Raw genomic sequence first — 57,671 nt, forward strand, 5'->3', positions numbered from 1 at the left:
CGGCCGCCGCCCGCCTCCTGCGCTGCGGCCAGGGACTGCTTGCCCGCGGGCCGCACTGTCAGCACCGCGAACCGTGAGGTCATCGCGCCTTTGCTGCCCTGCCTCCAGGTCACCTCGGTGAACCGCTGCGCACCCGCCTCCACAGCGAGGACGCAGACGGCTCGCGGTGAGGTGCGGTAGCGGGCAAGGGTGGGCGGTCCGAGCCCGCCGTAAGCAGGCTGGTGCGGCTCAACATCCTCCGAGTGGGCGACTTCCTTCCCGGCCAGGGCCAGGACATAGGACAGTCCTCGCTCCTGCAGACCGAGCCGGAACGGGGTGCTGACGCCGTAGCCGGCGTCGGCGACCACGACCGGCGCCTTCAACTGCCACTGAGCGAGTGTGTCCAGCAGACCGAGCGCGAGACGCCACTTCTCCCGGTGCACCACGCCGTCGGGGACTCCTGCCCTGCGGCATCGGTCCGGCTCGTCGGTCCACTCACGCGGCAGATACAACTGCCACTCCAACGGGCACGAGGCAGTGTCGGTGGCGGCATGGACACTGACCGCGACCTGGCAGTTCGCCCGCTTGCCGACCGCTCCGCAATACTGGCGGGCCACCCCCACCGACGCCTTGCCGCACTTGGGGAACGACACATCGTCGATCACCCACACCTCAGGCGTGATCACCTCGGACAGCCGCGCGGCGATCCGCTGCCTGACCGGCAGCGGATCCCACGGCGACTGGTTCACGAACTGCTGCAGGGCCTGCATGTTCCCGTCCGGCAGACGCTCGGCCATCGGCTGGATCGACTTGCGCCGGCCATCGAGCATCAGGCCCCGCAGATAACACTCGCCCCACCGCCGCTGATCCCGCCGCGGAAACGACCCGAACACATCGGCAACGAACTCCGCCAACTCACCCCGGAGCCGCTCCACTTCCCCCAACCTCACTCCAGGAAGCTACCCACGACCAGCCGAGATCACTCAACGTAACGAAGCACTACTAGGCGGACCGCTCGGCCGCCGCCACCAGCTCGCGGCAGCGCTTGACGTCCTCGGCCATCTGCTCCAGCAGAGCGTCCAGCGTCTCGAACTTCGCCTGCCCCCGCACGAACGCCAAGAAGTCGACCCCGACATGCAGCCCGTACAGATCGAGCCCCACCCGGTCGATGGCGTAGGCCTCCACCGTGCGCTCTGTCCCCTCGAACTGGGGGTTCGTCCCCACGGAGATCGCGGCCGGCATCACTTCGCCCTGGGCGTGCAGCCAGCCGGCGTACACGCCGTCGGCCGGGACGGCCGTGTGCGGCAGCGTCTCGACGTTGGCGGTCGGGAAGCCCAGTTCGCGCCCGCGCTGGGCGCCCCGGACGACGACGCCCTCCACCCGGTGCGGACGTCCCAGGATCTCCGCCGCGCCCTCGACATCGCCCTCGGCGACCAGCCGCCGCGTCAGCGTGGAGGAGAACGGCTCGCCGCCGCCCGCCTCGCCGGTCACGTACAGGTCGACGACCTCGACCTCGAAGTCGTAGGTCTTGCCCTGCGTGGACAGGAACTCCACGTTCCCGGCGGCCTTGTGGCCGAAGCGGAAGTTGGGGCCCTCGACGACCGCCTTGGCGTGCAGCTTGTCGACCAGGACCTTGACGACGAAGTCGGCCGGGGACAGCTTCGAGAACTCGGTCGTGAAGGGCAGGATGAGCACCGCGTCCACGCCCAGGCCGGCCATGAGTTCGGCGCGGCGGTGGTGCGGGGCGAGCAGCGGCGGGTGGCTGCCGGGGCGGACGACCTCGCTGGGGTGCGGGTCGAAGGTGACGACGACGGCGGGCACGCCCAGCTCCCGGGCGCGGTCCACGGCATGCCGGATGATCAGCTGGTGCCCGCGGTGCACTCCGTCGTAGGAGCCGATGGTGACGACGCTGCGCCCCCAGTCCTGGGGGATGTCCTCCAAGCCACGCCAGCGCTGCACTGTGCCTGCTCCTTGTCGAAAGCTCGTCGAACCCGTGTCCGGTCGGTTGTTCGTAGTTGCCTCGTGCGCAGGTCTAAGGGTGCCATGCCGGGTGCCTCCTGCCCGCACCGGCATGGGGGCTGTGACAGGGGGCACGGCCCCGTACGGCGGCCCGGCGCGCGGGAGGCAGGTCACGCGGGGACGCCCGCGCCAGCCAGGTTCTCGATCATCCGGTGGGAACTGGGCCCGACCAGCGCCGCCCACTCCTCGGGCGCGTCGCTCAGCCAGGCGGCGGCGCGGACGGCGAAGCCGGGCACATGCCGGCTCAGGTCGACCAGGGCGCGGTCGAAACGGGTGGCGCCCTCCGGGGTGCGCACCAGGAGCAGTCCGATGCGGTGGACGAGGTCGCGCAGGTCGTCGCCGCCGTTCCGGGCGGCGGCGTGCAGCAGCGCGTCCAGGACGTCGGTGTCGTGCTCGCGGGCGAGGAGCGCGTCGCGCAGGTCGCGGCGCAGCGGACGCGAGGCGGGGATGCCGGGCGGGGTGAGGACGCCGGCGAGGGCACAGCGCAGCCGCACGGGGCCGTCCTCCAGCAGTCCGGTGACCAGTGGCAGGAGCACGGGCCGGGCGGTAGGGCCATGGTCGAGCCGCTGGTCGGTGTATGCGGCCACCTGCCCGGCGAGTTCCGGCCGCAGCTGCGCCGCCCGGCACACCAGGGCGGCGATCCGCCGGGCCAGACCGGGCGGGGCGGCGTCGGCGAGTGCCCGCAGCGCCTCTTCCGCGTCCGGCCGCTCCAGCCGGGCCGCGAAGGCCCCGAGGACCGGTTCGGGGTCGGTCAGGAGGGCCCCGGCCAGTGCGTCCGGCGAGAACTGCGGGTCGCCCGCCGCGAAGTACACCAGCGCCCGCGGGAGGTAGCGGGTCCGGGTGTGGGGGTCCTGGACCAGGAGGGCGAGCGCGCCGCCGTGCAGGGCGCGGTCGGCCGGGCGGGCGAGCAGGGTGAGGGCCGCGTAGCGCAGGAGGGCGCGGTCGCCTCCGGTGCTCACGTGCGGTGCGACGCGCAGGCCGTGCGCCACCGCGGCGCTGCGCCGCGCGGGCCGCTTGTCGCGTGCCCACCGGTCGACGGCCCGGCACACCGCCGACGGCTCCTCCTCGGCCAGTACGGCGAGCAGCTCGTCGGCCCGCCGGTGCGCGCGGTCGGCGAGCACGTCCGTCAGATCGTCCAGGGCACCGTGGCGGTGGGTGTGCAGCAGCGCCTGCGCGGCCGTGGCCACGGTCGCGTGCGGGGTGGCGGGCAGTGGCCGCTCGTCGTCGAACCAGCGGGCGAGCTGCGGCTGCACGGCGGTGGGGTCGGCGGCGAGGAGTCCGGCGACGGCGTCCAGGAATCGGGGCCCGGCCTCGCACGGCGGACCGTCGGCGTGGACCAGCCGCCGCAGCAGAGCGCAGCGCGCCTCCTCAGGCAGCCGTACGCCGGTCCAGAAGGCGGGCCCGACCTCCTCCGGCAGGGGTCGCTGCTGCCGCCGCCAGGCCACGATCCGGTCGGCGAGCAGCCGCAGCACCTCCGTGTACGGCGCCGCGTCGGGTACGGCCGACAGCGTCCCGGCGAGCAGCCGGGCGGCCCACCAGGACCGCGGATCGGCGTCCAGGGCGTGCACCAGGTCCGCCAGGCGGGAGGCCAGCTGACCGGCGCCGTGCTGGCGGGCCAGGCACAGCAGGCCCTGGACGACCGGCCCGATGCGGTGGTGCGGCACGGGGTCGGGCTGCGCGTCCTCACCACGGTGGACGAGGGCGTGCAGGGCCTCGTCGAGGTCGAGGTGCGTGCCCTGGAGCCAGTCGGCGAGCCCCTCGTGGGCGAAGCGGTAGCCGGGTCCGGCGGGCACGAGGAGGCCCTCGGCGAGCACGGCCGCCGCCCAGCCCGAGCAGCCGCCGAGCCGCGCCGGGGCGGGCCCCCACGGGAACACCGTCTCGAACGCCTCCCGGTCCAGGTCTCCCAGCCCCGGGCCGAGGCTGCGCCGAGCGGCCTCGTGCACCTGCCCGGCGACCCTGGCGGCCAGCCGGCGTACGGCCGTGCCGTGCAGGCCGTTGCCGGCGGCCAGCCGTGTGGCGATGCGCAGGGACATCAGGTCCAGGTAGGCGGCGAAGACGTCGTCCCGGGAGACGGGGGCGGCGAGCACGGCCGGAGTTCCGGGGGCGTCGGTGAGCTCGGCCCGGATCTCGGCGAACAGGCGGAGGGTGAGGGGGTGCCGGGCGTCGGTGCCGACGAGGGCGTTCTCCGGGATGCCGTGCCGCAGCCTGGCCTCCCGGGCCTCGTCCCCGGCGAGGTCGCCCAGCCGTACGCACGCGGGACGGTGCAGCCTGCCGGACACCTCCTCCCAGTACTCCGGCCGGCACGCCACCACCAGCCGCACTCCCGTCTCCCCGAGCCACCGCACGGTCCCGTCCGCCCAGTCGGCCAGGCGGCGGGCCGTCGCCGGTGGCATCTCCTCGGGGCCGTCCAGGACGAGCAGCAGGGGCCGGCCGAGAGAACCGGCAAGGCGGGCGAGGCGCTCGGGCGTGGTGTCCCCCAGGTCCCCCGGGCCGACCGGTACCGACGGGGAGGAGGGGAACGGGGTTCGTGCGGTGGCCACGACGGGGGCGGCCCGGGTCAGCGCCCGGCGTACCGCGTCCGCCACCGACAGGTCGTCGTCCCGCAGTTCGCAGCCGCGCAGCCACAGTGTGGGATGCCCGCTGCGGGCGCGGCGCGCGGCGAACGCCGCGAGTTCCGTCGTACGACCGCTGCCGGGCGCCCCGACGAGTCCGAGGACGGCCGCCCGGCCTGCCGCGAACGCGTCGAACTCGGCTGCCGCACCCGCCCGTTCGACCGGCTCCGGGACACCGGTCCCGCCGGGCGGGCCGTCCAGTCCCAGCGCTGTGCCGGTCAGCTCCAGCACCCCGGCGAGGTTCAGATCGGCCCCGTAGGCGGGGACCGTCGCGGCGTTCTCGGCGAGCAGTCCGGCGAGCGGGCCCGCCGCTCCGGCGACCCGCGCACACAGCGGTACGGCGAACCCGACGTCGCGGTGGCCGGAGCTGAGCGCGGTGCCGAGGACCCCCACGACGGCGCCGGTCCCGGCGTCGAGCACCGGGCCGCCGGCCGCTCCGCCACCCGGCCGCAGCGCGTCGCGCCCTGCCGTGCCGACCGCCAGCTCCAGCGCGTCGTCGAGGCGGTGGAAGCGGTCCGTGGCCGCGTACGTCACCGAGGTCGAGCCCAGCACCCGCGCCTCGCGCCAGCCGCCGGCGGCGATCCGCACATAGGCGCCGGTTCCGGCCCCGTCCCGCACGGTGACGGGCAGCGGCGGCACCCCGAGCCCCTCGGTCCGTACGAGCGCCAGGTCCAGCGCGGGCAGCGGGGTGACCGCGTCTGCGGAGACGACCCGGCGGCGTTCCCCGGCCCCGTGCAGAACGAGCCGGGGCAGACCGTCGACGGCCTCGTGGCTGGTGACCAGCGTGCCGTGGTGGTCGGCCAGGAAACCGGTGCCGCGGGGGCGGCCGGCAGGATCGTGGATACGGACGAGGGCGTCGCCCGGGACCGCCCCGTCCTCGTGCCCTGCTGTTCCGGGGAGGTCCGGGGAGTCCTGTGGGCTGTCGCCCGTCTCCCGGGACCGATTCCGCGACGCCATCGTCGAGCCTCCCCCGCCGTACACCCGTGCCCTCGTGTTCGACCGTAGGGGCGGAATGATCAGCGGGACAGATCGCTCTGCGAAAGCGCCCCCTTCCGCTCCCCCGGTTCACTCCGAGCGCCCGCACGGACGGGTGAAGGAACGGGGGCGGCTGGATAACCCTAGGGGTGGGGGAACCGAGGGGGGACCGTGGAGCGGCGGCAGTGGAGGTACCCCGTGGCCGCCGCTCCACGGGCGGACGCCTGGTCCCCCGGTTCCTCCGTCAGGCGAAGACGGCCAGGCTCTTGGCCTTGCCCCGCTGCTCCTCGACGAGCGCGAGGAAACGGCCCTCCGGATCGAAGACGGCCACCGGGCCGGAGCCCGCGTACGCGTCGGGCATCTCCAGCCGGACGCCGTTGGTGAGCAGCTTGGCCCGCCGGGCGTCGACGTCCCAGCGGGGGAACGCGGCCGTGGCGGCCTCGGCGATCGGCATCACGGTCAGCTCCTTCTGGAGCTGGTCCAGGGTGCGGGCCGCGTCCAGCTTGTAGGGGCCGACGCGGGTGCGGCGCAGGGCGGTGAGGTGACCGCCGACGCCCAGACCGGCGCCCAGGTCGCGGGCCAGGGCCCGGATGTAGGTGCCCGAGGAGCAGACGACCGAGACGACCAGGTCGAGTACGGCCGTGCCGTCGTCGGCGACGGCGTCCCGGACGTCGTACACGCCGAAGGAGGAGACCGTGACGGGCCGGGCCGGGATCTCGAACTCCTCGCCCTCCCGGGCCCGCTTGTAGGAGCGCACGCCGTTGATCTTGATGGCGCTGACCTTGGACGGCACCTGCATGATGTCGCCGGTCAGCTCGGCGATGCCGGCGTCGATGGCCTCGCGGGTGACCTTGGAGGCGTCCGTGGAAGAGGTGAGCTCCCCCTCGGCGTCGTCCGTGAGGGTGTTCTGCCCGAGCCGGATCGTGCCCAGGTACTCCTTCTCGGTCAGCGCGAGGTGGCCGAGGAGCTTGGTGGCCTTCTCGACGCCGAGGACGAGGACGCCCGTGGCCATCGGGTCGAGGGTGCCGGCGTGCCCGACGCGTCGCGTTCTGGCGATGCCGCGCATCTTGGCGACGACGTCGTGCGAAGTGAAGCCCGACGGCTTGTCGACGATGACAAGGCCGTCGGGCGTGGTGTGCTTCTGGGTCATTCGGCGCTGTCGTCCGTCTCGTCGTCCTCGGGCTTGCGGTACGGGTCCGCGTCGCCGGCGTACTTGGCGCCCGCGGACGCCTCGCGCACCTTCTCGTCGGACTCGCGCGCCTTGTCGAGGAGGTCCTCGATGGCACGGGCGTTGTCCGGGAGGGCGTCCATGACGAAGGCCAGGGTCGGCGTGAACTTCACACCGGCGGCCCGGCCGACCTCGGAGCGCAGGATGCCCTTGGCGCTCTCCAGGCCGGCGGCGGCCGCCGCGCGCTCCTCGTCGTCCCCGTACACCGTGTAGAAGACGGTCGCCTCCCTGAGGTCACCCGTGACCCGGGTGTCCGTGATGGTGACGTGCGAGCCGAGCCGCGGGTCCTTGATCCCGCGCTGCAGCTTCTGGGCCACCACCTCTCGGATGAGGTCCGCCAGCCTTTTAGCCCGCGCGTTGTCGGCCACTGGTCCGTCTCCCGTTCTTTCCTGTCCGGTTCGTTCTCGGTTCGTCAGTCGTCTTCGCCGTGGAAGCGCCGCCTGACGGACAGCAACTCCACCTCGGGGCGGCCGGCGACCAGCCGTTCGCACCGGTCGAGCACGTCGCTCAGGTGCCCCGCATCGCCGGATACCAACGCGAGGCCGAGGACGGCCCTACGGTGGAGGTCCATATGGTCCACCTCGGCCGCGCTCACCGCGTACTTGCGCTGGAGCTCGGCGACGATGGGGCGGACGACGGAGCGCTTCTCCTTCAGCGACCGTACGTCGCCGAGGAGCAGGTCGAAGGACAGAGTCCCCACGTACATGTGTGTCCGGATGACCCGCCGGTACGGGATCGATGGCCCTGCCATCCGCGTGGCAGGGACATCAGAACCGTACAACGAACGGCCGGGGCCGATCGACGGAAATTACTCTCCGTCGACCGGCCCCGGACCGGACCGTCTCGGAAGCCCGAGCGCTCAGACGCGCGGCTTCTCGCGCATCTCGTACGTCGCGATGACGTCGTCGACCTTGATGTCGTTGAAGTTGCCGAGGTTGATACCGCCCTCGAACCCTTCGCGGATCTCGGTGACGTCGTCCTTGAAGCGACGCAGACCCTCGATGTTGAGGCTCTCCGCGACCACCTTGCCGTCGCGGATGAGGCGCGCCTTGGTGTTGCGCTTGACCTCGCCGGAGCGGATGAGAACACCCGCGATGTTGCCCAGCTTGGACGACTTGAAGACCTCGCGGATCTCCGCCGTACCGAGCTCGACCTCCTCGTACTCCGGCTTGAGCATGCCCTTGAGGGCCGCCTCGATCTCCTCGATCGCCTGGTAGATGACCGAGTAGTACCGGACGTCGACACCCTCGCGCTCGGCCATCTGCTGCGCACGCCCGGCGGCGCGCACGTTGAAGCCGATGACGATGGCGTCGGAGCCCATGGCCAGGTCGATGTCGGACTCCGTGACCGCACCGACACCGCGGTGCAGGACGCGGATGTCGACCTCTTCGCCGACGTCCAGCTGGAGCAGCGAGGACTCGAGGGCCTCGACGGATCCGGAAGCGTCACCCTTGATGATCAGGTTCAGCTGCTGGACCTCGCCGGCCTTGAGCACCTTGTCCAGGTCCTCGAGCGAGACACGACGCGTGCGCTTGGCGAACGCGGCGTTGCGCTCACGGGCGGCGCGCTTCTCGGCGATCTGACGGGCCGTACGGTCCTCGTCGACCACCAGGAAGTTGTCGCCCGCACCCGGGACGTTGGTCAGGCCCAGGACCTGAACCGGCGTCGACGGACCGGCCTCGGCAACGCTGTTGCCGTTGTCGTCGTGCATCGCCCGGACTCGGCCGTACGCGTCGCCGACCACCATGGTGTCGCCGACCCGCAGCGTGCCGCGCTGGACGAGGACCGTCGACACGGCACCACGGCCGCGGTCGAGACGGGACTCGATCGAGATGCCCTGCGCGTCCTGGTTCGGGTTGGCCCGCAGGTCGAGCGAGGCGTCGGCGGTGAGGACGACGGCCTCCAGCAGGGAGTCGATGTGCAGACCCTGCTTGGCGGAGATGTCGACGAACATCGTCTCGCCGCCGTACTCCTCGGCCACCAGGCCGTACTCGGTCAGCTGACCGCGCACCTTGGTCGGGTCCGCACCCTCGACGTCGATCTTGTTGACCGCGACGACGATCGGGACCTCGGCCGCCTTGGCGTGGTTGAGCGCCTCGACCGTCTGCGGCATGACGCCGTCGTTGGCCGCGACGACCAGGATCGCGATGTCGGTCGACCTCGCACCACGGGCACGCATGGCGGTGAACGCCTCGTGACCCGGGGTGTCGATGAAGGTGATCTTGCGCTCTTCTTCGTTGACCTCGGTCGCGACCTGGTAGGCACCGATGTGCTGGGTGATGCCGCCGGCCTCGCCCGCGATGACGTTCGTCTTGCGGATGGCGTCGAGGAGCCGGGTCTTACCGTGGTCGACGTGACCCATGACGGTGACGACCGGCGGGCGGACCATCAGGTCCTCCTCGTCGCCCTCGTCCTCGCCGAACTCGATGTCGAAGGACTCGAGCAGCTCGCGGTCCTCCTCCTCGGGGCTGACGATCTGAACCGTGTAGTTCATCTCGTCGGCGAGGAGCTGCAGCGTCTCGTCGGAGACGGACTGCGTGGCCGTGACCATCTCGCCGAGGTTCATCATGACCGCGACGAGCGACGCCGGGTTGGCGTTGATCTTCTCCGCGAAGTCGGTGAGCGAGGCACCGCGCGACAGGCGAACGGTCTCGCCGTTGCCGCGAGGCAGCATCACACCGCCGACCGACGGGGCCTGCATGGCCTCGTACTCCTGACGGCGCTGCCGCTTCGACTTGCGGCCACGACGCGCCGGACCGCCGGGACGGCCGAAGGCACCCTGCGTGCCACCACGGCCACCGGGACCGCCGGGACGGCCACCGAAGCCGGGACGGCCACCGCCACCGGGACCACCGGGACGACCGGCGAAACCGCCGCCACCGCCACCGGGACCACCGGGACGACCGGCGAAACCGCCACCGCCGCCACCGGGACGACCGGCGAAGCCGCCGCCACCCGGACGACCGCCGCCGCCACCGGGACGACCGCCGCCACCGGGACCGCGGCCGCCGGGGCCACCGCCACCGGGACGCGGGCCGGCAGCGGGACGCTGCGGCATCATGCCGGGGTTGGGACGCGGACCGCCGGGACCGCCGCCGGGACGCGGACCGCCGCCCTGCGGGCGGGGCATGCCGCCCGGGGTCGGACGCGCGCCGCCCGGAGCCTGCGGACGAGGACCGCCGCCGGCACCCTGCGGACGGGGACCGCCCTGGCCCTGGCCCTGCGGACGCGGGGCGCCACCGGGCGCACCGGGGCCGCCCGGACGCGGGGCACCGCCCGGACGGGGCGCCTGCGGGCGCGCCATGCCGGTGGAGCCACCAGAGGTGAACGGGTTGTTGCCCGGACGGGGACCCGCCGGACGGGCACCGGGACGCGGGGCGCCGCCACCCTGGCGCGGAGCGCCGGGACGGTCGCCACGGTCACCACGGCCCTGGCCGCCCTGGCCGGGACCGCCCTGACGCGGAGCACCCGGACGCGGCGCCTGGCCGGCCGGACGCGGGGCGCCCGGACGCGGGCCGGAGCCCTGTCCGGAGCCCTGTCCGGGTCCGGAGCCCTGGGGCGAGGACGGCGCGGCGGGAGCCGCCGGGGGCGCCGTGAACTCGGGCGTGGTCGGAGCCGGGGACGCCGGGGCGGGCCGCGGCGCGGGCTTCGGGCCCGGGGTGGGACGGGGGCCGGGAGAGGCCGGCGCGGCGGGAGCCGCGGGCTTCTCGGCGGCGGCCGGCTTGGGGGCCGGCGGGCGCGGGGCGGCCGGACGGGCAGCCTGCGCGGGAGAGGGGGCGCCCGGCTTAGCCGGGGCAGCCTTGCGGGCAGGGGCGGACTTGCCGCCTCCGCTGCCCTGCTGGAGGGCGTCCGTCAGCTTGCGTACAACAGGCGCTTCGATCGTAGAAGACGCCGAACGGACGAATTCACCGAGTTCCTGGAGCTTGGCCATGACGACCTTGCTCTCGACACCGAACTCCTTGGCGAGTTCGTAGACCCGGACCTTAGCCACTTCGCTCCTTTGAGGTCCGGGTTGCGTCCGGACCGTCGCTAGTTCATGGGCGTACTCATCGCGTACTCATCGAGTGCTCATCGCAATCTCGACCTGCTTTCGACTCGCGAGGTACCTAGCCGCACGGGGTTCCGTACGGCACGTCTTACCGTGTTGCCTGCTCGGCAACTGTTGTCTGCTCGACGTATCGGCGCAACGCCTTTGTGTCGAGCGGTCCCGGGACGCGCAGTGCCCTCGGGAACGCCCGTCGGCGTACCGCCTGGTCGAGACAGACCGGTGCGGGGTGAACGTACGCACCCCGGCCGGGCAGCGTACCGCGTGGATCAGGAACACATGCGTCCTTGATCGCTACGATCCGCAACAGTTCGGCCTTGGCCGCTCGCTCCCGACACCCCACACAGGTGCGTTCAGGGCATGCGCGGGCGCGCGTCCGGCCAGACACCGTTAAGTCTACCTCCCCGTACGCGCCTCACCCCTTTGGGGCGGGATTCGAACAGTTGCCGCGCATGAACCTGTCGTGATCTGAACGACGCGCGGCTTGGATCTATTCCTCGGAGCTGTTCCCGGCCGGTTCCGTGTCCGGGCGGATGTCGATCCGCCAGCCGGTCAGCCGGGCCGCGAGACGGGCGTTCTGCCCTTCCTTGCCGATGGCCAGGGACAGCTGGTAGTCGGGCACGGTCACCCGGGCCGACCGGGTCGCCATGTCCACGATCTCCACCTTGGAGACCCGGGCCGGGGACAGTGCGTTCGCCACCATCTCGCCCGGCTCCTCCGACCAGTCGACGATGTCGATCTTCTCACCGTTCAGCTCGCCCATGACGTTGCGCACGCGGCCGCCCATGGGGCCGATGCAGGCGCCCTTGGCGTTCAGGCCGGAGCGGGTGGACCGTACGGCGATCTTGGTGCGGTGACCGGCCTCACGGGCGATCGCGGCGATCTCCACCGACCCGTCGGCGATCTCCGGCACCTCCAGGGCGAAGAGCTTCTTCACCAGGTTGGGGTGCGTGCGCGACAGCGTCACGGACGGGCCGCGGACGCCCTTGGCGACCCGGACGACGTAGCTGCGCAGCCGCATGCCGTGCGGGTAGGTCTCCCCCGGCACCTGCTCCTGCACCGGCAGGATGGCCTCGAGCTTGCCGATGTCGACGAGCACGTTCTTCGGGTCGCGGCCCTGCTGGACCACGCCGGTGACGATGTCGCCCTCGCGGCCGGCGTACTCGCCGAGCGTCGCGTCGTCCTCGGCGTCGCGCAGGCGCTGCAGGATGACCTGCTTGGCCGTGGTGGCGGCGATACGGCCGAAACCGGACGGGGTGTCGTCGAACTCGCGGGCCTCCTGGCCCTCCTCGAGGTCGTCGGGGTCCTCCTTCGCCCACACGGTCACATGGCCGGTCTGCCGGTTGAGCTCCACGCGCGCGTGACGGCGGCTTCCCTCGGTGCGGTGGTAGGCGATGAGGAGGGCCGACTCGATCGCCTCGACCAGCAGGTCGAAGGAGATCTCCTTCTCCCGCACCAAGCCCCGCAGGGCGCTCATGTCGATGTCCACGGCTACGCCTCCTCTTCCTTCTTGTTGTCCTTGCGGCTGAACTCGACCTGGACACGTGCCCGGACGATGTCGTCGAAGGCGAGTCTGCGTGCGGTGGCCTTGCGGCCCTTCACTCCGGGCACCTCGGTGTCGAGTCCCTCGTCGTCGACCTTCAGGATCCTGGCGACCAGCTCGCCGCCCTCGGCCAGCTGGAACTTCACCAGCCGGTCCGTGGCGCGGACGTAGTGCCGGTGCTCCGTGAGGGGGCGCTCCGCGCCCGGGGTGCCGACCTCGAGGGTGTACTCGCCCTCGCCCATCGCGTCCGTCTCGTCGAGCTTCGCCGAGAGCGCGCGGCTCACATCGGCGATCTGGTCCAGGTCGGCGCCCGTGTCCGAGTCGACGACGACGCGCAGCACACGCTTGCGTCCGACGGAGTCCAGTTCGATCTCTTCGAGATCGAGGCCCTGGGAGGTGACGAGCGGCTCCAGCAGTTCTCGCAGCCTCTCGCTCTGGGTGGTGCTCATCCGGGTGACTCCTCGGCCGCGTGTGCTGTTGTGGGTTGGGTCGCGTGTCTGGTCAAAGGGTATCCGGTCGCGGGGAGTGTTGCCGTCCACCCGGTCACGAACGGTGCCGCTGAGTGATGCCGGGCGGGGGCCCGGGTACCGTGATCACGGGCGTGCAGCCCTTGCAGTCGCTTCTGTCTCGAAACGAGCCCCCGAGGACGTCCGACGTGCCCTTCCCCTCATCGCCGCGTGCCCGCTCCGGGCCGCGCAGACGGAGTCTGCTCGCCGTCGCTCCGGCGGCCCTCGCCCTGACGGGCTGCTCCGGCGGGGACTCCGGTCGCCCGGCCGGTGACGCGTCGTCGACCGCCGACCGGGCCGCACGCGCGCGTGCGGCCCGGGACAGTGAGGGGCTGGTGGAGCGGTACGACGCGGTGATCGCCGCCCGGCCGGGGCTCGCGGGGCGGCTGCGGCCGCTGCGCGAGGAGGTCGTACGGCATGCGCAGGCGTTCGACGGTGGCCGGAAGGCATCGCCTTCGGCGTCCCCGTCCGCATCTCCTTCGGCAGCCTCTTCGGCCTCGCCCTCCCCGTCCGCGGCTGTGCCGGGGAACGACAAGGACGCCCTCGCCGGGCTCGCCGCGGCGGAGCGGGAGCTCGCCGACCGACGGACCAAGGCGCTGGGCGGGGCGCCGGGCGAGCTGGCGCGGCTGCTGGCGTCGGTCGCGGCGGCCGGGGCGGCGCACGTGTATCTGCTGACGGAGGGTGACGCGTGAGCGAGGAGAAGGACCGGGAGCTGCGGGCCCTGCAGGCGGCGCTGGCGGCCGAGCACGCGGCGGTGTACGGCTACGGCGTCGTCGGCGGGAGGATCGGCGACGGGCAGCGCACCGAGGCGATCACGGCGTACGACGCGCACCGGGCGCGCAGGGATGCGCTGGTGCGCGAGGTGAAGGATCTGGGGGGCCGGCCGGTGGCCGCGTCCGCCGGTTACGCCCTGCCCTTCCAGGTGCCGGACGCGGCGGCGGCCGTGCGGCTCGCCGCCGAGCTGGAGGACCGGGTGGCCGGGGTGTACGCCGACCTGGTGCGCGCGTCGGGCGGCGGGCGGCGGGCCCTGGCCGCCGAGGCGCTGCGGGAGGCGGCGGTGCGGGCGGTGCGCTGGCGTCGCGGCAAGAGCGTAGCCTTCCCTGGGCTCACCGAGCGGGCCGGCACGGCCCCGCCCTCGGCGGCGCCGACGGCGTGACCCGCGCAGGGCGCGCACCGCGGACAGCACGAAGGGAACGACTCGCGCATGGTTTTCGAACCGCCGAAGCGTCTGGTCAGGGCGCTCGGTGAGACGGCGCCGGACGGCGACGACTGGCTGGAGAAGCTGCCCGAGGCGGCGCAGCAGGCCGTCGCGCTACGCGAGTTGACCGTGGAGCGGGTGCAGGTGCCCGGCGGGCGCAGCAGCCTGGTCGTGCTGGTGCGGGCGGCCGACGGGACGCCCGCCGTGCTCAAGCTGGCGCCCGGCCGGGCCCGCCCGGAGGCGGAGCGGGCCGCGCTCGCGCACTGGGACGGGCGGGGTGCCGTGCAGCTGCTCGAGCCCTTCACCGCGGAGGGCGTCCTGCTGCTGGAGCGGCTGCATCCGGACGTGTCGGTGCGGTCGCTGCCGGAGGCGAAGGCGCTGCTGGAGGCGGCGGGGACGCTGCGGCGGCTGTGGGCGGAGCCGCCCGCCGACTTCCCCTTCGAGACCGTGGCCGAGCGGACCGGGCGGCAGGCCGAGGCGATGCGGGCACGGGCGCAGGCCGATCCCGAGGTGGCCCCGCTGGTCGACCTGGCGCTCGCTGCGCGCGAGGAACTGCTGGCCGCGCCCCCCGAACACCGGCTGCTGCACGGCACGTTCCGGCAGAGCAAGGTGCTCGGCGGGGAGCGGATGCCGTGGCTGGCCGTGGGGCCCGACCCGGTGGTCGGCGAGTGCGCCTTCGATCTGGCCCGGCTGGTCCGGGACCGGGTGGAGGACCTGATCGCCCAGCCGTCCGGCGCGGCCACGACCCGGCGCCGGGTGAAGCGGCTCGCCGAGTCCCTGGACGTGGACCAGGAGCGGCTGCGGGGCTGGACGCTGTTCCGGGCCGTGGAGTCGGGCGTGCGGGCGGGGCGGGTCGGGCGGCCTCGGGATGCGGAGCTGCTGCTGGAGTTCGCGGGCTGGCTGTGAGCACCCCGGGCGACCGGAGCGCTCACAGCGGCGCCGTGGACGGCCCTACGCCGTGAGGCGGGCGACGGCCTCCTCGACCGTCAGTTCCTCGCGCTCGCCGGTGCGGCGGTCCTTCAGTTCCACCACGCCGTCGGCCGCGCGCCGGCCTGCCACCAAAATCTGCGGTACGCCGATCAGCTCGGAGTCCGTGAACTTGACGCCCGGGGAGACGCCGGGGCGGTCGTCGACCAGGACGCGGACACCGGCCGCGGCCAGCTTCCCGGAGATCTCGAGGGCCAGCTCGGTCTGGAGGGCCTTGCCGGCGGCGACCACGTGGACGTCGGCCGGGGCGACCTCGGCGGGCCAGCACAGGCCCTTGTCGTCGGCGCTCTGCTCGGCGAGGGCGGCCACCGCGCGGGAGACGCCGATGCCGTAGGAGCCCATGGTGACGCGGACCGGCTTGCCGTTCTGGCCGAGGACGTCGAGCTTGAGGGCGTCGGCGTACTTGCGGCCCAGCTGGAAGATGTGGCCGATCTCGATGGCGCGGTCGAGGACGAGGCCGGTGCCGCACTTCGGGCAGGGGTCGCCCTCCTGCACGACGACGACGTCGACATAACTGTCCACCTCGAAGTCACGGCCCGCGACGACGTTCTTGGTGTGCGTGCCGGCCTTGTTGGCGCCGGTGATCCAGGCCGTGCCCGGGGCCACCCGCGGGTCGGCGATGTACGTGACCTTGTCCAGGCCCTGGGGTCCGACGTAGCCGCGGACCAGGTCGGGGCGGGCCGTGAAGTCCGTCTCGGTGACCAGCTCGACGGCGGCCGGGGCGAAGTGCGCCTCGACCTTGTCGATGTCGACCTCGCGGTCCCCGGGGACGCCGACGGCGACGATCTCGCCGCCGACCTTCACGAGGAGGTTCTTCAGCGTGGCCGAGGCCGGGACGCCGAGGGAGGCGGCGAGGGTCTCGATGGTCGGGGTGTCGGGGGTCGGGATGTCCTCGGCGGCCGGCACGTCCGTGGCGTCGACGGGCTTCAACTCGTACGTGATGGCCTCGGTGTTGGCGGCGAAGTCGCAGTTCGGGCAGTCGGCGAAGGTGTCCTCGCCGGCCTCGGCCGGGGCGAGGAACTCCTCGGACTTGGAGCCGCCCATCGCACCGGCCGTCGCGGCGCAGATGCGGTAGTCGAGGCCGAGTCGCGCGAAGATCTTCTGGTAGGCCTCGCGGTGCAGGGCGTAGGACTTCGCGAGGCCCTCGTCCTCGGTGTCGAAAGAGTAGGAGTCCTTCATCAGGAACTCGCGGCCGCGCAGGATGCCGGCGCGGGGCCGGGCCTCGTCGCGGTACTTGTTCTGGATCTGGTAGAGGATGACCGGCAGGTCCTTGTAGGAGGACGCCTGGTCCTTCACCAGGAGGGTGAAGATCTCCTCGTGGGTGGGGCCGAGGAGGTAGTCGCCGCCCTTGCGGTCCTGCAGGCGGAACAGCTCGGGGCCGTACTCCTCCCAGCGGCCGGTGGCCTCGTAGGGCTCGCGCGGCAGGATCGCGGGGAGCAGGACCTCCTGGGCGCCGACGGCGTCCATCTCCTCACGGACGATCCGCTCGACGTTGGCCAGCACCTTCTTGCCGAGGGGCAGCCAGCTCCAGATGCCGGCGGCGGTGCGGCGTACGTAGCCGGCGCGGACGAGGAGCTTGTGGCTGAGGACCTCGGCGTCCGCCGGGTCGTCGCGCAACGTCTTCGCCAACAACTGGGACATGCGCTGGACCGGTGCGTTCGCCATGGTTCCTCTGCTCCTGCTGCTGGGGGTCCCCCGCTCGAGCGGAGCCGAGAGTGGGGGAAGGTGATGGCAGGAGGTTATCCGGGGGGTGCGCGGCGGTGGAAATCGGTTATCCGCGGCGCAGGGGCAGGGTGGCGCCCATCACGGCGTACGGCTTCGGCGCGCTGGGGAAGAGCACCTGCCGGGCGAGGTCCTGGTAGCCGAGGGAGCGGTAGAGGGCGCGGGCCGGGCTGTCGGTGTCGATCGCGGAGAGGATCGAGCGGGGTTCGGCGGCGCCGTCGGTGATCGTGGTGATCAGGGAGCGTCCGAGGCCGCGGTTCTGGTACGCGGGGTGGACGTGCAGTTCGGTGATCACGAAGGAGTCGTCGAGCCAGTGGTCGTGGCGCTGGGCGCGGAGGTAGGGCTCCACGACGGTGGACCACCAGTGGGTGCGGTCGTTGGGCATGCCGTAGACGAACCCGACCAGGTTGCCGTCGGCCGTGGCGCCGAGGGCGCGGGCGCCCGGGTAGGTCATGTGGCGCAGGACGATCTGGCGGCGTACGGCGACTTCGTCGGGGCCGAGGCCGAAGGCAACGGCTTGGATGGCCAGGGCCTCATCCACGTGGGCGGAGAGGTCGAGTGGGCCGATCACCAGGTCCATGGCGGGGAGCCTACAGGGGGGTTCCCGTTCCTTGCCGGGTGCGGGACGGATGTGGCTGAGCGCGCCGACGCGGCGGAGCCGCATATCGGATACAGCCTCGCGCCCCTTTGGGGCGCCTTCAGAACAGCACGCTCATGAAGGCGCCGACTTCCTGGAAGCCCACGCGTCGATAGGCCCTGCGCGCCGCCGTGTTGAAGTCGTTGACGTAGAGGCTGGCGACCGGGGCCACATCCGCCAGGGCGTAGCGCAGGACGGCCGCCATGCCGGGAGCCGCCAGGCCGGTACCCCGGTACTCGGGGGCCACCCACACGCCCTGGATCTGGCAGGCGCGGTCCGTCGCGGCGCCGATCTCGGCCTTGAAGACGACCTTGCCGTCCGCGTCGAAGCGGGCGAAGGCGCGGCCGGAGCCGACGAGTTCGGCGACGCGGGCCTGGTAGAGCAGGCCGCCGTCGCCGGCCAGCGGGGAGACGCCGACCTCCTCGGTGAACATCGCCACACACGCCGGCATGATCGTTTCCATCTCGTCCTTGCGGACGCGGCGGACGTAGGGGTCCGGGGTGACGTCGGCCGGGAGGTGGTCGGCGACCATGAGCGGCTGGTGGCGGCGGACCTCTCGGGCCGGGCCCCACTGGGGTTCCAGCAGGCGCCACAGGTCGGAGGTGGCGCCGGAGGGGCCGACGATGGAGGAGCAGCGGCGGCCGGCCCGGCGTGCGCGGTCGGCGAAGGCGCGCACAGCGCGCGGACCGGCGCAGATCGGGACCAGGTTGGCGCCGGCGTAGCAGAGGGACGTGAGTATCCCGTCCTCGTACCAGCCCCACATCTCGCCGCCGAGCCGCCACGGGTCGAGTCCGGCGATCCGCACGCGGGACGTCACGAAGGCGTTCGCGACCGGCTCGCGGTCGAGGACGGCGAGCGCGGCGTCCAGGTCGCTCGGTTCGAGGACCCGTGAGGTCGTCTGGGTCAACACGTGCGGGGGGCCTCACACACTGGGGGCGGCTGGTCCCCGCACTATAGCTGCGCTGCTCGGGCGGGCGCCTCGGAGCTCGGGGTCCTTGTTGTCGGGCGGCTGCGGGGTGTCCCGCGGCTTGTCGCGCGGTTCCCCGCGCCCCTGGGAAGAGGGGCGCGGGCCCACTGGCGAGTCCGGAAGGCTCAGCCCGCGACCGCCACCGACGGCTCGCCCGAGGTCACGCCGTCCTTCTCCATCTGCTCGGCCAGCTTCATGGCCTCTTCGATGAGGGTCTCCACGATCTTGGACTCGGGGACGGTCTTGATGACCTCGCCCTTGACGAAGATCTGGCCCTTGCCGTTGCCGGAGGCGACGCCGAGGTCGGCCTCGCGGGCCTCGCCGGGGCCGTTGACGACGCAGCCCATGACGGCGACGCGGAGCGGGACCTCCATGCCGGTGAGGCCGGCGGTGACCTCTTCGGCCAGCTTGTAGACATCGACCTGGGCACGGCCGCAGGACGGGCAGGAGACGATCTCCAGGCCGCGCTCCTTGAGGTTCAGGGACTCCAGGATCTGGATGCCGACCTTGACCTCCTCGGCGGGGGGCGCCGAGAGCGAGACGCGGATCGTGTCGCCGATGCCCTGGGAGAGGAGGGCGCCGAAGGCGACGGCCGACTTGATCGTGCCCTGGAAGGCCGGGCCCGCCTCCGTGACGCCGAGGTGCAGCGGGTAGTCGCACTGGGCGGCGAGCTGCTTGTACGCCTCGATCATGACGACCGGGTCGTTGTGCTTGACGGAGATCTTGATGTCGCGGAAGTCGTGCTCCTCGAAGAGGGACGCCTCCCACAGGGCCGACTCCACGAGCGCCTCGGGGGTCGCCTTGCCGTACTTCTGGAGGAGGCGCCGGTCGAGGGAGCCGGCGTTGACGCCGATGCGGATCGGGGTGCCGTGGTCCCGGGCCGCCTTGGCGATCTCCTTGACCTTGTCGTCGAACTGCTTGATGTTGCCGGGGTTGACGCGGACCGCCGCACAGCCGGCCTCGATGGCCGCGAACACGTACTTCGGCTGGAAGTGGATGTCGGCGATGACCGGGATCTGCGACTTGCGGGCGATGGTCGCGAGGGCGTCGGCGTCGTCCTGCGTGGGGCAGGCGACGCGGACGATCTGGCAGCCGGACGCGGTGAGTTCGGCGATCTGCTGGAGGGTCGCGCCGATGTCCGACGTACGCGTCGTGGTCATCGACTGCACCGAGACAGGGGCGTCTCCGCCGACGGCCACGGATCCGACCTGGATCTGGCGGCTCTTCCGGCGCTCGGCGAGCTTGGTCGGAACGGACGGCATGCCGAGAGAAATCGCAGTCATCTGCTGTGCAACCCCAAGTCGTGGATCAAGGTCCGGTCCCGTGAGCAGCGGGCTCCGAGCTTCGAGATTACGGCACATGCCTCGGGGCGAGCACATCCCACCCGCTGTGCCACCCCATGGGAGGCGGCCCGGCGAAAAGCATGCCGGGCCGCCACGAACGCCGTATGACTAGGAGATTCTCACCGGGTTAACCACGTCCGCGATCAGGACCAGGATCGTGAAGCAGATGAAGATCCCGGCGACGACGTAGGCGACCGGCATGAGCTTCGCCACGTCGAAGGGGCCCGGGTCCGGCCGGCGCAGCACCTTGGCCGTGTTGCGGCGCAGCGACTCCCACAGGGCTCCCGCGATGTGGCCGCCGTCGAGCGGCAGCAGCGGGAGCATGTTGAACAGGAACAGGGAGAGGTTGAAGCCGGCGACCAGCATGAGGGCCATGGCCAGCTGCTGGGTGGGCGGGATGTCGAGCGTGAAGATCTCGCCGCCGACGCGGGCCGCGCCGACCACGCCCATCGGGGAGTCGGCCTCGCGCTCGGCACCGTCGAAGGCCGCGTTCCACAGGGCCGGGATCTTGCCGGGGAGCGCTGCCAGGGCGTCGACGGCGTCGACGATCCGGTCGCCCATCCAGGTCACGGACTCGCCGAAGTCCTGCTTGACGACGCCGGTGGCGGCGCTGAAGCCGAGGAAGCCCGCCTGGACGTACTGGCCCTCGACGATCTGGCCGCCGGAGTCCTTCTTGGCGACCTGGTTGGTGGCGATCTTCGCCTGCAGGGTGACGTCCTGGCCGCCCCGCTCGACGACGATCGGCACCTCCTTGCCGGGGGTGGCGCGAATCAGGTCGGACAGCTTGTTCCAGTCGTCGGTCTTCACCCCGTTGAAGGAGACGATCTTGTCTCCCGCCTTGAGGCCCGCCGCGGCGGCGGGGGCGGCCGGGTCGCCCTTCTGGCACTTGTCGCGGTTCTCGTTCTGCGCGATGACGCACTGGGAGACCGAGCTGACCGTGGTGGTCTGCTGGGTGATGCCGAAGCCCATCAGGACGGTGAGGAACAGCGCCACCGCGAGGACCAGGTTCATGAAGGGGCCCGCGAACATGACGATCACGCGCTTCCAGGGGGCGCGCGTGTAGAACATGCGGTTCTCGTCGCCCGGCTTCAGCTCCTCGTAGGCGGCGGTGCGGGCGTCCTCGATCATGCCGCGCCACGGGGAGGTGGAGCGGGCTTCCATCCGGCCGTCGGGGCCGGGCGGGAACATGCCGATCATGCGGATGTAGCCGCCGAACGGGATGGCCTTGATGCCGTACTCCGTCTCGCCCCTGTTGCGCGAGAAGAGGGTGGGGCCGAAGCCGACCATGTACTGCGGCACGCGGATGCCGAAGAGCTTGGCGGTGGACAGGTGCCCCAGCTCGTGCCACGCGATCGAGAACAGCAGGCCGACCGCGAAGAGGACTATGCCGAGGATGAACATCAGGGTCGTCATGCACGGGCCTCCGCCGTCTGTGCCGCCAGTTCCCGGGCCCGGGTCCGCGCCCAGGTCTCCGCTTCGAGGACGTCCGACACGGTGAGTGAGGTTCCCGTACGCGGGGTGCCGTGTTCCTCGACGACCCGGGTGACGGTGTCCATGATCCCGTTGAAGGGCAGTGCGCCCTGGCGGAACGCCTCCACGCACTCCTCGTTGGCCGCATTGAACACCGCCGGGGCGGTGCCCGCGAGCTCGCCCACGTGCCGGGCGAGGTTCACCGACGGGAAGGCCTCGGTGTCGAGCGGGAAGAACTCCCAGGTCGAGGCCTTGCTCCAGTCGAAGGTGGGGGCCGCGTCGGGGACGCGCTCGGGCCAGCCGAGGCCGATGGCGATGGGCCCGCGCATGTCGGGCGGGGTCGCCTGGGCCAGTGTCGATCCATCCGTGAACTCAACCATCGAGTGGACATACGACTGGGGATGCACGACCACCTCAATGCGGTCGAAGGGAATGTCGTAGAGGAGGTGCGCCTCGATGACCTCCAGGCCCTTGTTGACGAGGGTCGCGGAGTTGATCGTGATGACCGGGCCCATGGCCCAGGTGGGGTGGGCGAGGGCGTCCTCGACGGTGACGCTCGCGAGCTCGGCCTTCGTACGGCCGCGGAACGGGCCGCCGGACGCGGTGACGACCAGCTTGCGGACGTCGGCCCGGGTGCCCGCGGCCAGGGCCTGGAAGAGGGCGGCGTGCTCGGAGTCGACCGGGATGATCTGCCCGGGCTTGGCGAGGGCCTTGACCAGCGGGCCGCCCACGATGAGCGACTCCTTGTTGGCGAGCGCGAGGGTGCGGCCCGCCTCCAGGGCGGCCAGGGTCGGGGCGAGCCCGATGGAGCCGGTGATGCCGTTCAGGACGGTGTGGCAGTCGGATGCCGCCAGCTGGGTGGCCGCGTCCGGGCCGGCGAGGAGCTCGGGTAGCGGCTCGCTCGTGCCGTACTGCGCGGTGAGCGCCTCGCGCAGGGCCGGTACGACGTCCTCGCGGGCCACGGCGACCGTCCGCACCCGCAGCCGGTACGCCTGCTCGGCGAGGAGGGCGACCCGGCCGCCGTTGGCGGAGAGGCCGGTGACCCGGAACCGGTCGGGGTTACGCAGCACGAGGTCGATGGCCTGGGTGCCGATGGACCCGGTGGAGCCGAGGATCACCACGTCCTTCGGGCCGTCGCCCGCTACGGGGTCGTAGACCAGGTGCGGATCGGCGAGGGGGGCTGGACTGTCGCTCATTGCTCCATTGTTGCCGTAAGGGCCGTGTGTGAGGACAGCGCATCCCCTTCGCGGGGGCGCGCGCCACATCTGCGCACGCCCCGTGAAGGTCGGATCTACCGGATCGGCCGGTGGACGTTCTCCTTCTGTGACGGTCCCGGGGTCGCGTCCGCGATCCACGGGCCGTCGTCCGACGGGTCGACGATGCCCTGCTCCAGCCACTCGTACGTGCCCGACAGGACGCCCTTGACGACCTTGCGGTCGAGGTCGTCGGTGTTGGTCCACAGCCGGGTGAAGAGCTCCTCGATCCGGATGCGGGACTGGCGGCAGAAGACGTCGGCGAGCTGGTAGGCCTCGCGGCCGTGGTCGCCCTGGCTGCGCAGGAGTTCGGCACGGACGCAGGACGCGCTCATGGCGAACAGTTCTGCGCCGATGTCGACGATCCGGCCGAGGAAGCCCTGCTTGGACTCCATGCGGCCCTGCCAGCGGGACATCGCGTAGAAGGTGGAGCGGGCGAGTTTGCGGGCGGTGCGCTCGACGTAGCGCAGGTGGCCGGAGAGGTCCACGTCGCGTTTGAACTCGCCGTAGGAGGTGGGGAGCTGGCCCGGGCCCGCGACCAGCTTGGGGAGCCACTTGGCGTAGAAGGCGCCCGCGTTCGCGCCCGCCTTAGCCTTGTCGCCGAGGGACTTCTCGGGGTCGATGAGGTCGCCGGCGACGGAGAGGTGGGCGTCGACGGCCTCGCGCGCGATCAGCAGGTGCATGATCTCGGTGGAGCCCTCGAAGATGCGGTTGATGCGCAGGTCGCGCAGGAGCTGCTCGGCGGGCACGCCGCGCTCGCCGCGGGCCCGGAGGGAGTCGGCTGTCTCGAAGCCGCGTCCGCCGCGGATCTGGACGAGTTCGTCGGCCATCGTCCAGGCCATCTCGGAGGCGTACAGCTTGGCGAGGGCGCCTTCGATGCGGATGTCGTTGCGGTCCTCGTCGGCCATCTGCGAGGCCAGGTCCGTCACGGCCTCCAGGGCGAAGGTGGTGGCCGCGATGAAGGAGATCTTGGAGCCGACCGCCTCGTGGTGCGCGACGGGTTTGCCCCACTGCTCGCGGGCCGCCGACCACTCGCGGGCGATCTTCAGGCACCACTTGCCGGCCGCGACACAGGAGGCCGGCAGGGAGAGCCGCCCGGTGTTGAGGGTGGTCAGGGCGATCTTCAGGCCCTGGCCCTCCGCGCCGACGCGGTTGGCGGCGGGGACGCGGACCTGGTGGAAGCGGGTGACGCCGTTCTCGATGCCGCGCAGACCCATGAAGGCGTTGCGGTTCTCGACGGTGACGCCGGGCGAGTTCGTCTCCACGACGAAGGCGGTGATGCCGCCGCGGTGACACTCGCTCTTGGGGACCCGGGCCATGACGACCAGCAGATCGGCGACGACGCCGTTGGTGGTCCACAGCTTCACGCCGTCGAGGACGTAGTCGTCGCCGTCGGGCACGGCGGTGGTGGCGAGGCGGGCCGGGTCGGAGCCGACGTCGGGCTCGGTGAGCAGGAAGGCGCTGATGTCCGTGCGGGCGCAGCGCGGCAGGAAGCGCTCCCGCTGCTCCTGGGTGCCGAACAGCTTCAGGGGCTGCGGCACGCCGATCGACTGGTGTGCGGAGAGCAGCACGCCGATCGCGGGGCTGGCGGAGCCGGCCAGGGAGAGCGCCTTGTTGTAGTACACCTGCCCGAGGCCGAGCCCGCCGTACTTGGTGTCGATCTTCATGCCGAAGGCGCCGAGCTCCTTCAGCCCGTCGATCACCTCGTCGGGGATCCGGGCCTCGCGCTCGATGAGGGCCCCGTCGATCTTCGTCTCGACGAAGTCGCGGAGCTTGGCGAGGAACTCCTCGCCGCGCTGGGCCACCTCGTCGTCCGGGAGGGGGTGGGGGTGGATGAGGTCGAGCCGGAAGCGGCCGAGGAACAGCTCCTTGGCGAAGCTGGGCTTGCGCCAATGCTGTTCCCGGGCGGCCTCCGCCACCTCACGGGCCTCCCGCTCGGTGACGGCGGGACGGGAAGAGGGGGTGCTGGAAGCGGACATGAGGGGCACCTCGCCGCAACTAGGGAGTTTGAGGACCGTTTCGTTACCGACCAGTGCTACTGGATCGTTGGTACCCGAATCCGGACGCTCCCACCAGTCCTCGCGCGTCCGTTCGGCCGAAGGGGGATGAGCCCGCCCGGCACTTGTCGCGCGCCTGAGGACGGTGTTGCATCGAGGTGTCACCCCGGAGACGACTCCGCGCTGAGAGCGCTCCGCGAAATCGGTATCGAAGCGCTTCGACAACCTATGGACACCCACTCCTGCTGGGGCTACTGTCGAATCACCCTCACCCACCCTTATCAGCAACGCGCACTGTCGAAGCGCTTCACAAAAGCTTGGAGAGCTGGATGGTCACCCTCGCCGAGGTCGCCCAGCACGCCGGAGTCTCGGCGAGCACGGTGAGCTATGTCCTCAGCGGCAAGCGGTCCATCTCCGCGAACACCCGGCAGCGGGTCGAGCGGAGCATCCGCGAGCTCGGGTACCACCCGAACGCCGGGGCCCGCGCCCTGGCCAGCAGCAAGTCGAACATCATCGCGCTGATGGTCCCGCTGCGCACGGACATGTACGTGCCCGTGATGATGGAGATCGCCATCGCCGTGGCGACCTCCGCGCGCGCGTACGGGTACGACGTGCTGCTGCTCACCGGCGAGGAGGGTCCCGACGCGGTGCGACGCGTGGCGGGCAGCGGGCTCGCCGACGGGATGATCCTGATGGACGTCGAACTCGACGACGAGCGGCTCCCGCTGCTGCGCGCGACGGACCAGCCGTCCGTACTGATCGGACTGCCCGCCGACACCTCGGGGCTGACCTGCGTCGATCTGGACTTCCGGGCGACGGGCGCGCTGTGCGTGGAGCACCTGGCCAAGCAGGGGCACCAGGACATCGCTGTCATCGGGGAGGCCCCGGCCGTCTACGAGCGGCACACGGGCTTCGCCGAACGCACCCTGGACGGACTCAGGTCCCGTTCCCGGGAGCTGGGTGTGCGGCTGCTGCACCGGCCGTGCGAGGGCGGGTACGACGCGATGGCGGTGACGCTCGCCCGGATCCTCGACGAGCGTCCGGACACCTCGGGCCTCATCGTGCAGAACGAGTCGGCGGTCGAGCCGCTGCTCGCGCTGCTGCGGCAGCAGGGCCGTGCCGTGCCGGAGGACATGTCGGTGGTCGCGATCTGCCCCGACCAGGTCGCGATGCAGGCCTCGGTGCGGCTCACGTCGGTCGCCATCCCCGCGCAGGAGATGGGCCGGCACGCCGTGGACCACCTGGTCGCCAAGCTGGAGGGGCGCGGCAGCGACCAGGTCGTGCTGATCGCGCCCGAGCTGACCGTACGGGGCAGCACGGGGCCGGCGCCGAGCCGGTCGTAGGCCCCCCTCTCCCCGCCTGTCCGAACACCGCCCTCCTCTCAGGGCACCCCCATGTCCGCACACCTCTGTCCGCACTCCTCCAGGAGCTCAGGAGCACGCGTGAATCAGCCTGCTGAAACCCAGCCCCAGGTGAGCCTGGCGCAGTCCTCCCCGACCGTCGGCACGTTCCGCGAGCGGGACGGTGCGCTGGAGTGGAGCGGCCGCCAGGAGACCCTCCGGGTCGAGCCGTGGGGTCCGGACGCGGTCCGGGTGCGTGCCCGGCTCGGCGGTCCGGTCCTCGAAGGGCTTCCGGGCGCCCTGCTCGACGAGGCTCCCGCGACGCCGGCCACGGTGAAGATCGAGGACGGCACAGGACTGCTGACCGTCGGCGCGCTCACCGTCGAGGTGAGCGCCGAGGGCCTGATCCGCTTCCTGCGGACAGAGGACTCCGCCGAGATCCTCGCCGAGGACCGCGCGCACTTCTGGTGGCCCGGCTCCCGCCTCTACACGGCCGTCGGCAACGGCCACCACCGCCTGGAGCAGCGCTTCGCCGCCTACGACGACGAGAAGCTGTACGGCCTCGGCCAGCACCAGCACGGGCGCCTGGACCAGAAGGGCCTGGTGCTGGACCTGGTCCAGCGCAACGCCGAGGTCGGCATCCCGGTGCTCACCTCCAGCCGGGGCTACACCCTGCTGTGGAACAACCCGGCGATCGGCCGCGTGGAACTGGCGCACAACGGCACCCGGTGGGTCGCCGACTCGGCCCGGCAGATCGACTACTGGATCACCGCGGGCGACCCGGCCGCCGCCCAGCGCCGCTACAGCGCGGTGACCGGCCGCAGCCCGATGCTGCCGGAGTGGGCGGCGGGCTTCTGGCAGTGCAAGCTGCGCTACCGCACCCAGGACGAACTGATGGCGGTGGCCCGGGAGTACAAGCGGCGGGGACTGCCCATCTCGGCGATCGTCTGCGACTTCTTCCACTGGACGCATCTCGGCGACTGGAGGTTCGACCCGAAGGAGTGGCCCGACCCGGCGGCGATGGTGCGCGAGCTGGAGGAGCTCGGCATCAAGCTGGTGGTGAGCGTCTGGCCGTCGGTGTCGCCGCTGAGCGAGAACCACCCGGTGCTGGAGCAGCGCGGCTGGTTCATCGGCACCCAGTACGGGCCGATGGCGCACGCCGACTGGCCCGACAAGGAGGTCGCCTCCACGGTCCAGGTCGCCTTCTACGACGCCACCAACCCGGACGCCCGTGCGTTCGTGTGGCAGAAGGTGAAGGAGAACTACCTCGACCCGTACGGCATCACGGCGTTCTGGCTGGACGCCTGCGAGCCGGAGCTGAAGCCGGGCTTCCAGGAGAACCTGCGCTACTGGGCGGGCCCGGGCCTGGAGGTCGGCAACGCCTACCCGGCGGAGAACGCCCGCACGTTCTACGAGGGGCTGGCGGCCACCGGCGAGGAGGAGATCGTCACCCTCAACCGCTCCGCGTGGGCGGGCAGTCAGCGCTACGGCGCCGCCCTGTGGTCCGGTGACATCGGCACGGACTTCCCGACCCTTCGCCGCCAGATCGCGGCCGGCCTCAACACGGCCCTGTCGGGCATCCCGTGGTGGAACACCGACATCGGCGGCTTCCACGGCGGCGACCCGGACGACCCGGCGTACCGGGAGGTGATGGTCCGCTGGTTCCAGTTCGGCGCGCTGTCCCCGCTGATGCGGCTGCACGGCTTCCGCGACCCGGGCATGCCGCTGGGCCCGGAGATGACCGGCGGCCCGAACGAGGTGTGGTCGTACGGCGAGGAGGCCGGGGCCGTCCTGGAGAAGTACCTGCGGCTGCGCGAGCGGCTGAAGCCGTACGTGCTGGACGTGATGCGGGCGGCCCACGAGGAGGGTCTGCCGGTGATGCGGCCGCTCTTCCTGGAGTTCCCGGACGACCAGGCGGCCTGGTCGGTCGACGACTCGTACCTGTTCGGCCCGGATCTGCTGGTCGCGCCGGTGCTGACGGCCGGCGCCACCGCCCGTACGGCGTATCTGCCGGCGGGGGCGTCCTGGACGGACGCGTGGACGGGTGAGACCTACGAGGGCGGCCGGGCCGTGACGGTCGACGCCCCGCTGGACCGCATCCCGCTCTTCCTGCGGGACGGGGCACGGCTGCCTGTAACGGAGTAGCCGTGCCGGAGGGGATGGCCGGATCGATGGAGGTCTTCCGGCCATCCCCTTTCGCCGTTCGGCCAACTTCCGTCCACCGCAGGCACGTTCCAGGGGGTAGGTTTCCCGCGTGTCCTCGTCTCCGCTCGCCCTCACCCTCGCCAACCTGGCGCTGCGGCCCGCCTTCGGCTCCCGCAGGGACCCCGGCCGGATCTTCGACCGCATCGTGGTGGAGGCCGGGGAAGCGCCGGGAGACCGGCAGTTCGTCGACGACTTCCGGGCCCTGCTGGGCTGGTGGGCCAAGGCCGAGCACCTCACCCCGGTCGGCTGGCAGGCCGCGCAGAGCCACGTCCGGCGGCATCTCACCAACCGGGCGCGGGTGCGGCGGCTGATCGCCGAGCACCCGGAGATCGAGCAGGAGCCCATCGACAAGCCGGTGTTCGTCGTGGGGCTGCCCCGCACCGCGACCACCGTCACGCACTCCGTGCTGGCGGTCTCGGACGAGCACCGGTCTCCGCTGCTGTGGGAACTGCTCGCGCCCGACCTGGAGTTGCCGCCCCGGCAGCGGCGCAAGGCCGTCACGGCCGGACGCCGGATGGTGCAGGGCACGGACCTGTTCGCGCCGCGCTTCCGCGACATCCACGCGATGGCCGCCGAGGGCCCCGAGGAGTGCACGTTCGCACTGCCGCACGCCCTGATGCCGTTCTCCCAGGCCCGTATCCCCGAGTACCGGGAGTGGCACTGCGCACGGGACTTCACGGCCGACTACCGGCACCTCAAGCAGGTCTACCAGGTGCTCCAGTACGGCCGTCCGCGGCGGCGCTGGATGCTGAAGTCCCCCATGCACCTGGAGAACCTGGACGCGCTGCGCACGGTCTTCCCCGACGCGACGATCGTGTGGTGCCACCGTGACCCGGTCACCGTCGTGGCGTCCTTCTGCTCCCTGATCGAGCACGGCATGGCCGTCAGCACCCGCCCCGTCGACCTCACCGGCATCGGCGCCACCTGCTGGACCTGCTGAGCCGGGCCATGACGCGCGGTCTCGCGGCCCGGGCCGCCATCCCCGCGCAGCAACTGGTGGACGCCCCGTACTCCTGGCTCGGCTCCGAGCCCGCGACCGGCGCCCCGAAGCTCTACGCCGCCGTCGGAGCCCGGTGGACCGAGGCCGACGCGGCCCGGCTCCCCGCGGCCGTCGCCCGCCCCAAGGGCGCCCGTAGGCACACCTACGACCTGTCCCGCTACGGCCTGACCCGCGACGCGGTCGAGTCGGCCTTCGCCGGATACAACGCGCTGCGGGCCGAGGTCGACCGCGCCTGACGGCACGGCCGGCCCCGGCCCCCGCGACGGATCAGCTGCTGCTGACCGTCAGGTTGTTGGTGGTGAAGTTCAGCCCGCCGGACGACGAGGTGACCTCGTAGCCGAACTGCACGTCACCGATGGTCTCGTTGCCCATCCAGCCCTTGGTGTCCTTGATCCACTTGAGGATCGGCAGGATGTTCACGGTGCCGGAGCTGGAGTTGGAGGTGCGGATGAACGAGAACACCTCGTTGGCGCCGTTGGTGCCCTTGAAGACGTTCCAGGAGTGGCCGCCGAGGCTGACGCTGCCCTGCGAGGAGCCGATCGGGCCGACGGCTCCGGTCTTGTTGACCCAGAGCATGATCTCGTAGTCGTGGTCCGTGTCCCAGATGTCGTACGACGTGTTGTACGCGCCGGACGACGGGACGCTGACGTTGTAGCTGCTGGAGAGCGAGCCCAGCGAGGTGATCGACTTGTTGATCGCCTTCGTCTGGTTCGGGTAGGACTTGATGCCGCCGGTGTTGGGGTGGTTGGCCCAGACGCCCCAGTTGGTGCCGGAGTTGGCCCAGATGCACTGGCTGCCGGCGCCGCCGCCCCAGATGTTGTTGTAGAGCGTGTAGCCGTTCAGGTTCGTCTGGCCCCACTGGTCGCAGGAGTTCCAGACGGCGGCGGAGGCGGGGGCGGAGGCGAGTCCGACGGTGGCGCCGAGCGCCAGGGCGGGAGCCAGCAGGGCCTTGGTGACCCTGCTCAGCGTGCGTGATGCCATGGTGTCCCTTCCATGGGTGGGGGGGTGGGGGGAACTACCACGCCCTCAAGGTGAGGACGTGGTCTTCTCCGGCGACCAGGTGGAGGGATTCCGGGCCGGAGGAAGTCCGCAGTTCGACGCGGTGGGTGCGACCGGGCCTGATGACGACGGTGGCGTCCTCCCGCGTCCAGGTGAGGTCGAGCTCGGCCCCGAACCGGGTGCGCACCCCGCGCAGGGAGCCGTCGGGGTACGCCTTCGGCAGCGCGGGCAGCAGGACCAGCCGGTCGGGGGTCGACTGGACGAGCATCTCGATCAGCACGGCGGGCAGGGTGTGCGCGGCGTCGGCGTTGTAGACGTCCCGGCCGGGGTAGTGGGCGCTCATCAGGGAGGCGTGGAAGAAGTCGCCGTCCAGGACCTGGCCGAGGGCGTGGGCGACGCGGTCCGCGTCCCGGAGCCGGGCCGCGATGAGGGCGTGGTGCAGATGGCCGTGTGCGGAGTCGTTCTCGGCGCCGCGCAGTTCGAGGGCGCGGTGCGCTGCGGCCGCGAGCTCGGGGGTGTCGTAGGGGGTGATCTCGTCGAGCGGCCAGACGCCGTACAGGTGGCTGAGGTGGCGGTGGTCGTAGGAGTCCGTGAGGCCGGGCCAGGCCCATTCGGCCAGGGCTCCGTCCTCGTTGACGCGGTGCGGCGGGAGCCGGTCGGCGAGGGCGTTCCAGCGGTCGGCGTCGGGGCCCGGGTGGTAGGCGGCGGCCGTGCGCAGGGCGTGGCGGGCCGCGGAGAGGTCCATGGCGGCGTTGATCGTGCCCCAACTCGCGTTGCCGGGGCGGTTCTCGGGTGAGTAGGACGGGACGACGACCAGGTGTCCGTTCTCGTCCGTCCTGGTGAGGAAGTCCTCGTAGAACAGGGCGGCTTCGGCGAGTGCGGCGGCGGTGCGCGGAGCGCGGGTGCCGTGGGTCTCGTCGTGGTCGACGAGCGGCTTGAGCAGCCAGTCGGCGCCGGCGGTCCACAGGTGCAGCGGGTACTCGCGGTTGTAGTGGTACGCGTGGCCGGACTCGCCGTCGGTGTGGGCCGGGGCGACGACGCCCCGGGTGCCGAAGATCGCGCGGGCGTTGTCGCGCCAGTCGGGGAGCTGGCGGTGGACCAGGTTCGCGTGGGCCTCGGTGACCTCGGGGAGGGCGGCGGCAGCGGCCGAGGCGGTCTGGAGGTTGAGGTTGGCGTCGTTGGTGAACGCGCCCGACCAGGCGGTGTTCCAGTCGCCGGTCCACAGCCCGGTCAGGCGGGGCGGGAAGAGGCCGGCGGCGGACAGCAGGTGGTAGCGGCCGGCGGCGAAGAGGCGTTCCAGCAGGGCGGCGCTGCGCGGCTGCTTGAGCAGCTCCGAGCCCGGCAGGGCCCGTTCGGCGGGGTCGGCGGCGAGGTCGAGGGTGACGCGCTCGTAGGCGGTGCGGTGCAGGGCGGCATGGCGGTCGAGGAGCTCGTCGTAGTCGGCGGGCAGGTCGCGCAGGGCACGGCCCTCGGCGACCACGTCGACCTCGCCGGTGTGCCGCTGGACCCGGGTGAGGAGCAGCACGGACCGGGCGCCCTCGAGGTGCACGCCCGGCGGCACGAGGGTGGTCGTGCCCCCGGTGACGGTGATCTGGGTGACGCCGGTGCAGGCCCGGTCACTGTCCGGGTAGCGGGCGCGCAGGCTGAGCAGGGCGCCCTCGGGTGTGAGGACGGCTCCGTGGCCGATGCCCAGTCCGGCGGGGGCGCCGGGCAGCCGGGGGTCGAGGTCGATGTCCAGGGTGAGGCCGGGTCCGCTGACGTGCTGGACGATCACGTCGTCGGCGCGTGAGACGAAGACGCGGCTGGTCCAGCCGGCGCAGGCCGCGCGCACGACGCCGGTCGCGAAGTCGACCTCCCGGCGGTAGTCGTGGCCGCCGTCCTCGGGCCGGCCCAGCCGGACCTGGAAGGCGGGGTGGAAGGGCTGTACCCACTGGAGCGGGCGGCCGTCCGTGAAGTCCTCGGCGGCGGTCGTGTCGCCCGCCAGGAGGCGGTCCTGGAGACCCGGCAGCTCGCCGGCGAGCTGCGGGGGGCGCGGGTCCCGGCCGCCCGGCCGCACCAGGGTGTGATGCGTGACGACGACCCGCTCGGCGCGCGGATCGCCGAACACCAGGGCGCCGTGCCGGCCGTTGCCGCTGAGGAAGGCGTCCTCCCAGCGGGCGGCCGGGTGCGGCTCCCAGGTGCCGTGGACGGGGTCGGAGCCGGTCATGACCGCAGCACCGCCGCCTCGTAGCGGCCGAGGGTGACCCGGTCGGTGACGTCCGTCCCGGTCAGCAGGTCGTGGTGGGTGCCGGGCACCTCGACGGTCACCGGCACGCGGCCGTGGTTGAGCACGAACAGCACCTCGCCCCGGCGTACGGCCTCGACCTGCTCGGGGAGGCCGTCGAGCACCGGCCGGACCCCCGCGCCGGTGGCGATGGAGGCCAGCAGGCCGCGCAGCGGCTCGGGCTCCGGGAGCGTGGAGACGTACCAGGCCCGGCCCTTGCGCAGGACGGCGGGCAGTCCGTCGAGTTCACCGCCCTTGTACGGGACGGTCTCCTCGGCGGTGCCGTCCCCCTCCAGTTCCTCGGACCACAGCGTGCCCCGGAAGCCCTCGCAGGCGGCGCTCTCCCCCTCGTCCAGCGGCCACCACTCGTGCAGCGTGCGGATGCCGAAGAGCGCCCGCAGCCGGGCGTCCATGCCGCCGGGGCGGACCCGGTCGTCCTCGTCGGCGACGCCGGTCTGGAAGCCGCAGACGAGGGTGCCGCCCTGTCGTACGTAGGCGAGGAGGTTGTCGATCGCCGCGTCGGTGAGGGCGTACAGCTGCGGCACGACGACCAGCGAGTACGGCGTCAGGTCGTGCTCGGGGTGGGCGAAGTCGGTGGTGAGGTGGGCCTGCCACAGGGCCCGGTGCCAAGCGCGCAGGACGTCCGGGTACTCCACCCGGCTGGACAGGCGGCCGTCCTGGGCGCCGGCCCACCAGGCGTGCCAGTCGTGCAGGACGGCGACGTTCGCGGTGAGGTGCCGGCCGGTCACCTCGGGGGCGATCCGCTCCAGGTCGGCGCCGAGCCGCTTGACCTCCTGGTACGTCCGCCCTTCCGCCCCGGCGTGGCTGACCATGCCGGAGTGGAACTTCTCCGCGCCCTGCCGGGACTGCCGCCACTGGAAGTAGCAGACGGCGTCGGCTCCGCGGGCCACGGCCTGGAGGGACCAGAGCCGGTTGAGACCGCGCGGCTTGGGGTGGTTCACACCCCGCCAGTTGACCGGCCCGGCGGCCTGCTCCATGAGCATCCACGGTCCCCGGGCCTGGGAGCGGGTCATGTCCTGCACCAGGGCGCCGTTCTGGGCGCCGAGCGGGTCGCGCGGGTCGGGGTAGAGGTCGACGGACACGACGTCCTCCTCCTCGGCCCAGCGCCACGCGTCCTGCCCGAACCACAGCGGCATGAAGTTGCTGGTGACCGGCAGGTGCGGGGTGTGCCGCCGGACGATGTCCCGCTCGGCGGTGTAACACTCCAGGAGCATGTCGGAGGTGAAGCGGCGGAAGTCCAGGACCTGGCCGGGGTTGCGCATGTAGTGCGGCACGCGGGGCGGCAGGATGCCGTCCCAGGTGTCGTAGCCCTGGCTCCAGAAGGCGGTGCCCCAGGCCTCGTTGAGAGCGCCGAGCGTGCCGTACTTCTGCCGCAGCCAGCGGCGGAAGGCGGCGGCGGCCTCGTCGCCGTAGTCGGAGGTGCAGTACTCGTTGTTGATGTGCCACATGGTGAGGGCCGGGTGGCCGCCGTAGCGGGCGGCCAGGTCCTCGGTGATGGCGGCGGCGTAACGCCGGTAGGTGGCGCTGGAGTGCGAGAAGTGCTGCCGGCCGCCCCACCACTCGGTGCGGCCGTCCTCGGTGACGGGCAGGGTGTCGGGGTGCAGCCGGCCCATCCAGGGCGGGGGCGAGGAGGTCGGGGTGGCGAGGACGACGCCGATACCGCTCTCGTGCATCAGATCCATCAGGGTGTCCAGCCAGCCGAACTCCCGCGCTCCCGGCTCCGGTTCGAGGGTCGACCAGGAGAAGACGCCGAGGGTGACCGAGTTGACGCCGGCGGCCTTCATCAGCCGGACGTCCTCGTGCCAGGTCTCCTCGGGCCACTGCTCCGGGTTGTAGTCCCCGCCGAAGAGGAGACGGCCCCGGGTGGCATCGCTGAGGGCAGGCCCTTTTCGCTCCGGCATCAGGCGGGCTCCCCGTACTGCACGCCGCGTCCGTTGGTGGCGATGTAGACCCGGCCGTGGACGCGCGGGTCGCCGGTGATGGTCGCGCCGATCCAGCCCCACTGGTGCCGGTCGTCGTTGATCCGCGTCCAGGTCTTCGCCTCGTCGTCGGAGCGGTACACGGCGGTGATGCTCTCCGTGGAGCCGACCATGAAGAGCGCCGGGTAGGTGGCGCCCTGGGCGGCCCTGCCGAAGCCGAGCGTGTACGAGGCCCAGCAGCTGGCGACCTTGGTGAAGGCCGCGCCGCCGTCGGTCGAGCGGTACAGCCCGTGGTACTTGAGGCTCAGCCACAGGTCCCCGGAGCGCCCGGGCGCCGCGGCCAGCTGGAACTCGGTGTCGCCCGAACTCAGGCCGGTGGCCCGCGCGGTGAAGGTCCGGCCGCCGTCGGTGCTGGCGTGCAGCGTGCCCGTCGTGGTGTCGAAGGCGTAGAAGCGGGCCGGGTCCACGGGGTCCGCCACCGGGGCGGCTCCCTTGGGGAAGGAGGCGACCTCGGACCAGGTGGCGCCGTTGTCCGCCGAGCGGTAGCCCGGGTCGGCCGTGCCGAAGGACCACAGCAGCACGCTGCCGTCGGCGTTGGCGGCGATCGGGCCGGGCACGGACTTGGCGACGTCCGGCTGGGCCTCGAAGGGGGCCCAGGTCTTGCCGCCGTCGTTCGAGAAGGCACCGTTGCCGTGGTCGCCCCAGCCGGCCCGGACCACGTAGGACGGCTTGGCCGCGGCCAGCGAGAGCCCCGTCGAGCTGCCGAACACCGGGTTCGACGCCATGCCGCGCGAGGGCGACGCCGTGAGCCGCTCGTGGTACATCACACCGATGTCCCCGGACCCGCTGAGCAGGTGCGCCTCACCGCTCGGAGGCGAGATCAGCTGGCGTACGGACGCCTCCTCCACACCGCGGATCTGCGGGGCCCAGCGCTTGAGGTCGCGGGTGCCGTAGAGGGTCGCGCCGGTGCCGTAGACGACGTGCTGGGAGTCGTACGGGTCGAGGCCGACGGCCTGGATCCACCAGCCGAACTTGGGCTTGTCGTTCCCCCACTTGAGATACGGCGTCTCGGAGACGTCGAAGACGGCCCTGTCCTTCAGGGACGTCCAGGTGCGGCCGCCGTCGGTGGAGCGGAAGACGGTGTCGATCTCGGCCCACCGGTTGTTCGTCGAGACGACGAGCGTGCCGGGCCGGCGGGCGTCGACGGCGACACCGCCGTAGCCGAAGGAGTCGGCGGAGCCGTCGGCCGTCGTGCCGCCCGGCTTCACCGGCGTGACCTCGCTCCACTTGCCGCTGCTGATGCGCACCTTGTGCACGCTGCCGTCGGACTGCCCGTTGGGGCCGGGAGCGTTGGCGTAGGTCACGTACAGCTCGCGCGTGTGCTTGTCGTACGCGGCCCGGACCGGGACCTTGGCGGCGGTGCCGGTGGGCTGCCCGGGGACGGCCTCCCAGGTGGTGCCGTCGCACGTGCGGTACAGGCTGGGCTTGCCGGCCGTGCCGTCGGAGTCGCCCCAGCCGGCGTAGACGCTGCGGCCGGCGGCGACCAGGAGCGTGACACCCTGGCCGGTGGCGCTCGGCGTGGCCGGGAAATTCACGGCCTGCCAACTGGCGCCCCGGTCGGTGGACTTGAGCAGCCCGTCGTGCCGGGTGCCGAGCCACAGGGTGTCGCTGTCGCGCGGGTCGACGAGCATCCGCTCTCCGCAGCCCCGGCCGTCCTCGTTGGCGCCGAGCTTCACGCTGAGGTCGGCGCGCTTCCAGGTCGCGCCGCGGTCCTGAGACCGCAGCACGGCCCCGTTGCCGGCCCACGACTGCGCGTAGGTACCGAGGGCGAGGTACACCCGGTTCGGATGCGCCGGGTCGACGGCCATGGCCTCCACGCCCAGCAGGTTCCAGTCGTCCCAGCCGAGGTGGTCGGTCAGCGGGATCCACCGGTCGGCCCGGTCGTCCCACCGGTAGGCACCGCCGATGTCGGTGCGGAGGTAGGCGAGCCCCTTGACCGAGGGGTGGAACAGCACGCCGGTGATGAATCCTGTGCCGCCCTGGACGGCGTTGCGCCAGCGGTATCCGCCCTTCGCGGGAGCGGCGGCGGCTTGTGCCCGCCCCTGGGTCAGCGGCAGGGACACGGCCGCGGCGGCGACCGCGGTCCCGGCGAGAACGGCACGTCTGGTGAGGCTGGACGCATGCATGACACATACCTCGTCGTTCTGAAAGGGGGGGAGGAAGCGCCCCGGAAGGGGCGCGGGGAACTGCGCTATCGGCCACGAACTGCCCGCGGTCGCCGAACAACCGGAACACCCCACCGTGGGGGCGCCACTCAGCCCTTGACGGCCCCGGTGAGCATGCCCTTCTTGAAGTGCTTCTGGACGAAGGGCGAGATCACGGCCACCGGCAGCAACGCCATCACCATGACGGCCATCTGGATGGCCAGCCCGGAAATCTGCCCGGTCTTGATCGCCTGACTCACCCCGACCGGCGCTTCCTGCTTCTGCACCAGCTGGATCATGACGTTCTGCAGCGGCATCATGCTCTGGTCGCTGAGATAGATCGACGCGTTGAACCAGGCGCTCCAGTAGCCCACCGCGTAGAACAGCGTGATCACCGCGATGACGGCCCGCGAGAGCGGAATGACGATCTGCCAGAGGATCCGCCAGTCCCCCGCCCCGTCGATGCGCGCACTGTCGATGAGCTCCGGCGCGATGCCCATGAAGAACGCGCGCAGCACGAGGATGTTGAAGACACTCACCGCACTCGGCAGGATCAGCGCGAGATACGTGTCGGTCAGACCCAGGGACTGCACCAGCAGATACGTCGGGATGAGCCCGGCCCCGAAGAACATGGTCGCGAGCAGCGTCATCAGCAGCCAGCGGTGCCCCAGTGACCCGCTGCGGGACAGGCCGTAGGCGGCCAGCACCGACACCGTCATGGAGAACACCGTGCCGGCCAGCGTGACGCACACGCTGACGACGGCGGCCCGGGTCACCTGCCCGCCGCTCAGCAGTTCCTGGTAGGCGATGAAGGTGATGCCCTTCGGGATCACCACCAGTCCGCCGGCCGCGTTGATGGTCTGTTTCGAGGACAGGCTGGTGACGATGACGATCCACAGCGGGAACAGGACGGCCAGGCAGGCGGCGGCCAGGACGATGCCCTTGCCCGCGACCCCGGCCTTGCTGGGCTCGTCCTCCCAGACGGGCCTCGGCGGCGCCTCCCACCAGCGGGGTTCGCGCGCCGCCTCGTCAACGGCCTTGTGGATGACGGCGGTCACTTCTTGTACACCCCCTGCTCGCCCATGAAGTGGGCCACCTTGTTCGCGGCGAGGACGAGCGCCACGCTCACCAGGCCCTTGATCAGGCCGGCCGCGGCCGCATAGCTGAAGTCCTGGTTGCGGACACCGTTCCACCACACATAGGTGTCGAGGACCTCCGCCGCCCCCGGTCCGACCGCGTCGCGTTGGAGCAGGATCTGCTCGAAGCCGACGGTGAGCGCGTCACCGACGCGCAGCACCAGCAGCAGGGCGATCACGGGCCGCAGCGCGGGCAGCGTGACGTGCCACATCCGGCGCCAGCGACCGGCCCCGTCCATGGCCGCCGCCTCGTACAGGTCGGGACTCACGGAGGCGAGTGCGGCGAGGAACACGATGACGCCCCAGCCCGCGTCCTTCCAGACACCCTCGCTCGTCACCAGGAACTTGAAGATCCCGGGGTCGGTCATGAGGTCGAAGCCCTCGTAACCGTGCCGGCGCAGGGTCTGCGCGATGATGCCCGCCCCGCCGAAGATCTGCTGGAAGATGGTGATCACCAGCACCCAGGAGAAGAAGTGCGGCAGGTAGAGGATCGCCTGTGACACCGCCCGGACGCGGGGCCTGATCACGCTGTTGATGAGCAGCGCGAGCACGATCGGGATGGGGAAGAACAGCACCAGCTGGAGACCGAACAGCACGAGCGTGTTCCGGACGGCGTCCCAGAACGCCGAGTCCGCGAAGATCCGCTCGAACTGCTCGATGCCGACCCAGGGGCTCTCCAGCATCGCGACGAAGCCGTTGTCGCTGACGTAGGGGTCGTACTCCTGGAAGGCGACGACGTTGCCCAGGATCGGTACGTAGTTGAAGACCAGGACCAGCGCGACGGCCGGCAGGGTCATCAGGATCAGCGTGCGGTCGCGGCGGAACCGCAGCCGGAGGCTCAGCTTGCCGGGGAGTTTCCTCTTCCCCGGCCGCTCCCCCTCGGCGTTCGCTGCCCGGGAAGCCGTATCGGTGGTCTCCGCCTCGGCCCTGCTGCGAGGCACCGTGCTGTTGGACACGGATTCCTCCTTGCCTCAGCGCCGGGTCACTGTGCCGAACCGTTGGTGTCGTGCAGCTTCTGGTACCAGTCCCGCAGCTTGTCTCCGCCCTGCTTCTTCCACTCGGAGACGGCCTGCTGCACATCACTGATCTTCTTGCGGCCGCGGACGACGTCGTCCTCCAACTGCTCGAAGTCGTTGGAGAGGTTGGTGTAGCGCGCCGGTTCGGTGATCTGCATGCCCCAGAAGGTGGACTTCTTGGTGAAGGCGCCCATCCGCTGCTGCCACTCCACCTGCTCCTTCGCGATGTCCGGCAGGTCCGGGTGCGCGATGGTCGGGGCGGGGCTGGCGAGCATCACGTAGGCGTTGATGACCTCCTGGTTGCCCTTGTCGTTCTTGGTGGGCACGCCGTCCTTGACGGTGTAGTGCGTGCCCTCCACCCCGTAGTTGGTGAGCATGTACTCCTTGGTGCCGTACGGGGCGGCGGTGACGTTCGCGGCGGCCAGGATGTCCTCGACGACGGCCTTGGACGCCTTCTTGTTGACGAAGGCGAAGATGCCCGCGGGCGAGCCGGCCCACAGCGTGGGGTCGCCTCCGTCGGCGCCGAAGATGTCCATGCCGGAAATGCGGAAGTCGGTCTTCTGGCCCGCCTGCTCGGCCATCTTGCCCCACCAGTCCGAGATGTTCTGGTTGTAGATCAGCACCTGGCCGGCGGTGAACCGGTCACCCGCGGTGCCCCGGACCGCCTTGGCGTCGGGGTGGACCACGCCCGCCGCGTAGAGCTTGCGCGTCCACTCCAGGGCCTCGAGGTACTCCTCGGTCTCGACCCGGTAGATCACCTTGCCGTCGGCCAGGTTCCAGCCGAGCGGCTTCTCGCTGCCGGAGAGCACCCCGTAGAGGTGGAAGGCGGTCCACTTCATGTCGTCGCAGGCCCACACCTTGGCCTTGGGCCGGGTGATCTCCTTGGCGAGGGTGAGGAACTCGTCCGCGGACTTCGGGAGGTCGTAGCCCTCCTTGTCGAAGATGTCCTTGCGGTAGAAGGGCACGATGCCGGGGACCGCGGGGGCCGGCTGGGGCAGGCCGCGCAGCTTGCCGCCGAAGATGGAGTACTGCCAGGCGCCGCTCGGGATGGCCGCGAGGTTCGGGTACTTCTTGATCGCGTCCCCGGACAGGTATGGCCCGAGGTCGGCGAACTTGCTGATGATGGCGCTGGGTATCTTGCCGCCCATGTTCCAGCTGGGGATGACCACCACGTCCGGCACGTCGCTGGAGGCCAGCACCGCGCCCAGCTTCTCGTCGTAGGTGTTGCCGTCCTGGTTCTGCCAGGCGATGTCGGCGCCGATCAGGTCGTTCATCGCCTTGTAGTAGGCGTTGTCGCCCTTCGGCGGCGTGCCCCAGAACGGCGACATGATCTTGATCGAGCTGCCCTTGCCGAACTTCTTCGGCACCGAGGTCTTGAGGTCGGCCAGGTCGAGCTTGCCGGTGAAGCCCATGGCCGAGCCGTGCTTGGACGGGATGTCCGGCGTCACCACGTTGCTCGCGACGTAGGCCGGCAGCAGCTTCTTGGCGCTCTTGCCGGACGTCGTCCCGTCCTTCGAGCCACTGTCCGAACCGCCGCACGCGGCGAGCAGCGGCATCCCGCCCGCCACGGCCGCGGTGGCGACCGCCGTGGAGGCGAGGAAGCTTCTCCGGCTCGGTCCGGAGGAGGCGGAGGCGGCGTTCGGCGTCATTGCGTCAACCCTTCATGGCGCACCAGGACACCCGGCGGAGGGCCGTCGGCTGCGGTGTCTCGAGTGGAACTGGCTGAGCCGAAGCGAGCTTTCGACCCATGAGGGGTTTCCCAGTCGAAGCGCTTCGATGTTGCTGTGAGGTTAAGTGAACACCCCAGGCCGCACAAGGGTCGTCCCCAAACTTCCTCGGCGGTACGGGAAGGGACCTTTCCTCATGCACTGCTTGAACTGGCGGCGCTGGTCCCTTGACACTCGGCCCGTCGACAATCCAGCATCGAAGCGCTTCGAAAGCGCCTCGCCGATCCATCGCAAGGGGATCCACACGTGACCGCACACACGCCGCCCACCGCACCGTTCCGTGATCCGCGACTGCCGTTCGCGAAGCGGGTCGACGATCTGCTGGGGCGGCTCACCCTCGACGAGAAGCCGGCGTTCCTGCACCAGTTCGCACCCGCCGTGCCGCGGCTCGGCGTCGCCGCGTTCCGCACCGGCCAGGAGGCCCTGCACGGCGTGGCGTGGATGGGCCCGGCGACGGTGTTCCCGCAGGCGGTCGGCCTCGGTGCCACCTGGAACCCCGAGCTGGTGCGGCGCGTCGGCGACGCGGTGTCCAAGGAGGTCCGGGCGATGCGCGCCAAGGACGACCGGGTCGGCCTCAACGTGTGGGCCCCGACGGTCAACCTGCTGCGCCACCCCCTGTGGGGCCGCAACGAGGAGGGCTACTCGGAGGATCCGAAGCTCACCTCCGCGATCGCCACGGCCTACACGCACGGTCTGCGCGGCGACCACCCCACCTACTGGCGCACCGCGCCCGTGCTGAAGCACTGGCTGGCCCACAACAACGAGACGGACCGCTCCACCACGTCGAGCTCGGTGCGCCCGCGCGTGCTGCACGAATACGATCTGCGGGCCTTCCGCGAGACCGTCGAGGCGGGCGCGGTGGCCGGGGTGATGCCGGCGTACAACCTGGTCAACGGCCGCCCCAACCACGTCTCCCCGTATCTGTCCGAGCACCTGCGGACCTGGACCGACGAGGACCTGCTGGTCTGCTCGGACGCGGGTGCGCCGAGCAATCTGGTCGACTCCGAGCGCTACTTCGACACCCATGAGGAGGCCACCGCCGCCTCCCTGATCGCGGGGGTCGACAGCTTCACCGACCACGGCACGGACTCCTCCCAGATGATCGGGCGGCTGCGCGGGGCGCTGGAGCGCGGTCTGCTGTCCGAGGCCGACCTCGACACGGCCGTCCGCCGGCAGCTCTCGGTCCGTTTCCGGCTCGGCGAGTTCGACCCGGAGTACGACCCGCACGACGCGACCAGCGAGTTCGACACCCCGGCGCACCGCGCCCTCGCCCGGGAGGCCGCCGAGCAGGCGATCGTGCTGCTCAAGAACGACGGGGTGCTGCCGCTCGCCCCCGACACTCGGATCGCCGTGGTCGGGCCGCTCGCCGACGAGTGCAAGCTCGACTGGTACAGCGGCACGCTCATCCACCGCTCGACCCCGCTGGAGGGCCTGTACGAGCGGTTCGGCGCGGAGCGGGTGGAGTTCGCGGAGGGGGTGGACCGGGTCCGGCTGAAGACCTCCGCGGGCGCGTTCCTGCACGTGCCGGTGGCCGAGGGGGCCGCCGACGCGGTGCGCGGCGCCGAGGGCGCGCTCGACCCGGCGCTGCTCGCGGGCCGCACCGACCTGCCCGCGCTCACGACCGACGCGACCGGCACCGAGCTGGCGCTGGCCGACTGGGGCGAGGGCGTCGTGACCCTGCGCGCGCCCGACGGCCGCTATCTCTCGGTCGCCGACGACGGCCGCGTCCGCGCCTCCGCCGACCAGCCGGGCGGCTGGGTCGTCCAGGAGACGTTCCGTCTGGAACCGCACGGGAACGGGCACCTCCTCACACACCTGGGGACGGGTCGCCACGTGTGTGTCTCCGCCGACGGCGTGAAGGTTGCCGACGAAGATCCCGAGGTCTTCGAGCTGGTCGTCGCCGAGCGCGGTGAGGAGGCGGTGGCGCGTGCCGGCGCGGCGGCCGACGTGGTCGTGGTGGTGGCGGGCAACGACCCGCACATCAACGGCCGCGAGACCGAGGACCGTACGACCCTGCGTCTACCGGAACAGCAGGAGCGGCTGCTGCGGGCGGCCCGCGCGGCGAACCCGGCCACCGTGCTGGCGCTGGTCTCGGCCTACCCGTACGCCGTCGACCCGGCCGGTCTGCCCGCGGTGCTGTGGACCGCACACGGCGGCCAGGCGGCCGGCACCGCCCTGGCCCGCGTCCTGGCCGGCGACGTCTCCCCCGCCGGCCGCCTCCCGCAGACCTGGTACGCCGATGACGCCGACCTGCCCGGCCTCCTCGACTACGACGTGATCGGCACCCGCCAGACGTACCTGTACTTCGAGGGGACGCCGCTGTTCCCCTTCGGGCACGGCCTGTCGTACGCGTCGTTCGAATACGGCGACCTGGCGGCCCGGGTCGAGGACGGGACGGTGCGGGTCTCCTTCTCCGTCACCAACACCGGTGACGTCACGGCCGACGAGGTGACCCAGCTCTACTCCCGGGCCGTCGACGCGTCGGTGCCGCGTCCGCGCCGCGAACTGCTGGACCACCGCCGTATCACCCTCGCCCCGGGGGCGTCGGCCGAGCTGGACTTCGAAGTCCCGGTGACCGCCTTCGGGTTCTGGGACGTCACCCAGGACCGGTGGCGCGTGGAGCCGGGGGCGTACGAGCTGCTGGCCGGGGCGTCCAGCGAGGACGTCCGGCTGCGGACGGCGGTCACGCTCGACGGCGAGCCGACCCTGCCGCGCGCGGTCCTCGTGAACGGCCTGGCCGCGGCCGGGTTCGACGAGCAGAGCGGCATCGAGATCGTCGACCGGACGAAGGTCTCGGGCGACGCGGTGACACCGGCGGGCACGGAGCCGGGCGAACTGGTCTACCGCGCCTGTGACTTCGGGCGGGGCATCGCCGAGGTGACGGTGGAGGTGGCCGGCCGGGGCACGGTCGAGCTGTCCCTCGACGGCGGCCCGGCACTCGCGGTGCTGTCGCCCGCCACGCCGACCTCGGGCCCGTACGACTACATCTCGCTGGGCGCGTCCGTCGGCGCCGCGGGCGTCCACGACGTGCACCTCAGGCTGCGCGGCCCGTTGCGGCTCGCGCACGTCGGCTTCTCCGGTTGAGGGTCCGGAGCAGGCCGGCACAGAGAAGGGGCCCGGCACCGGAAGGCATCGGTGCCGGGCCCCTTCGCAGACTATATGAAAATGGTTTCCATGAGCTAGAGGTCGATGCCGGTGAGGACCAGCACACGCTCGTAGGTGTAGTCCTCCATGGCGAACCGCACGCCCTCGCGGCCCACGCCGGACTGCTTGACGCCGCCGTACGGCATCTGGTCGGCGCGGTAGGAGGGCACATCGCCGATGACCACGCCGCCGACCTCGAGGGTGCGGTGGGCGCGGAACGCGGTCTGCAGGTCGTGGGTGAACACGCCCGCCTGGAGGCCGTACTTGGAGTCGTTGACGGCGGCGAAGGCCGCGGCCTCGCCGTCCGCCTTCTGTACCGTGAGGACCGGCCCGAAGACCTCCTCGCAGGAGATCGTGACGTCGGCCGGGACCTCGGCCAGGACGGTCGGCGCGTAGGAGGCGCCGTCGCGCTTGCCGCCGGTGAGCAGCGCGGCACCGGCGTCGACGGCCTCCTGGACCCACGTCTCGACGCGCCGGGCGGCGTCCTCGCTGACCAGCGGGCCGACGTCGGTCGTGTCGTCGCTCGGGTCGCCGGTGACCTGGGCCTCGACGGCGGCGACGATGCGCGGCAGCAGCCGGTCGTACACCGAGGCGTCGGCGATGACCCGCTGGACGGAGATGCAGGACTGGCCGCCCTGGTAGTTGGAGAAGGTGGCGATGCGGTTCGCCGCCCGGTCCAGGTCCTCGTCGCTCGCCCAGTCGGCGAGGACGACGGCCGCGCCGTTGCCGCCCAACTCCAGGGTGCAGTGCTTGCGCGGCACCGAGTCCATGATCGCGTAGCCGACCTTCTCGGAGCCCGTGAAGGAGATGACGGGCAGGCGCTCGTCCTGCACGAGGGCGGGCATCTTGTCGTTGGCGACGGGCAGGATGCTCCAGGAGCCCGCGGGCAGTTCGGTCTCGGCCAGCAGGTCGCCGATGATCAGGCCGGACAGCGGGGTCGCCGGGGCCGGCTTCAGGATGATCGGGGCGCCGGCGGCGATCGCCGGGGCGATCTTGTGGGCGCACAGGTTCAGCGGGAAGTTGAAGGGCGCGATGCCGAGCACGACGCCCTTCGGGAAGCGGCGGGTGAGGGCGAGCCGGCCCTGGCCGCCGAGGTCGGTGTCGAGCCGCTGGGCCTCGCCGCCGTTGAACCGCCGGGCCTCCTCGGCCGCGAACCGGAACACGGACACCGCCCGACCGACCTCGCCGCGCGCCCACTTCAGGGGCTTGCCGTTCTCGGCGGAGATCAGCCGCGCGATCTCCTCGGTGCGCTCGACCAGGCGCTTGCTGACGTGATCGAGGGCGGCGGCCCGCACGTGGGCGGGGGTGGCGGCGAACTCGTCCAGAACGGCGTGCGCGGCGGCCACGGCCTCCTCGACCTGCGCGTCCGTCGGCACGCTCACCGTGCCGACGAGCCGCCCGTCCCATGGGGAGGTGACGTCGAAGGTGTCCTCGCCGGTGGCCTGGCGGCCGGCGAGCCAGAAGGCGTGGGTGGCCGCCACATTGTTCTTTGGCATAGGGGTTTCCGGCCCTTCGGCGTCGGGAGTGATCCGTACTACGGGACCAACGGTAGGCGCGAGGCGGCCGAAGGGCGTTTGTCCGGGCCGTAGCAGTGGGGGACGCGGATACTACGGTTTGGCTACTCGGTGGTGGCCGCCTTCAGGGCCAGCCACAGCTCCATCCGGACGTCCGGGTCGTCCAGGGACCGGCCGAGGATCTCCTCGACCCGGCGCATGCGGTAGCGCAGGGTGTGCCGGTGGACGCCAAGCTCGGCCGCCGCCGCGTCCCACTGGCCGTGCTTGGACAGCCAGGCGCGCAGGGAGGCGACGAGGTCGCCGCGGCCCGTGGCGTCGTGCTCGTACAGCGGCCGCAGCATGCCGTCGGCGAAGGCCCGTACCGCGTCGTCCGCCAGCAGCGGCAGCACCGATCCGGCCGCCATCCGCTCGTGCTCCACGAGCACCCGCCCGCGCCGTCGCGCCACCGACAGCGCCTGCTCGGCCTGCTTGTACGCGGCGGACGCGGCGATGGGCCCGGCCGGTGCCGACAGGCCCACGACCAGTTCGGCCTCCTCGCCGCCCGGCACCTTCTCGCGTATGCCGGCCCGGGCCGACTCCAGGGCGGCCGCGTACTCCCCGCAGGCCGCCGCGGCGGCGCCGCCGTCCGCGGCCAGCACCACCAGCCGCTCCCCCTCCGGCACCACCAGCACGGCCTCGCCGGCCCGGGCCGCCGCGGACTCCACGACGTCGGCGAGCGCCGCGAGGGGGTCACCGCCGGTCTCGGCCGCGGCGAGCGCGGCGGCCGAGGTCCGCTCGACGGGCGGAGCGCCCTTGCGCGCCTCGGCACGGGCCAGCGCGGCCGACGCCGACACCGGCACCCGCTCCGCGACCATCATCCGGAACGGCGCGTCCAGCAGCTCGCCGTACAGGTCCCCGGCGACCGCGCGCGCGTGGTCGGGCTCCCCGGCCAGCAGCATGCGCAGCACCGCCGCACCGACCCGCTGCTCGGCCGCCTGGAGGGACCGGGAGCGTTCCGTGGTCAGGGTCAGCAGCGCGACGGCCGAGTGGACGGCGTAGCGCTCGGCGGTGCCCGGGGCGGCGGCGGTGCCCACGGCGAGGGCCGCCCGGGGGCGCCGGCCGGTGCCGATGGTGTGCAGCTCGACCCGGTCCTCGTTCTCCGGCCCGCCGACCACGGAGGAGGCGGGCGCGGGGCGGTCCCGCAGCTTCTGCACATCACCGGTGAGCCGCGCGGCGCGCCGCCCCGCCCACTCCGGTGCCGTGGCGACGACCGCGCCCGAGGCGTCGTACAGCGCCGCCCAGCCGTCGACCTGCGAGGCCAGTGCCGCCAGCAGTCCCTCCGGGCCGCCGGTCTGGGCCTGCCGGGTCAGCTCGCGCTGGGCGGCGAACCCGGCGGTGACGGCCCGGTACTGGTCGGCGGCGATCGCGGCGGACACGGCCTTGCTGATGGCGAGGAACGGGGTGCGGCGCGGCACCTCCAGGAGCGGCAGGCCCTCCTGCTCGGCCGCGTCGACGAGTGCCTCGGGGGTCTCGTCGTAGTTGACGCCGACGGCGAAGCCGAGCCCGACCACGCCGGCTCCGGCCAGCCGCCGGACGTAGCGGCGCATGGCCTCCGGGTCCTCGGCGTCGAGCTTGAGCGCGGTGATCAGCAGCAGCTCCCCGCCCTCCATGTAGGGCACGGGGTCGGCGAGCTCACTGACGTGCGCCCAGCGGACCGGCACGTCGAGGCGGTCCTCGCCCGCCCGCACGGTCAGTTTCAGCGCGGAGTGGTGGACGAGCGAGGCGAGCGTCGGGGGCATGAGGCCTTCTGCGTCAGGGCTGTGTGATCTCTGTGGTCATTTGGCCGCCGCGTATGAACGACCTGTGACGATTCTGCCTCACCGTACGGTCCCCGCGTACCCGCACGGGTGGGAAGGGCTCAGCCCCGCAGATCCACCAGCAGCGGGGGCGCGTGCTCGCCCTTGACGTCGGTCAGCGACAGCACGGCGTGGCCCGCCGGCACGCCGTGCGCCAGCTCGGAGGCGGACCAGCGCTCCCGCTCGACCTGCCGCACGGTCACGGCCCGCGCGGTCGGGGCCTTGCCGGTGATCACCCGGCGCAGCATGTGCACGGCCTTGCCCGCCGGGGTCTCCGCGATGATCTGCCGGTCGGTGACGTCGCGAGCCTCGGTCCACTCCTTGCCCCACACCTCGGCGAAGTCCTGCCCGTCCCACGGCGTGAGCCCCGACAGCGCCATCCGGCATCCGGTGGCCCCGAGCAGCGGCCCGCGCAGCGGCCGGGCCACGTCGTCCAGCGTCCGCAGGGTGAGTACGACCCCGGCGTTGCCGGACCGCAGCCGCTGGATGCCCCGCACGGCCTCGGGCGTCACCACCCCGGTCGCGTCGTCCAGCAGCAGGCAGGCGAACAACGACCGGTCCTCGCGTACGGCGACACTCGCCGTGAACTGGGCGAGCACGAGCCGGGCCAGCATCTTGGAGGCGTCGGCGTGCCCGCGCTGGGGCAGGTCGATGCGCACCCGCACCGGGTGGTCGAGGGCCTTGAGCGTGAAGGGCCGGGACTGCCCGGAGGTGTCGAAGAACCCGGCGAAGGCGGGCCGGTCGAGCAGCGCGACGCGATCGCCCAGCACCCCGCCGACGTCCCCGGGCTGCCCCATCTGCCGCTCCCGGGCGTCGAGTTCCCGCAGCAGCGACTCCTGCCCGGCCTCCTCAAGCCCCCGCCGCAGCGCGGCGAACGGCCCCGGCGCCCCGTCCAGCAGCTGCCGCAGCTCCGGTACGGAGGGGAAACGCCCGTGCACGGCCCGAAACGGCCCGAGCAGCTGGGCGAGGACGGTGGTGGACCGGCGGCTGTCGCTCCCGGGATGCGGGTCGGCCAGATCCCCGACGAGCGCCTCGGCCAGCACGGCCGCCGCCTCGTCCGGGTCGGTGGTGCCCCCGTACAGATCCAGGTCGTACTCGGACTCCTGGTTCCCGATCCGTACCACGACGTCGTACGCGTCGGCCGGCCCGAGCCCCGCCCCGGCCGCCCCGACGACGACCACGGCGGCGCGCCCGGCGAGGGCGTGCAGACAGAGCGATTCGGCGAGGGGGCGGACGACGGTGCCGGTCTTGCCGGAGCCGGCGGGGCCGACGGCCACGAGCGAGGTGCCGAGCAGGTCGGGCCCGAGGGCCAGTCCTGTGCCGCGGTAGGCGTACGGGTTGCGGGCGTCGTCCACGGTGGTCCCGAGCCGCACCTGTCCGGTGACGAGGTCGTGCCGGGCGAGCCGGGCGGGCAGGTCGCGCTCCCCGGAGGGATGGAGGCACGCGGCGGCGCCGTCCTTGAGCACGGCGCCGCTGAAGGTGGCGAGGCTGTGCCGTCCGGTGCGCACGCCCTGCCAGGCACGGAGGATCCGGGCATGGTCGACGTCCCGCATCAGCCCGGAGCGGGCCTCGGTGGCGAGCCGCTCGGCGGCGTCGGCGGCACCGGCGGCGCGCAGCTCGTTCCACTGGGCCGGGTCGTCCTCGGGGGTCGTGCGGGCCTCCTGGGCCTCCGGCCGGCGGAAGCGGGCGGTGACGAAGCGGCGCCACACCTCGCCCCAGCGGCCGAGCCGGGCCGCCCCGACCATGATCGCCAGGGCGACGAGCAGCTCGTACCCCTGGTAGACGATGAACGTCCCGGTCTCCCCGAGATCGCTGTCACCGCCACGCCAGGCGTCGGGGACGATCAGGTCGAACGGCACCCACCACCAGGTGCCGAGGTACCCGTTCTGCAGCAGCGACCAGATCAGCCATCCCACGAGGAAGGCGATCAGCGCCCCGCTCAGCAGCTGCCGGGTGGGGATCTCCTCGGGTTCCTCCGCGGGCCGCGGCCGGTGCCCGAACCGCCACACGCCCGGCGCGGCGTCGGGGCGTGGCGCCCGCAGCCAGGTGAGGAACGCCGACCCGTCCGGCAGCGGCGGCGTCGCCGGTGCCCGGGGCGGCCGGGGAGGCATCGCGGGCACCTCCGGAGGTCCCGCCGGGCGCGGCACGGGACTCGCATGCGTACCCCGCGCGTCCTGCGTCCCGTCGCTGTCCATCGCCCTTGCCCCCTGACCAGCCGCTCCGTCCACCATCAGCGAGCCAATCTAACGCCCTCTCCTGGGGAGTTCACCGCTTACGCGGCCGGGTCGTGGGCACCGGTCCACGAGACCGCCATGTCCACCCCGGACAATGCGCCCCGCCGACAACGCCCACATGGAGCATGCCCACCCCCCTTCCCCCGCCCTAGCCTGCGAGAAAAGAAGCCAAGCGTCCGTCAAGACCATCCGCACCACCCCAGGAGCCCCGCATGACCGCACTTCCGCAGGAGCGCCGCGTCGTCACCGCCATTCCCGGTCCGAAGTCGCAGGAGCTGCAGGCCCGCCGTACCGCCGCGGTCGCGCAGGGCGTGGGGTCCGTGCTGCCCGTGTTCACGGCGCGTGCCGGTGGCGGGATCATCGAGGACGTCGACGGGAACCGGCTCATCGACTTCGGGTCGGGCATCGCCGTGACGTCCGTGGGCGCCTCCGCCGAGGCCGTCGTACGCCGGGCGTCGGCGCAGCTCGCCGACTTCACCCACACCTGTTTCATGGTCACGCCCTACGAGGGCTACGTCGAGGTCGCCGAGGCGCTCGCCGAGCTGACCCCCGGTGACCACGCCAAGAAGAGCGCCCTGTTCAACTCCGGCGCCGAGGCCGTCGAGAACGCCGTGAAGATCGCGCGGGCGTACACGAAGCGGCAGGCCGTCGTCGTGTTCGACCACGGGTACCACGGGCGCACCAACCTGACGATGGCGCTGACCTCGAAGAACATGCCGTACAAGCAGGGCTTCGGCCCGTTCGCGCCCGAGGTGTACCGGGTGCCGGTGGCGTACGGCTACCGCTGGCCGACCGGGCCTGAGAACGCCGGCCCCGAGGCCGCCGCGCAGGCCATCGACCAGATCAGCAAGCAGGTCGGCGCGGAGAACGTCGCCGCGGTCATCATCGAGCCGCTGCTCGGCGAGGGCGGTTTCATCGAGCCGGCCAAGGGCTTCCTGCCGGCGATCCGCGAGTTCGCCTCCGCCCACGGCATCGTCTTCGTCGCCGACGAGATCCAGTCCGGCTTCTGCCGTACGGGCCAGTGGTTCGCATGTGAGGACGAGGGCATCGTCCCGGACCTCATCACGACGGCGAAGGGCATCGCCGGCGGTCTGCCGCTGGCGGCCGTCACCGGGCGCGCCGAGATCATGGACGCCGCGCACGCCGGCGGCCTGGGCGGCACCTACGGCGGCAACCCGGTCGCCTGCGCGGGTGCGCTCGGCTCGATCGAGACGATGAAGGAGCTCGACCTCAACGCCAAGGCGAGGAACATCGAGGCGATCATGAAGGCCCGCCTCACCGCCATGGCCGAGAAGTTCGACATCATCGGCGACGTCCGTGGCCGCGGCGCCATGATCGCCATCGAGCTGGTCAAGGACCGCGCCACCAAGGAGCCGAACCCGGAGGCGACCGCCGCACTGGCCAAGGCGTGCCACGCCGAGGGCCTGCTGGTCCTGACCTGTGGCACCTACGGCAACGTGCTCCGGTTCCTGCCCCCGCTGGTGATCGGCGAGGACCTGCTGAACGAGGGCCTCGACATCATCGAGCAGGGTTTCGCGCGTATCTGACGTCTTCACCGCGCATCTGAGCCCCCGTCGGGGCAGGTGAGCCGCCCCGGTTCCGCTACCGGGGCGGCGAGCGCAGAGCGTGTGAAGAAGGTGTGCGAGGTGGATGACAGGGGGCTCCGCGGCCTGTCCTGCGCCCTGCCCCTGTCGTAGGTTCTACCCAGATGAGAGATACACCCCGCCCACAGGGGACTGTGGGTGACATCAGGCCGGGGCCTCCCCAGCTTCGACCTGGTCGTGCCCTCGCGCACACAACCGGAGCCTGAGGCTCTGGATCTCCTCACCGATCGGACAGTCGCCCGCCCCAAACCCCCCGGGGCGCGCGACGTTCCGGTCCGGACGGCCGCCTCGGAACTCCCCCCCTGTTCCGTGGCGGCCGACCTCCATTTCTGCCCCCTTGTGCGGTGCCGTGAGTCGTGGTCAGGCCGGGCTCTGTGGGGAAGGCGCGGGCTCGGGGCGGTGGACCCCCCGCGGGCGGTAGCCCAGGACGTCGGCCAGGCCGAGAACGTCCGCGAGCAGCCAGATGATCGCGAGCCACATCTCCGTGCCCTGGAGGCCGGGTTCGCGCCCCGGACCGGTGCCGTCGGGGGCGGGGCCGAAGCCGAAGCCCTGGCCGGGGTGCCAGCGGCGCAGGGCGGCGGTGAGCTGGGACGCCGCCCAGGAGCGGGCCTCTTCGCGGCGGTGGGTGGTCTGCCGGGCGCAGAGCCACAGCGGGTGGATCACGTCCAGGACGTTGCAGGCGTACTCCCGGCCGGGTGCGTCAGGACGTCCGGGTGAACGGCCGCCGTCTCCGCCACGAAACAGCCCTCGCCCAGGCGCACCTCCCCGGGCCCCGCGAGCAGCCGCTTCTGCCGCTGCTCCTGTGCCGCGCGCTGCCCATCGGAGGCCTGCCCGGCGAAGAGCCAGGGGCAGTGGTCGAAGAGGCTGTCGTCGTGGGACGGCTGGTTCACGTGTCCTCCGCAGGGGCCGCGAGTCGGCGTCTGTGCTCGTGCCAAGCTGTGCCCCATGCCGATCACCGCGAACCGGGAACGCGCCGCACTCCCGGGCTGCGTCGCCCTCCTGCTCGCCCTTCCGGCCCTCCTCTTCGCCCTGACCACCTGGCAGGTCGTCGCCGACGGCCCGCTCGTCCGGCTCGACGAGCGTCTCAGCCGTGTCCTCGTGAACCCGGACCGCTGCTCCGAACTCCTCGCCGACCTGGGCAACATCCAGGTCGCGGTCCCGGTCCTCGCCGTCGCGCTCGGGTACGTCGCCGTACGCCGGCGTCGCGTCGGCGCGGACCGCTGGTGGCTGCCCGTCGCCGCGGCGGCCCTGCTCATGGCCCTGGTCCCGGCGCTGGTCGTCCCGCTGAAGGAACTCACCGACCGCCCGGGCACCCCGGCCGTCCCGCCCGGCACCGGCTACTACCCCTCGGGCCACACCGCCACCGCCGCCATCGCCTACGGCTCCGCGACGCTGCTCCTGCTCCCCCGGCTCCGCACGACCCTGGCCCGCCGCGCCCTGATCACCCTCTGCGTCGCCCTGGTCCTCGGCGCGAGCTACGGCCTGGTCCGCCGTGGCTACCACTGGCCACTGGACGTGGTGGCCAGCTGGTGCCTGTGCGTGATCCTGCTGACGTCGCTGTGGCTGTTCGTCCGGACGGTGACGACACCCGGCCGGTCTCAACCACCAGGGCCCTGACCGTCGTTCTCCGTCGCCAGCCTCGCCGCCGCCTCGTGCATCGCCAGTTCCAGCAGGGCCGGGTCCGTCAGCATGCCCGAGCCGTCCGGGGGGACCAGCCAGCGGACGCCTCCCGGTGAGGAGCGGCCCGGGTACGGCACGACGATCCAGGTGCCCGCGCCGGCCGTACGGATGCCGGTGCCGAGCCAGCGGGCCGCGGTGCCCGGCGGAACGAAGAACCCCATGCGGGCGTCGCCGAAGTCGACGAGCACGGGGCCCGGCCGGTCGAGGACGCGGGTGAGCACGTCGAGCGTGGCGTAACCGAGTTCGCCGGGCAGGATGAGCACGTCCCACGCACTGCCCGCGGGCAGCAGCGCGACCCCCAGCGGGTTGCGCTCCCACTCCCAGCGGCAGGCCTCGGGATCGGGTGCGACGGATGCGAGCCACTCGACCGCCGTCTTCGCACCGGTCATCGGAAAGACCCCCTTCTCTCTCACGAACCTCACGGACGCGCAGGGCGTCCGGAGGGCATCACGAGGGAGAAGGGGGTGTCCCCCCGGTCATTACGCGGGTTCCGGAACCTCGTTGGAGTGAACCGGATCACACCCGGTCGGTCAGCTGTCGAATCCCAGCCCCAGGCGGTCCATCGTGCGCAGCCAGAGGTTGCGGCGGCCGCCCCGGGCGTCCGCGCGGGCCAGTGACCACTTGGTGAGGGCGATGCCCGTCCAGGCGAAGGGCTCCGGCGGGAAGGGCAGGGGCTTCTTGCGGACCATGTGCAGTTCCGTGCGTTCCGTGCGCTCCCCCGCCAGCAGGTCCAGCATCACCTCGGCGCCGAAGCGGGTGGCGCCGACCCCGAGGCCGGTATACCCGGCCGCGTAGGCGACCTTGCTCTGGTGGGCGGTGCCGAAGAACGCCGAGAAGCGGGAGCAGGTGTCGATCGCGCCGCCCCAGGCGTGACTGAAGCGGACGCCCTCCAGCTGCGGGAAGCAGGTGAAGAAGTGCCCGGCGAGCTTGGCGTAGGTCTCGGGGCGGTCGTCGTACTCGGCGCGGACGCGGCCGCCGTAGGGGTAGATCGCGTCGTAGCCGCCCCAGAGGATGCGGTTGTCGGCGGACAGCCGGAAGTAGTGGAACTGGTTGGCGCTGTCGCCGAGGCCCTGGCGGCTCTTCCAGCCGATGGACGCCAGCTGGTCGGTGGTGAGCGGCTCGGTCATGAGCGCGTAGTCGTAGACCGGGACGGTGTACGAGCGGACGCGTCTGACCAGGTTCGGGAAGATGTTGGTGCCGAGGGCGACCCGGCGGGCCCGGATCCGGCCGTAGGGGGTGCGTACGGCCATGCCCGCGCCGTACGGCTTCAGGTTCAGCGCCGGGGTGTGCTCGTAGACGCGCACGCCCAGGTCCACGCACGCCCGCTTCAGGCCCCAGGCGAGCTTTGCCGGGTTGACCATCGCCACGCCCCTGCGGTCCCACAGGCCCGCCTGGAAGGTGGGTGAGTTCACCTGCTCGCGGACGGCATCGGCGTCCAGGTACTCGACGCCTTCGGCCAGGCCCCGGCGGGCCGTCTCCTCGTGCCACTCGCGCAGTTCGCGCGCCTGGTACGGCTCGGTGGCGACGTCGATCTCGCCGGTGCGTTCGAAGTCGCAGTCGAGGGAGTGCCGGGCGACGGCGGCCTCGATCGCGTCGAGGTTGCGGTCGCCCAGCTCCTGGAGCGTGTGGATCTCGTCGGGCCAGCGGGCCAGGCCGTTGGGCAGGCCGTGGGTGAGGGAGGCGGCGCAGAATCCGCCGTTGCGGCCGGAGGCGGCCCAGCCCACCTCGCGGCCCTCCACCAGCACCACGTCCCGCTGCGGGTCGCGTTCCTTGGCGATCAGCGCCGTCCACAGTCCGCTGTAGCCGCCGCCGACGACCAGCAGATCGCAGGTCTCGGAGGTGGTGAGGGCGGGTTCGGGACGGGGCCGGCCGGGGTCGTCCAGCCAGTACGGGACCGGCTGGGCGTCGGAAAGCGAACGGGTCCACTGATTCATGGCGCTCGGGGCCATGATTTCAACTCCCTACGGTTATGCCTTCTGCCTGTTGCGGCGGTTTCCGGCAACCATGGAAACCAGGACGAACAGTACGGCGACGACGAACATGGTCGTGCCGATGACATTGATCTGAACGGGCGTTCCGCGCTGCGCCGAGCCCCAGACGAACATGGGGAAGGTGACGGTCGAACCCGCGTTGAAATTGGTGATGATGAAGTCGTCGAAGGAGAGGGCGAAGGCGAGCAGCGCGCCCGCCGCGATTCCGGGCGCCGCGATCGGCAGGGTGACCCTGACGAAGGTCTGGAACGGGCCCGCGTACAGGTCCCGTGCCGCCTCCTCCAGTTTTGGATCCATCGACATCACACGCGCCTTGACGGCCGTGACCACGAAACTCAGGCAGAACATGATGTGGGCGATGAGAATCGTCCAGAAGCCCAGCTGGGCGCCCATGTTGAGGAACAGGGTGAGCAGCGAGGCGGCCATGACGACCTCGGGCATCGCCATCGGCAGGAAGATCAGCGAGTTCACGGCGCCGCGGGCGCGGAACCGGTAGCGGACCAGGGCGAAGGCGATCAGGGTGCCGAGGAGCGTGGCGCCGAGCGTCGCCCAGAACGCGATCTGGAGGCTGAGGGACAGCGACCCGCACAGCCCGGAGACTCCGCACGGGTCCTTCCAGGCGTCCAGGGAGAACTGCTGCCATTCGTAGTTGAAGCGCCCCTTCGGTTTGTTGAAGGAAAACACCGTCACGATGACGTTCGGCAGGAGCAGATAGCCGAGGGTCAGCAGTCCCGCCAGAACGACGAGATTTCTCTTGAGCCAGTTGACGAAGGGCATTTAGACCAGATCCTCCGTCCCGGACCTGCGGATGTAGAGGGTGACCATGAGCAGAATGGCCGCCATGAGAATGAAGGAGAGTGCCGCGGCCGTCGGATAGTCGAGGACTCTCAGGAACTGTGTCTGGATGACGTTTCCGACCATGCGGGTGTCGGTGGAGCCGAGCAGATCGGCGTTCACGTAGTCACCGGCCGCCGGGATGAAGGTCAGCAGCGTGCCGGAGACGACACCCGGCATCGACAGCGGGAAGGTGACCTTGCGGAAGGTCGTCGAAGGGCGGGCGTACAGGTCACCGGCCGCCTCGTGGAGCCGTCCGTCGATGCGCTCCAGCGAGGTGTAGAGCGGCAGGATCATGAACGGCAGGAAGTTGTACGTCAGACCGCACACCACCGCGAGCGGGGTGGCCAGGACGCGGTCGCCGGCGGTCCAGCCGAGCCAGCTGGTGACGTCCAGGACGTGCAGCGTGTTCAGCGCGCCGACGACGGGGCCGCCGTCCGCGAGGATCGTCTTCCAGGCAAGGGTGCGGATCAGGAAGCTGGTGAAGAACGGCGCGATCACCAGGATCATGATCAGGTTGCGCCAGCGGCCCGCGCGGAAGGCGATCAGATACGCCAGCGGGTAGCCGAGCAGCAGGCACAGGATCGTCGCCGTGCCCGCGTAGAGCACCGAGCGGACGAACTGCGGCCAGTACGCGGACAGCGCGTCCCAGTACGTGGCGAAGTGCCAGGTGACCTTGTAGCCCTGCTCCAATGAGCCCGTCTGCACGGACGTGGAGGCCTGGTAGATCATCGGCAGCGCGAAGAACACCAGCAGCCAGAGGATGCCGGGCAGCAGCAGCCAGTACGGTGTCCAGCGGCCCCTGCGCTTCGGGGGCTTGGGCTCGGGCGCCCCAGGCGCGAGGGGCGGTGGCGCCTCGGTGAGTGTCGACATCAGACCGCCTCTTCCACTCCGGCGTCGGCGTCCTGGGCCGCGTCCAGGCCGAAGGTGTGGGCCGGGTTCCAGTGCAGGACCACCTCGGCGCCGGGCACCAGGCGGGGGTCGCGGTCGATGTTCTGGGCGTAGACCTCGAAGTCGGAGCAGACCGGGCTGTCGACGACGTACTGCGTGGAGACGCCGATGAAGCTGGAGTCGGCGATCCGGCCCGTGATGCGGTTGCGGCCCTCGGGTATCTCGCCGGCGTCGTCCGCGTGGGTGAGGGAGATCTTCTCCGGGCGGACGCCGACCAGCACCTTGCCGCCGGTCGTGGTGGGCGCGGAACAGCGCGCCTCGGGCAGGACGAGCTTGCCGCCGCCCGCCTTCAGCACGATCTCCTCGCCGCTCTTGGAGTCGACCTCGGCCTCGATGAAGTTCGAAGTGCCGAGGAAGTTGGCGACGAACGTGGTGCGCGGGTTCTCGTAGAGGTCGGTCGGCGCGCCCAGTTGCTCGACACGGCCCGCGTTCATCACGGCGACCGTGTCGGCCATCGTCATGGCCTCCTCCTGGTCGTGCGTGACATGCACGAAGGTGATGCCGACCTCGGTCTGGATGCGCTTGAGCTCCAGCTGCATCTGGCGGCGCAGCTTCAGGTCGAGGGCGCCGAGCGGCTCGTCGAGCAGCAGCACCTTGGGGTGGTTGATCAGCGCGCGGGCCACGGCGACGCGCTGCTGCTGGCCGCCGGAGAGCTGGTGCGGCTTCTTGCGGGCCTGCTCGCCGAGCTGGACGAGCTCCAGCATCTCCTCGACCTGCTTCTTCACCGACTTCAGACCGCGCCGGCGCAGGCCGAAGGCGATGTTCTCGAAGATGTCGAGGTGCGGGAAGAGGGCGTACGACTGGAAGACGGTGTTCACCGGCCGCTTGTACGGCGGCAGGGCCGTCACGTCCTGGTCGCCCAGGAAGACGGTGCCGGAGGAAGGTTCCTCCAGGCCGGCGATCATGCGCAGGGTGGTGGTCTTGCCGCAGCCCGAGGCGCCGAGCAGGGCGAAGAACGAGCCCTGCGGCACGGTCAGGTCGAGGGGGTGCACCGCGGTGAAGGCGCCGTACGTCTTGCCGATGCCCGTGAGGCGGACGTCGCCGCTGGGGTCTGTCTTGTTCGTCATGGTGGTCACGCCCCCGTCAGCTTCGCGAACTTCGCTTCGAACTCGGTCTCTTCCTTCGAGCTCAGCGAGCGGAAGGCACGGGACTTGGCGGCCATGGCCTTGTCGGGAATGATCAGCGGGTTGTTCGCCGCGTCCTCGTCGATCTTCGCCAGCTCGGCCTTCACGCCGTCGACGGGACACACGTAGTTGATGTACGCGGCGAGTTCGGCGGCCGCCTTCGGCTCGTAGTAGAAGTCGATGAGCCGCTCGGCGTTCGTCTTGTGACGGGCCTTGTTGGGGATCAGCAGGTTGTCGGTCGACGTCATGTAGCCGCTGTCCGGGATGAGGAAGTCGATGTCGGGGCTGTCCGCCTTGAGCTGGACGACGTCCCCGGCCCAGGCGACGCAGGCGGCGAAGTCGCCGCTGGTCAGGTCCGAGGTGTAGTCGTTGCCGGTGAAGCGGCGGATCTGGCCCTTGTCGACGGCCTTCTGGAGCCGGGCGATGGCCGCGTCGTAGTCGTCGGCGGT

General features: G+C 71.8%; 45 protein-coding genes (1 of these 45 running past the window's edge). 10 read left to right on the forward strand and 35 right to left on the reverse strand.

The annotated features are described in order from the left end of the window. From G3I77_RS24005 to rimP, 10 genes are all read right to left on the reverse strand, one after another. Positions 1 to 929, reverse strand: a 929-nt coding sequence (locus G3I77_RS24005; RefSeq protein ID WP_248507022.1) for an IS701 family transposase, incomplete at its 3' end; no start/stop codon positions are given. 52 nt (positions 930 to 981) lie between these two features. Beyond that, positions 982 to 1,938, reverse strand: coding sequence for a bifunctional riboflavin kinase/FAD synthetase (locus G3I77_RS24010; RefSeq protein WP_248507025.1), 957 nt, complete (start codon positions 1,936 to 1,938; stop codon positions 982 to 984). Between the two features lie 170 nt (positions 1,939 to 2,108). Next, positions 2,109 to 5,567 carry a serine protease gene (locus G3I77_RS24015; RefSeq protein WP_248507028.1) on the reverse strand — a complete coding sequence of 1,153 codons (3,459 nt, stop codon included), beginning with the start codon at positions 5,565 to 5,567 and terminating at the stop codon, positions 2,109 to 2,111. 262 nt (positions 5,568 to 5,829) lie between these two features. After that, positions 5,830 to 6,735 carry a tRNA pseudouridine(55) synthase TruB gene (gene truB, locus G3I77_RS24020; protein WP_248507031.1) on the reverse strand — a complete coding sequence of 302 codons (906 nt, stop codon included), beginning with the start codon at positions 6,733 to 6,735 and terminating at the stop codon, positions 5,830 to 5,832. Further along, positions 6,732 to 7,181, reverse strand: coding sequence for a 30S ribosome-binding factor RbfA (gene rbfA / locus G3I77_RS24025; RefSeq protein ID WP_248507033.1), 450 nt, complete (start codon positions 7,179 to 7,181; stop codon positions 6,732 to 6,734). The genes truB and rbfA overlap by 4 nt, the downstream gene beginning before the upstream one ends. A 44-nt stretch (positions 7,182 to 7,225) precedes the next feature. Then, on the reverse strand, positions 7,226 to 7,519 hold the full coding sequence (locus tag G3I77_RS24030; protein ID WP_248507035.1) for a DUF503 domain-containing protein: 294 nt from the start codon (positions 7,517 to 7,519) through the stop codon (positions 7,226 to 7,228). A gap of 153 nt (positions 7,520 to 7,672) precedes the next feature. Then, on the reverse strand, positions 7,673 to 10,804 hold the full coding sequence (gene infB / locus G3I77_RS40915; RefSeq protein ID WP_248507038.1) for a translation initiation factor IF-2: 3,132 nt from the start codon (positions 10,802 to 10,804) through the stop codon (positions 7,673 to 7,675). A gap of 145 nt (positions 10,805 to 10,949) precedes the next feature. Beyond that, entirely contained in the window at positions 10,950 to 11,246 is a 297-nt protein-coding gene (locus G3I77_RS24040) for a YlxR family protein (protein ID WP_248507041.1), read from the reverse strand. 102 nt (positions 11,247 to 11,348) lie between these two features. Beyond that, complete coding sequence (gene nusA / locus G3I77_RS24045) at positions 11,349 to 12,347, reverse strand: transcription termination factor NusA (protein ID WP_248507044.1); 999 nt, start codon at positions 12,345 to 12,347, stop codon at positions 11,349 to 11,351. A 2-nt stretch (positions 12,348 to 12,349) separates the two neighbouring features. Next, the gene (gene rimP / locus G3I77_RS24050) at positions 12,350 to 12,850 is read right to left on the reverse strand and encodes a ribosome maturation factor RimP (RefSeq protein WP_248507047.1); all 501 of its coding nucleotides are present in this window, start codon (positions 12,848 to 12,850) and stop codon (positions 12,350 to 12,352) included. A 206-nt stretch (positions 12,851 to 13,056) separates the two neighbouring features. Between rimP and G3I77_RS24055 the strand changes: the two genes are divergently transcribed. From G3I77_RS24055 to G3I77_RS24065, 3 genes are read left to right on the forward strand one after another with little or no spacing between them, the layout of a single operon-like run. Then, positions 13,057 to 13,599: a hypothetical protein gene (locus tag G3I77_RS24055; protein ID WP_248507049.1), complete on the forward strand. Its 543-nt coding sequence runs from the start codon at positions 13,057 to 13,059 to the stop codon at positions 13,597 to 13,599. Then, entirely contained in the window at positions 13,596 to 14,063 is a 468-nt protein-coding gene (locus G3I77_RS24060) for a ferritin-like domain-containing protein (RefSeq protein ID WP_248507050.1), read from the forward strand. Before G3I77_RS24055 ends, G3I77_RS24060 begins: the two co-directional genes overlap by 4 nt. A gap of 48 nt (positions 14,064 to 14,111) precedes the next feature. Further along, the gene (locus G3I77_RS24065) at positions 14,112 to 15,011 is read left to right on the forward strand and encodes an aminoglycoside phosphotransferase family protein (protein WP_248507053.1); all 900 of its coding nucleotides are present in this window, start codon (positions 14,112 to 14,114) and stop codon (positions 15,009 to 15,011) included. Positions 15,012 to 15,056: 45 nt separating this feature from the next. On the opposite strand, the gene G3I77_RS24070 is transcribed toward G3I77_RS24065, so the two are convergent. The 7 genes from G3I77_RS24070 to G3I77_RS24100 all read right to left on the reverse strand — a co-directional run bounded on the left by G3I77_RS24070 (position 15,057) and on the right by G3I77_RS24100 (position 24,463). Further along, positions 15,057 to 16,757: a proline--tRNA ligase gene (locus tag G3I77_RS24070; protein ID WP_248507056.1), complete on the reverse strand. Its 1,701-nt coding sequence runs from the start codon at positions 16,755 to 16,757 to the stop codon at positions 15,057 to 15,059. Between the two features lie 106 nt (positions 16,758 to 16,863). Continuing rightward, positions 16,864 to 17,394, reverse strand: coding sequence for a GNAT family N-acetyltransferase (locus tag G3I77_RS24075; RefSeq protein WP_248507059.1), 531 nt, complete (start codon positions 17,392 to 17,394; stop codon positions 16,864 to 16,866). A 118-nt stretch (positions 17,395 to 17,512) separates the two neighbouring features. Then, positions 17,513 to 18,361: a GNAT family N-acetyltransferase gene (locus G3I77_RS24080; protein ID WP_248507063.1), complete on the reverse strand. Its 849-nt coding sequence runs from the start codon at positions 18,359 to 18,361 to the stop codon at positions 17,513 to 17,515. A 182-nt stretch (positions 18,362 to 18,543) separates the two neighbouring features. Then, a complete protein-coding gene (gene ispG / locus G3I77_RS24085) occupies positions 18,544 to 19,701 on the reverse strand; it encodes a flavodoxin-dependent (E)-4-hydroxy-3-methylbut-2-enyl-diphosphate synthase (protein WP_030853172.1) in 1,158 nt (385 codons plus the stop codon). Positions 19,702 to 19,869: 168 nt separating this feature from the next. Then, positions 19,870 to 21,162 (reverse strand): RIP metalloprotease, encoded by a 1,293-nt coding sequence (locus G3I77_RS24090; RefSeq protein ID WP_248507351.1) that lies wholly within the window; start codon positions 21,160 to 21,162, stop codon positions 19,870 to 19,872. Between the two features lie 8 nt (positions 21,163 to 21,170). Beyond that, the gene (gene dxr, locus G3I77_RS24095) at positions 21,171 to 22,427 is read right to left on the reverse strand and encodes a 1-deoxy-D-xylulose-5-phosphate reductoisomerase (RefSeq protein WP_248507067.1); all 1,257 of its coding nucleotides are present in this window, start codon (positions 22,425 to 22,427) and stop codon (positions 21,171 to 21,173) included. Positions 22,428 to 22,522: 95 nt separating this feature from the next. Next, positions 22,523 to 24,463, reverse strand: coding sequence for an acyl-CoA dehydrogenase family protein (locus G3I77_RS24100; protein WP_248507070.1), 1,941 nt, complete (start codon positions 24,461 to 24,463; stop codon positions 22,523 to 22,525). A gap of 347 nt (positions 24,464 to 24,810) precedes the next feature. On the opposite strand from G3I77_RS24100, the gene G3I77_RS24105 reads away from it, so the two are divergent. The 4 genes from G3I77_RS24105 to G3I77_RS40920 all read left to right on the forward strand — a co-directional run bounded on the left by G3I77_RS24105 (position 24,811) and on the right by G3I77_RS40920 (position 29,262). Next, on the forward strand, positions 24,811 to 25,824 hold the full coding sequence (locus G3I77_RS24105) for a LacI family DNA-binding transcriptional regulator (RefSeq protein ID WP_248507072.1): 1,014 nt from the start codon (positions 24,811 to 24,813) through the stop codon (positions 25,822 to 25,824). A 99-nt stretch (positions 25,825 to 25,923) separates the two neighbouring features. Beyond that, complete coding sequence (locus tag G3I77_RS24110) at positions 25,924 to 27,966, forward strand: TIM-barrel domain-containing protein (RefSeq protein ID WP_248507075.1); 2,043 nt, start codon at positions 25,924 to 25,926, stop codon at positions 27,964 to 27,966. Between the two features lie 109 nt (positions 27,967 to 28,075). Next, positions 28,076 to 28,966: a sulfotransferase gene (locus G3I77_RS24115; RefSeq protein ID WP_308311413.1), complete on the forward strand. Its 891-nt coding sequence runs from the start codon at positions 28,076 to 28,078 to the stop codon at positions 28,964 to 28,966. An 8-nt stretch (positions 28,967 to 28,974) separates the two neighbouring features. Then, on the forward strand, positions 28,975 to 29,262 hold the full coding sequence (locus tag G3I77_RS40920; RefSeq protein ID WP_308311414.1) for a hypothetical protein: 288 nt from the start codon (positions 28,975 to 28,977) through the stop codon (positions 29,260 to 29,262). A gap of 31 nt (positions 29,263 to 29,293) precedes the next feature. Here the strand turns inward: G3I77_RS40920 and G3I77_RS24120 are convergent, their stop codons facing one another. From G3I77_RS24120 to G3I77_RS24150, 7 genes are all read right to left on the reverse strand, one after another. After that, positions 29,294 to 30,007, reverse strand: a complete 714-nt coding sequence (locus tag G3I77_RS24120) for a hypothetical protein (RefSeq protein WP_248507078.1) — start codon at positions 30,005 to 30,007, stop codon at positions 29,294 to 29,296. Positions 30,008 to 30,041: 34 nt separating this feature from the next. Then, positions 30,042 to 32,231: a glycoside hydrolase N-terminal domain-containing protein gene (locus G3I77_RS24125; protein ID WP_248507080.1), complete on the reverse strand. Its 2,190-nt coding sequence runs from the start codon at positions 32,229 to 32,231 to the stop codon at positions 30,042 to 30,044. Then, positions 32,228 to 34,210 carry a beta-galactosidase gene (locus tag G3I77_RS24130; protein ID WP_248507083.1) on the reverse strand — a complete coding sequence of 661 codons (1,983 nt, stop codon included), beginning with the start codon at positions 34,208 to 34,210 and terminating at the stop codon, positions 32,228 to 32,230. The genes G3I77_RS24125 and G3I77_RS24130 overlap by 4 nt, the downstream gene beginning before the upstream one ends. Further along, positions 34,210 to 36,414 (reverse strand): sialidase family protein, encoded by a 2,205-nt coding sequence (locus tag G3I77_RS24135; protein ID WP_248507086.1) that lies wholly within the window; start codon positions 36,412 to 36,414, stop codon positions 34,210 to 34,212. Before G3I77_RS24135 ends, G3I77_RS24130 begins: the two co-directional genes overlap by 1 nt. Before the next feature lie 128 nt (positions 36,415 to 36,542). Beyond that, on the reverse strand, positions 36,543 to 37,490 hold the full coding sequence (locus G3I77_RS24140) for a carbohydrate ABC transporter permease (protein ID WP_248507089.1): 948 nt from the start codon (positions 37,488 to 37,490) through the stop codon (positions 36,543 to 36,545). Further along, positions 37,487 to 38,524 carry an ABC transporter permease subunit gene (locus tag G3I77_RS24145; RefSeq protein WP_248507091.1) on the reverse strand — a complete coding sequence of 346 codons (1,038 nt, stop codon included), beginning with the start codon at positions 38,522 to 38,524 and terminating at the stop codon, positions 37,487 to 37,489. The genes G3I77_RS24140 and G3I77_RS24145 overlap by 4 nt, the downstream gene beginning before the upstream one ends. Positions 38,525 to 38,550: 26 nt before the next feature. Next, positions 38,551 to 40,233 carry an extracellular solute-binding protein gene (locus G3I77_RS24150; RefSeq protein ID WP_248507094.1) on the reverse strand — a complete coding sequence of 561 codons (1,683 nt, stop codon included), beginning with the start codon at positions 40,231 to 40,233 and terminating at the stop codon, positions 38,551 to 38,553. A gap of 324 nt (positions 40,234 to 40,557) precedes the next feature. On the opposite strand from G3I77_RS24150, the gene G3I77_RS24155 reads away from it, so the two are divergent. Further along, positions 40,558 to 43,395 carry a glycoside hydrolase family 3 C-terminal domain-containing protein gene (locus G3I77_RS24155; RefSeq protein WP_248507096.1) on the forward strand — a complete coding sequence of 946 codons (2,838 nt, stop codon included), beginning with the start codon at positions 40,558 to 40,560 and terminating at the stop codon, positions 43,393 to 43,395. A 95-nt stretch (positions 43,396 to 43,490) separates the two neighbouring features. Here the strand turns inward: G3I77_RS24155 and G3I77_RS24160 are convergent, their stop codons facing one another. The 3 genes from G3I77_RS24160 to G3I77_RS24170 all read right to left on the reverse strand — a co-directional run bounded on the left by G3I77_RS24160 (position 43,491) and on the right by G3I77_RS24170 (position 48,999). Beyond that, a complete protein-coding gene (locus G3I77_RS24160) occupies positions 43,491 to 44,936 on the reverse strand; it encodes an aldehyde dehydrogenase family protein (RefSeq protein WP_248507353.1) in 1,446 nt (481 codons plus the stop codon). A 137-nt stretch (positions 44,937 to 45,073) separates the two neighbouring features. Then, positions 45,074 to 46,747 carry a PucR family transcriptional regulator gene (locus G3I77_RS24165; RefSeq protein ID WP_248507099.1) on the reverse strand — a complete coding sequence of 558 codons (1,674 nt, stop codon included), beginning with the start codon at positions 46,745 to 46,747 and terminating at the stop codon, positions 45,074 to 45,076. 119 nt (positions 46,748 to 46,866) lie between these two features. After that, complete coding sequence (locus G3I77_RS24170) at positions 46,867 to 48,999, reverse strand: ATP-binding protein (RefSeq protein WP_248507100.1); 2,133 nt, start codon at positions 48,997 to 48,999, stop codon at positions 46,867 to 46,869. 251 nt (positions 49,000 to 49,250) lie between these two features. Here G3I77_RS24170 and gabT point away from each other — a divergent pair, with 251 nt between their 5' ends. Next, positions 49,251 to 50,585, forward strand: coding sequence for a 4-aminobutyrate--2-oxoglutarate transaminase (gene gabT / locus G3I77_RS24175; RefSeq protein WP_248507102.1), 1,335 nt, complete (start codon positions 49,251 to 49,253; stop codon positions 50,583 to 50,585). A 417-nt stretch (positions 50,586 to 51,002) separates the two neighbouring features. Here the strand turns inward: gabT and G3I77_RS24185 are convergent, their stop codons facing one another. Then, positions 51,003 to 51,305, reverse strand: coding sequence for a hypothetical protein (locus G3I77_RS24185; RefSeq protein WP_308311415.1), 303 nt, complete (start codon positions 51,303 to 51,305; stop codon positions 51,003 to 51,005). Beyond that, the gene (locus G3I77_RS24190) at positions 51,302 to 51,532 is read right to left on the reverse strand and encodes a hypothetical protein (RefSeq protein WP_248507105.1); all 231 of its coding nucleotides are present in this window, start codon (positions 51,530 to 51,532) and stop codon (positions 51,302 to 51,304) included. The genes G3I77_RS24185 and G3I77_RS24190 overlap by 4 nt, the downstream gene beginning before the upstream one ends. A 55-nt stretch (positions 51,533 to 51,587) precedes the next feature. On the opposite strand from G3I77_RS24190, the gene G3I77_RS24195 reads away from it, so the two are divergent. After that, positions 51,588 to 52,259, forward strand: a complete 672-nt coding sequence (locus G3I77_RS24195; RefSeq protein WP_248507107.1) for a phosphatase PAP2 family protein — start codon at positions 51,588 to 51,590, stop codon at positions 52,257 to 52,259. On the opposite strand, the gene G3I77_RS24200 is transcribed toward G3I77_RS24195, so the two are convergent. From G3I77_RS24200 to G3I77_RS24225, 6 genes are all read right to left on the reverse strand, one after another. Next, positions 52,241 to 52,711 (reverse strand): hypothetical protein, encoded by a 471-nt coding sequence (locus G3I77_RS24200; protein ID WP_248507109.1) that lies wholly within the window; start codon positions 52,709 to 52,711, stop codon positions 52,241 to 52,243. The genes G3I77_RS24195 and G3I77_RS24200 overlap by 19 nt on opposite strands. A gap of 141 nt (positions 52,712 to 52,852) precedes the next feature. Next, positions 52,853 to 54,271 (reverse strand): FAD-binding oxidoreductase, encoded by a 1,419-nt coding sequence (locus tag G3I77_RS24205; RefSeq protein ID WP_248507110.1) that lies wholly within the window; start codon positions 54,269 to 54,271, stop codon positions 52,853 to 52,855. Between the two features lie 18 nt (positions 54,272 to 54,289). After that, a complete protein-coding gene (locus tag G3I77_RS24210; RefSeq protein ID WP_248507111.1) occupies positions 54,290 to 55,090 on the reverse strand; it encodes an ABC transporter permease in 801 nt (266 codons plus the stop codon). Then, positions 55,091 to 56,020 carry an ABC transporter permease gene (locus tag G3I77_RS24215; protein WP_248507112.1) on the reverse strand — a complete coding sequence of 310 codons (930 nt, stop codon included), beginning with the start codon at positions 56,018 to 56,020 and terminating at the stop codon, positions 55,091 to 55,093. Beyond that, positions 56,020 to 57,165, reverse strand: a complete 1,146-nt coding sequence (locus G3I77_RS24220) for an ABC transporter ATP-binding protein (RefSeq protein WP_248507113.1) — start codon at positions 57,163 to 57,165, stop codon at positions 56,020 to 56,022. Before G3I77_RS24220 ends, G3I77_RS24215 begins: the two co-directional genes overlap by 1 nt. A gap of 5 nt (positions 57,166 to 57,170) precedes the next feature. Beyond that, a protein-coding gene (locus G3I77_RS24225) for a spermidine/putrescine ABC transporter substrate-binding protein (RefSeq protein WP_248507115.1) crosses the window boundary here: on the reverse strand, positions 57,171 to 57,671 show its final stretch. It continues 747 nt past the right edge of the window; only the last 501 of its 1,248 coding nucleotides appear in the window; its start codon lies off the right edge, out of view — the gene reads right to left on this strand; the stop codon is at positions 57,171 to 57,173.

The organism is Streptomyces sp. D2-8, assembly GCF_023184515.1.
In the GTDB taxonomy this organism is placed as follows: Bacteria; Actinomycetota; Actinomycetes; order Streptomycetales; family Streptomycetaceae; genus Streptomyces.

Coding starts and splice junctions, on each gene's coding strand:
- G3I77_RS24015 (WP_248507028.1), bottom strand. CDS start 5,567: ATGGCGTCGCGGAATCGGTCCCGGGAGACGGGCGACAGCCCACAGGAC.
- truB (WP_248507031.1), bottom strand. CDS start 6,735: ATGACCCAGAAGCACACCACGCCCGACGGCCTTGTCATCGTCGACAAG.
- G3I77_RS24030 (WP_248507035.1), bottom strand. CDS start 7,519: ATGTACGTGGGGACTCTGTCCTTCGACCTGCTCCTCGGCGACGTACGG.
- rimP (WP_248507047.1), bottom strand. CDS start 12,850: ATGAGCACCACCCAGAGCGAGAGGCTGCGAGAACTGCTGGAGCCGCTC.
- G3I77_RS24065 (WP_248507053.1), top strand. CDS start 14,112: ATGGTTTTCGAACCGCCGAAGCGTCTGGTCAGGGCGCTCGGTGAGACG.
- G3I77_RS24070 (WP_248507056.1), bottom strand. CDS start 16,757: ATGGCGAACGCACCGGTCCAGCGCATGTCCCAGTTGTTGGCGAAGACG.
- G3I77_RS24075 (WP_248507059.1), bottom strand. CDS start 17,394: ATGGACCTGGTGATCGGCCCACTCGACCTCTCCGCCCACGTGGATGAG.
- ispG (WP_030853172.1), bottom strand. CDS start 19,701: ATGACTGCGATTTCTCTCGGCATGCCGTCCGTTCCGACCAAGCTCGCC.
- G3I77_RS24090 (WP_248507351.1), bottom strand. CDS start 21,162: ATGTTCATCCTCGGCATAGTCCTCTTCGCGGTCGGCCTGCTGTTCTCG.
- dxr (WP_248507067.1), bottom strand. CDS start 22,427: ATGAGCGACAGTCCAGCCCCCCTCGCCGATCCGCACCTGGTCTACGAC.
- G3I77_RS24100 (WP_248507070.1), bottom strand. CDS start 24,463: ATGTCCGCTTCCAGCACCCCCTCTTCCCGTCCCGCCGTCACCGAGCGG.
- G3I77_RS24105 (WP_248507072.1), top strand. CDS start 24,811: ATGGTCACCCTCGCCGAGGTCGCCCAGCACGCCGGAGTCTCGGCGAGC.
- G3I77_RS40920 (WP_308311414.1), top strand. CDS start 28,975: ATGACGCGCGGTCTCGCGGCCCGGGCCGCCATCCCCGCGCAGCAACTG.
- G3I77_RS24120 (WP_248507078.1), bottom strand. CDS start 30,007: ATGGCATCACGCACGCTGAGCAGGGTCACCAAGGCCCTGCTGGCTCCC.
- G3I77_RS24125 (WP_248507080.1), bottom strand. CDS start 32,231: ATGACCGGCTCCGACCCCGTCCACGGCACCTGGGAGCCGCACCCGGCC.
- G3I77_RS24130 (WP_248507083.1), bottom strand. CDS start 34,210: ATGCCGGAGCGAAAAGGGCCTGCCCTCAGCGATGCCACCCGGGGCCGT.
- G3I77_RS24135 (WP_248507086.1), bottom strand. CDS start 36,414: ATGCATGCGTCCAGCCTCACCAGACGTGCCGTTCTCGCCGGGACCGCG.
- G3I77_RS24150 (WP_248507094.1), bottom strand. CDS start 40,233: ATGACGCCGAACGCCGCCTCCGCCTCCTCCGGACCGAGCCGGAGAAGC.
- G3I77_RS24165 (WP_248507099.1), bottom strand. CDS start 46,747: ATGCCCCCGACGCTCGCCTCGCTCGTCCACCACTCCGCGCTGAAACTG.
- G3I77_RS24170 (WP_248507100.1), bottom strand. CDS start 48,999: ATGGACAGCGACGGGACGCAGGACGCGCGGGGTACGCATGCGAGTCCC.
- gabT (WP_248507102.1), top strand. CDS start 49,251: ATGACCGCACTTCCGCAGGAGCGCCGCGTCGTCACCGCCATTCCCGGT.
- G3I77_RS24195 (WP_248507107.1), top strand. CDS start 51,588: ATGCCGATCACCGCGAACCGGGAACGCGCCGCACTCCCGGGCTGCGTC.
- G3I77_RS24200 (WP_248507109.1), bottom strand. CDS start 52,711: ATGACCGGTGCGAAGACGGCGGTCGAGTGGCTCGCATCCGTCGCACCC.
- G3I77_RS24205 (WP_248507110.1), bottom strand. CDS start 54,271: ATGGCCCCGAGCGCCATGAATCAGTGGACCCGTTCGCTTTCCGACGCC.
- G3I77_RS24210 (WP_248507111.1), bottom strand. CDS start 55,090: ATGCCCTTCGTCAACTGGCTCAAGAGAAATCTCGTCGTTCTGGCGGGA.
- G3I77_RS24215 (WP_248507112.1), bottom strand. CDS start 56,020: ATGTCGACACTCACCGAGGCGCCACCGCCCCTCGCGCCTGGGGCGCCC.
- G3I77_RS24220 (WP_248507113.1), bottom strand. CDS start 57,165: ATGACGAACAAGACAGACCCCAGCGGCGACGTCCGCCTCACGGGCATC.